The following is a 56196-nucleotide window of genomic DNA, read 5'->3' as shown; positions in this document are numbered from 1 at the left end:
TGCTGCGCTCGACCAGCCAGCGCGCAGCGCGCAGGCTGCCCAGCGCGTAGGGCATGCGGCTGGCCGCCTTGTGCGTGATTTCGACCCGCTCGCCGATGCCGGCGAACAGCACTGTATGATCGCCGACGATGTCGCCGCCGCGCACGGTGGCGAACCCTATGGTGTTCGCATCGCGCTCGCCGGTGTGCCCTTCGCGACCATAGATCGCGCAGTCGGCCAGCGAACGGCCGAGCGCATCGGCCACCACCTCGCCCATGCGCAGCGCAGTGCCGGACGGCGCATCGACCTTCATCCGGTGGTGCGCCTCGATCACTTCGATGTCGTAACCGCTGTTCAGGATGCGCGCGGCGACGTCGAGCAGCTTGAACACGGCATTGACGCCGACCGCCATGTTCGGCGCGAACACGACGGCCAGCTCCTTCGACGCCTCGGTCAGTTGCGCACGCTGTGCGTCGCTGAAGCCGGTGGTGCCGATGATCATCTTGACGCCCAGTCGTTTGCACACGTCGAGATGCGCCAGCGTGGCTTCCGGGCGGGTGAAGTCGATCAGGCAATCGGCGCCCGCGAGCGCTGCCTCGACATCGCCGCGGATCAGCACGCCGCTGCGGATACCGAGGAAGGCGCAGGCGTCCTCGCCGATCGCCGGCGAGTCCGGGCGGTCGAGGGCGGCGACCAGCGTCGCCCCCTCGTCACGCGTGGTGGCTTCGATCAGCATGCGGCCCATGCGGCCGGACGCCCCCGCGATCGCTATGCGCATCGGTGACATGAAATCCTTTCAGTTCGCTGTGTGCGGACGCTCGCAGCGCCCGGTTTCACTTCTTTTCGGGCGCCGCAATCTCGCCCAGATCCAGGGTGCGCGTGCGCGGCTCCGGCGGCTGGATCTCGCCATCTTCCGCAGCGACCACGTCGCCGCCCACGCTGACCAGCTTGTCGTCCTCGAAATAGACGATGAGCCGGCGCTGCTGGGTTTCTTCCGGCTTGTTGCCCGGCTTGAAGTAGTAGACGTAATCCCAGCGGTCCGGATGGAACACGTCGGCCAGCATCGGCGAGCCGAGCACGAAGCGCACCTGCTCGCGGCTCATGCCCGCCTTGAGCTGCCCCACCATCTCCTGGGTGACCAGATTGCCCTGGCGGATGTCGATACGGTAGGGATTGAGCTTGCTGGTGACGTCGAGCGCATCGGGCACCTCGAAGCTGCTGCAGCCGGCAATCAACGGAACAAGCGCGATACAGACGCGGCTCAGGGTGACGAAGGGAGCGAGGGACATCGCGGGCAGGACTCGGGTGATGATCGGGCGACCGCGGACGGAACGCCGGGCCGGACGCGAAAGTCTATATTATAGCGACCTTGCCATAGCCTCCAGACGACCCGGATGAGCGCAAATTCCCAGAACCTGAAGAACATCGGCCTCAAGGCTACGCTGCCGCGACTGAAGATACTCGAGCTTTTCCAGCGCGCGGACGTGCGCCACATGAGCGCCGAGGACGTCTACAAGGCCCTGCTGCAGGAGGACATGGACATCGGCCTCGCCACGGTCTACCGCGTGCTGACCCAGTTCGAGCAGGCCGGCCTGCTCGAACGCCATTTCTTCGAGTCGGGCAAGGCGGTGTTCGAACTGAACGAGGGCCACCATCACGACCACCTGGTGTGCATCCAGTGCGGCAAGGTGGAGGAGTTCTACGACGCCGAGATCGAACGCCGCCAGATCAAGGTGGCCAAGGAACGCGGTTTCACCGTACACGACCACGCGCTGACCATCTTCGCCGACTGCTCGACCGAAGCCTGCCCGAACAAGCGCAAGACCACGCCCCGCGGCTGAGTCCAGCCGCGCCCACCCCTGCCGCCGCCCGGCGGCTTGCCCATGGATGCCCTGATCGCCTCCACCGCGCTGGTCGCACTCGCCGAAATCGGCGACAAGACCCAGCTGCTGTCCTTCGTGCTGGCGGCGCGCATGCGCCGGCCGCGCGCCATCTGCCTCGGCATACTGGTGGCCACCGTGCTGAACCACGCGCTGGCCGCCTGGCTCGGTGCGCTGGTCGCTTCCGTGCTGTCGCCGGAGGTGCTGCGCTGGATCGTCGGCCTCGCCTTCATCGGCTGCGGGCTGTGGGCGCTGGTACCGGACAAGCTGGAGGAAACCGAGGTCGGCAGCGCGCACGGCGTATTCCTGACCTCGACCCTGCTGTTCTTCATGGCCGAAATGGGCGACAAGACGCAGCTGGCGACGGTCGCCCTCGGCGCCCGCTTCGAGGACGCCTATGTCTGGGTGGTCGCCGGCACCACGCTGGGCATGATGATCGCGAACGTACCGGCGGTGTATGTCGGCCAGAAGCTGGCGCAGCGGCTGCCGGTGAACTGGATACGGCGCATCGCCGCCGGCCTGTTCGTCGCCACCGGCGTGATCACGCTGGCGGTCGGGCTGAACTGATCAGGCGCCGAGCATTTCGCGCGCGTGCGCGCGGGTGGTGTCGGTGATCACCTCGCCGCCCAGCATGCGGGCGATTTCGTCGACGCGCGCCGGCGCATCCAGCGGCGTGACCGAGCTGCGCGTCTGCCCGCCCTCGCTGCGCTTGGCGATCGACCACTGCCAGTCCGCCCGCGCCGCTACCTGCGGCAGATGGGTCACGCACAGCACCTGACGCGCCTCGCCCAGACGGGCGAGCTGGCGACCGACGACCTCGGCAACGCGACCGCCGATACCGACATCGACCTCGTCGAACACCAGCGTCGGCGTGCCGCTGCGCGCGCTGGCAATGACCTGGATGGCCAGCCCGATGCGTGACAGCTCGCCGCCGGAAGCCACCTTGGCCAGCGGTGCAAGCGGCTGCCCCGGGTTGGCGGCGACATGGAATTCGACCTCTTCGAGGCCGGTAGCCGACGGCTGATCGAGCGGCTTCAGCACCACTTCGAAGCGCCCGCCCTGCATGGCCAGCTCTGACATTGCCGCGGTCACCGCCTGCGACAGCTGCTTTGCCGCCGGCCGGCGCGCGTTGGACAATTCCTTGGCTGCCTCGACGCACGCCGCCCGTGCGGCGTCGCGCGCCGCTTCGAGCGCGGCCGGGTCGGATTCCGCCTCCAGCCGCTGCAGCCCTTCCTGGCTGTCCGCCAGCAGCTGCGGCAGATCGTCCGGATCGACGCGATATTTGCGTGCGCAGGCCAACACGGTCGCTATGCGTTCGTCGGCGCGCGCCAACGCGGCCGGGTCGGCATCAATGCGATGCGCGTAGGCGCGCAGCGCGCGCGCCGCCTCGTCGACCTGGGTGGCGGCCGACTCGATCAGGCCACGACATTCGCCGAGCGAGGCGTCGAAGGCTTCCAGCCGGCCAAGCAGCGATGCGATGTGCGCCAGTTGCCCGTCGAGCGCTGCCTCGCCCTCCTCGATCAGCGCCAGCGCCTCGGCCGAGCCTTCGAGCAGTTGTGTGGCGTGCGCCAGTCGGCCGTGATCCTGTTGCAGTTCAGCCCAGGCCTGCGGCTCAAAGGCCAGTGCAGTCAGCTCCTCGACCTGCCATTGCAGCCGCTCGCGCTCGCGCTCGGCGGCGTCGCGGTCCTGCAGCGCGCGGGTCAGCGCCTGTTCGCGCTGCTGCCATTCGCGATGCAGCCGCCCGACGGTCGCCACCTGCGCAGTCAGACCGGCGTGCTGGTCGAACAGCGCGCGCTGCGCCGTTTCGCGCATCAGCGCCTGATGGGCGTGCTGACCGTGGATGTCGACCAGTTGCCCGCCGAGATCGCGCAACTGGCTCACGCTGGCCGGCGCACCGTTGATATAGGCGCGCGAACGACCGCCGGCGTCGATGACGCGACGGGCGATCACCACGCCATCCTCCACCTCGAAATCCTGTTCCTTCAGCCAGCCGGCGACGGCACTGTCGGCGGCACAGGAGAACTCGGCCGACAGTTCGGCGCGCTCACAGCCGGCGCGCACGACCGAGGCATCGGCCCGGCCGCCGAGCAGCAGACCCAGCGCATCAACCAGGATGGACTTGCCGGCGCCGGTCTCGCCGGTCAGCGCGCCGAAGCCGGACGCAAAATCGAGTTCGAGCCGGTCGACCAGGATGAAGTCGCGGATGAAAAGACGTTCGAGCATGAAACGAGAGGGACTCAGACGTGAGGTTCAGACTTCCTTGGGCGCCTCGCTCCAGCGCAGCTTTTCGCGCAGCATCGAGAAGTAGCTGTAGCCGGGCGGGTGCAGCAAGGTAACGCGATACGGCGAACGCTCGATGCGCAGCACGTCGTCGCCCTGCAGATTGCAGTGTTCCTGGCCGTCGAAATGCGCCCGCGCGTCGTGCCGCGAAAACAGGCGCACCTTCAGCACGGCCGAATCGCCGAGCACGATGGGGCGCGACGACAGCGCGTGCGGGCACAGCGGCACGATGAGCATGCCGCCGAGCGACGGATGCAGGATGGGTCCGTTGGCCGACAGCGAGTAGGCGGTCGAGCCGGTCGGCGTCGATACGATGAGGCCGTCGGAACGCTGGCTGTAGACGAATTCGTCGTCGACCCGCATTTCGAACTCGATCATGCGGCCGAGGTCGCCCTTGGAAATGACCACGTCGTTGAAGGCGAAGGCGGAGAAGACCTCGCCCTCTTCGCGCTGCACCGATGCCTGCATCAGCGCCCGCCGCTCCGGACGGAACTGGCCCTGCATCAGCGATTCCATCGCCGCCAGCATGTTGGAGCGGGCGACGTCGGTCAGGAAGCCGAGCCGGCCCTGGTTGATACCGACCAGCGGCACGTCGTGCGGTGCCAGCTTGCGGGCGGCACTGATCAGCGAACCGTCACCGCCGACCACCACGGCAAGCTTCGCCCGACGGCCCAGGGTATCGAAATCGGCGGCTTCGAAGCGGTCGTCCGGCAACACTTCGGCCGATGCCTGCTCGATCAGCACCTCGCGCCCGGACTCGCTCAGCCAGTGCGCCAGCGCGCGCAGCGACTCGGCCACTTCGGCGCTCTGGTACTTGCCGATCAGCGCGACGCAGCCAAAGGCCGGGGATTCGTTTTTCATCGGCGAATTAAACCACAAAGCCCTGACCCGTCATCGACGGCACGGCGGTGTGACGACGGCTGTGTCAATATCGGTGCGCTGACGGCGCCAACACGCCGTCGCTGCTCTAGAATCAGTCTCCGCAACCGCATCAGGAATCGCATCCCGCCACCCGCACCATGCTTGAAGATCGTTCGAGACTGCTGCTCAAGACCCTGGTCGAGCGCTACATCGCCGACGGCCAGCCGGTGGGTTCGCGCACGCTGTCGAAGTACTCCGGCCTCGATCTGTCGCCGGCGACCATACGCAATGTCATGTCCGACCTTGAGGACATGGGCTACATCGCCAGCCCGCACACCTCGGCCGGTCGCATCCCGACGCCGCGCGGCTACCGCTTCTTCGTCGACTCGCTGCTGTCGGTGCAGCCGCTGGAGCCCGGCCAGATCAGCGAACTGAAAGGCGAACTGCGCCCGGCCGATCCGCGGCTGCTGGTCAATCAGGCCTCGCAGCTGCTGTCGCAGCTCACCCGCTTCGCCGGCATCGTCGTGGCACCTCGCCGCCAGTTGCCGCGCATCCGTCAGATCGAATTCCTGAGCCTGTCGGACAAGCGCATCCTGCTCATCATCGTGACCGACACCGGCGAGGTGCAGAACCGCATCCTGCTGACCGAACGCAACTTTTCGCCGTCAGAGCTGGTCAGTGCGGCCAACTACCTGAACCAGCACTACGTCGGCTTCGATTTCGACGAGATCCGTGGCCGGCTGCAGGCGGAACTGAAGCAGCTGCACGGCGATCTGACGACGCTGATGTCGGCCGCGCTGCAGGCCGGCAACGAGGCCTTCTCCGACGACAAGGGGCAGTACGTCATCACCGGCGAGCGCAATCTGCTCGAGGTCGACGATCTCGCGTCCAATATGTCGCGGTTGCGCGAACTGTTCTCGCTGTTCGATCAGCGCACGCAGCTGGCCAGTCTGCTCGACCTGTCACAGCGGGCCGATGGCGTGCAGATCTTCATCGGCGGCGAGTCCGGTCTGGCTCCGCTCGACGAATGCAGCGTGGTGACCGCACCGTACGAGGTGCAAGGTCAGGTGGTGGGCACCGTGGGTGTGATCGGACCGACGCGCATGGCCTACGAGCGCGTGATCCCGATCGTCGACGTCACGGCCAAACTGCTGTCGAGTGCCCTCAGTCAGACCTGAGCCAGACCTGAAACGCCGTCTCCGTCGGGACGGATCACAACAAGAAAACCCGATATGTCCCGCTTCGTTGCAGAACCGCCTTATTCACACGGCCAGGTGCCGCGCACCGGCGTGCTGCTGGTCAATCTGGGAACGCCCGACCAGGCGGATGCGCCGTCGTTGCGCCGCTACCTGAAGGAATTCCTGTCCGACGACCGCGTGGTCGAGGTGCCGAAGCCGCTGTGGTGGCTGATCCTCAACGGCATCATCCTGAACGTGCGCCCGAAGCAGTCGGCGGAAAAGTACGCCACCGTGTGGACCGACGAGGGCTCGCCGCTGCGAGTGCACACTGAGAGGCAGACCAAGCTGCTGCGCGGCTGGATGATCGCCGAAGGGCAGCGCGAGATCGAGGTGCGGCACGCGATGCGCTATGGCAGCCCGTCGATTGCCGACGTACTGCAGCAGATGAAGGCCGACGGCTTCACGCGCATCCTGATGGTGCCGATGTACCCGCAGGGCGCCTCCAGTACGACCGGTTCGGTGGTGGACGAAATGGCGCGCGCGCTGCTGCGCTGGCGCAACCTGCCGGAAATGCGCTACGTCCGCGCCTTCGCCGGTGACCGCGCCTATATCGACGCGCTGGCGGCCAGCGTGCGCGAGCACTGGCAGAAGAACGGCCGCGCCGACAAGCTGGTCATGTCCTTTCACGGCGTGCCGCACTTCCACCTGGAAAAGGGCGACCCCTACCAATGCGAGTGTCACAAGACCGGCCGCCTGATCGCCGAGGCGCTCGGTCTGGCAAAGGACGACTACCTGGTCACCTTCCAGTCGCGCTTCGGCCGCGCCCGCTGGCTTGAACCGTACACGCAGCCGACACTTGAGAAGCTGGCCGAGGGCGGCCTGCGCAGCGTCGAGGTGATGTGTCCCGGCTTCGTCGCCGACTGCCTGGAAACGCTGGAGGAGATCGCAGTCGAAAACCGCGACGCCTTCATCGGTCGCGGCGGCAAGCAGTTCAGCTACATCCCCTGCCTGAACGAGCGGCCGGACTGGATCGCCGCGCTGGGCGGCATCGTACGGCGCGAACTTGGTCACTGGTGGGACGAAGCCGGCCGGCCACCGGCCGACCTTGCACTGCAAGCGCGTGCCGCAACGGAGATGGGCGCGAAGCAATGAAAAAAGGCGACCTCGCGGTCGCCTATTTGTTGCGCAATGCAGTCCTGCTCAGGCCGCAGCGCGCGTCGGCACGATGTTCTCGTCGTTCTTCGCCTTGCGCGGACGACCGCGCCGCGAAGCACCCGGATCGAACTGGCCGTCGAGCTTCTTCAGCGCGTCCTTGCGCGCCTTGAGCGCCATCTTGAACGCACCCTCCTCGCCGTACTTGTTCACCGAGAACTTGACCCGCTTGCGACGACCGGACGGCAGCGGCCACGAAGCCACCCAGAACCAGCGCTGCTTGTCCTCCGGCATGTCACGGGTTTCGGAAGCGCAATAGCGGCACACGCCGACCACGCCGGAACGGTTGTTCTTCTTGACGATGCTCGAATACTCGCGCAGCGAGAAGGGCGGGAATTTCGAAATGATGTCGTCGCGAAACTGCTTCGCGGCGGCAAAGGCCTTCTGCTTGCCACCGAACACACCATCGCTGAAGTGCTTCCGGTGTATCACTCCGCGTCGCTGTATGGTCACGAGCCAGCCATGCGTGCGGCTGGCTTCGTTGTCCACGCGGCTGATGCCATAAACTGAATTGCGGCTCAAGGTCGGTCTCCTTCCGATAGCACAGGCGTCGCCATGTGCTTGTGAGGAGAGTTTCGGCCTGCCGTGTCGAAACTTTAGCCGGGCTGGCGGGCGTTCTTCACGCCGCGGGGGTCGCGGCAGCAGGTGGCGCGCTCAGCGACGCGCCGGCGTATCGGGCAGCAGTTCGAGATCGATGCCACCGCCAATGACCGAAAAACCCGATTCGGTCGCCAGCACCACCTGCTCGCCCTGGGCGGCAAGAGCAGAATTGGCGCGGGCCAGACGCTGCACCACGGTGCTGATGAGTTGGGCGCGGAAGTGCTCCAGACACTCTTCCGACGCGAGCGCCAGCGCCGACGGGCTGACTTCGAGAAAGGCCACCGGCGACGAGGCGATCACCGTCGCCGAACGGCGCAGGTGGTTCGGGTCGAGATAGCCCATCTCGCCCACCACCTCGCCCGGCCCCAGTTCGGCCAGCAGCCGGCCGCCGACCACCACCCGGACGTGGCCGGACACGATCAGCCCGAAGCGGTTGTCGCTGTCGCCCTCGCGCATCAGCACCGTGCCTTCGGTGTACTGCCGCCAGTTCGAGAAACGCAACACCTCCCACACCTCGACGTCGTCGAATTCGGTGAAGAAGGTCATCTTGCGCAGGATGGAGAAGCGCGTGGTGTCCGGCGGCACGTACTTGTCGTCGAGGATCTTGAACCGCACGGTCGACAGGTCCTTGGCGAACTCGGCGCCGTTCTTGTAGCGCGAGTAGAGGTCCTTCTCCAGCGCCTTGCGGATCACCCGGTCCATCGCCTCCGGCACTTCCGGGTTCAGCTGCGAGGCCGACGGCGGGTCGGCGTTGATGATCTTGTAGATGAGCTGTGCCGGATGCTTGGCGCGGAAGGGCAGCCGCCCGGTCAGCAGGTGGAACAGCACGACCCCCAGCGAATAGAGGTCGGTCTTCTGGTTCAGCGGATAGCCCTTCACCTGTTCCGGACTCATGTAGGCCGGCGAGCCAACGCCCATGATGAAGGTCGAATCCTTGTCGTTCTCCTTGGCCACATTCAGCGCCAGACCGAAATCGGTCACCTTCACCAGATCGTTGGCGCCGATCAGGATGTTAGCCGGCTTGATGTCGCGATGCACGACGCCGTGGCGGAAAGCGTAGTCCAACGCCATCGCGCACTTGAACACGATGCTCACCGCGCGCGGCAGCGGCAGCATCGTGTTGAATTCGCAGTAATGGTCGAGCGGCTGGCCGTCGATGAACTCCATGACCAGATAGGCACGGTTCTCTTCGACCTGCGCGTCGTAGATGCGGATGATGTTGGGGTGGTCGAGCTTGGCGGCGATCGCCGCCTCGGTCAGGAAAAGCTTGCGCATGCGCCGCGACCACTTGCCCTGGTCGCGGTTCTTGTCGCCGAAATCGACCAGCTTGACGGCGACCATTTCCTCGATGTCGTCGCACTTGCACAGGTAGACAGTCGCGGTGGCGCCTTTGCCGATTTCGCGGATTACCCTGTATTTGCCAATGCGTTCGAGCATGTCTTGTGGAGCGATGGACGCGTCATGAACCGCGAATGATAGGCCATCGCCAAGCGCCGGACAAAGAATGGGTCAAAAGGCTGAGGGAAAGTCGACTTTTCGGGCTTGAAATGCGTGCGGACGCCCCCATTTCCGGCGGGTCTCAGATTCAGAGGACTTTACGCATGACCGAGCAGACCCCGCAACCGGTGCCCGAAGAACAGCAGGCCGCCCCCAACACCGAAGCCGCCACGCCGGCCGCTCCAGCGACGCCCGAGGCGCTGGCCGCCGCCGAGCAGAAGGTGGCCGAGCTGCAGGACGCGCTGCTGCGCGCCAAGGCCGAAACCGAAAACATGCGCCGTCGCGCCGCCGAAGACGTGATTAAGGCGGGCAAGTTCGCCGCCGAGAAGTTCGCGTCCGCCATGGTGCCGGTCAAGGACAGCCTGGAAGCGGCGCTGGCCGACACCTCGAACGACGTCGCCAAGATCCGCGAAGGCGTCGAACTGACGCTGAAGCAGCTGGTGCAGGCTTTTTCCGGCGCCAGCGTCGAGGAAGTGAACCCGCTGGGCGAGAAATTCGACCCGCACAAGCACCAGGCGATCAGCCAGATCGAAGCGCCGGGCGAACCGAACCACGTGGTGCAAGTGCTGCAGAAGGGTTATCTGCTGCACGACCGCGTGCTGCGCCCTGCCCTGGTCATCGTTTCGAAGGCGGCGGGCTGAAAAGCCCCTTGAAATGCAGGGGCAAACGCCCCACTTCGACCTCAGACAAGCTCTCTCCTCCACCCGCATATATATAGAGGACCCCGAACATGGGAAAAATCATCGGTATCGACCTGGGCACCACCAATAGCTGCGTTTCCGTGATGGAAGGCGGCAAGCCCAAGGTGATCGAGAACTCGGAAGGCGCGCGCACGACGCCGTCCATCGTTGCCTACACCGACGACGGCGAAATCCTGGTCGGCGCCTCGGCCAAGCGCCAGGCGGTCACCAACGCTGCCAACACGCTGTTCGCCGTCAAGCGCCTGATCGGCCGTCGCTTCGAAGAGAAGGAAGTGCAGAAGGACATCGCGCTGATGCCCTACAAGATCGCCAAGGCCGACAACGGCGACGCCTGGGTCGAAGTGCGCGGCAAGAAGATCGCGCCGCCGCAGGTGTCGGCCGAAGTGCTGCGCAAGATGAAGAAGACCGCCGAAGACTATCTCGGCGAAGAAGTGACCGAAGCCGTCATCACGGTGCCGGCCTACTTCAATGACAGCCAGCGCCAGGCCACCAAGGACGCCGGCCGCATCGCCGGTCTGGACGTCAAGCGCATCATCAACGAGCCGACCGCGGCTGCGCTCGCCTTCGGCATGGACAAGAAGCCGGGCGACTCCAAGATCGCCGTGTATGACCTCGGCGGCGGCACCTTCGACGTGTCCATCATCGAAATCGCCGACGTCGATGGCGAACACCAGTTCGAAGTGCTGGCCACCAACGGCGACACCTTCCTCGGCGGTGAGGACTTCGACCAGCGCATCATCGATTACGTGATCGACGAGTTCAAGAAGGACCAGGGCGTCGACCTGAAGAAGGACATCCTTGCGCTGCAGCGCCTGAAGGAAGCGGCGGAAAAGGCCAAGATCGAGCTGTCGTCGAGCGCGCAGACCGAAATCAACCTGCCCTACATCACCGCCGACGCGTCCGGCCCGAAGCACCTGGCGATCAAGATCACCCGCGCCAAGTTCGAGTCGCTGGTGGAAGAACTGATCGAGCGCTCGATCGAGCCCTGCCGCATCGCGCTGAAGGATTCGGGCGTCAAGATCGGCGACATCGACGACGTCATCCTGGTCGGCGGCATGACCCGCATGCCCAAGGTGCAGGAAAAGGTGCGCGAGTTCTTCGGCAAGGAGCCGCGCAAGGACGTGAACCCGGATGAGGCGGTCGCCGTCGGCGCGTCCATCCAGGGCGGCGTGCTGCAGGGCGACGTCAAGGACGTGCTGCTGCTCGACGTGACCCCGCTGTCGCTGGGCATCGAGACGCTGGGCGGCGTCATGACCAAGATGATCCAGAAGAACACGACGGTGCCGACCAAGTTCTCGCAAACGTTCTCGACCGCCGACGACAACCAGCCGGCGGTGACCATCAAGGTCTATCAGGGCGAGCGTGAAATGGCCAGCGGTAACAAGTCGCTGGGCGAATTCAACCTGGAAGGCATTGCCCCGGCACCGCGCGGCATGCCGCAGATCGAGGTCACCTTCGACATCGACGCCAACGGCATCCTGCATGTGTCGGCCAAGGACAAGGGCACCGGCAAGGAAAACAAGATCACCATCAAGGCGAACTCGGGTCTGTCGGAAGAAGAGATCCAGCGCATGGTGAAGGACGCCGAACTGCACGCCGAAGAAGACAAGCGCGCGCACGAGATGGCCGACGCCCGCAACCAGGCCGACGCGCTGGTCCATTCGACGCGCAAGGCCCTGGCCGAGCACGGCGACAAGGTCGACGCTGGCGAGAAGGAAAAGATCGAAGCCGCGCTGAAGGAGGTGGAAGAAGCCATCCGCTCCGGCGACAAGGAAGCGATCGACGCCAAGAGCGCCGCGCTGGCCACCGCCGCGCAGAAGCTGGGCGAGGCGATGTACGCCGAACAGCAGGCCGCGGCCGGTGAAGCAGCCGGTGGCGCCGCACCCGGCGGCCGCAAGGACGACGACGGCGACGTGGTCGATGCGGAATTCACCGAGGTGAAGGACAAGAAGTAAGCTGCGCTCCCGACGCTGACAGCGAGCAGTTCAACGACCGAGGCACAGCGCGGCAGGAGCCCTCCTGACGCGCTGTGCCTTTGGCGCATCTGTGGTGAAAACGAATGGCGAAGAAAGATTTTTACGACATCCTGGGCGTCAACCGCGACGCCTCCGATGACGAAATCAAGAAGGCTTACCGCAAGCTGGCGATGAAGTACCACCCGGACCGCAATCCGGACAGCAAGGAAGCCGAGGACAAGTTCAAGGAAGCGAAGGAAGCCTACGAAATCCTGTCCGACGGACAGAAGCGGGCGGCCTACGATCAGTACGGCCACGCCGGCGTCGACCCGAACATGGGCGGCGGCGCGGGCGGCGGTCAGGGCTTCGGCGGTTTCGGCGACGCCTTCGGCGACATCTTCGGCGAAATCTTCGGCAACCAGGGCGGACGTGGCGGCGGTCGCAGCGGCGTCTACCGCGGTGCCGACCTGCGCTACAACCTCGAAGTGTCGCTGGAAGAAGCGGCGCGCGGCACCGATACGCGCATCCGCATCCCGACCATGGACGACTGCGGCACCTGCGGCGGTACCGGCGCCAAGCCGGGCACCAAGCCGGTCACCTGCACCACCTGCAACGGTGTCGGCCAGGTGCGCATGCAGCAGGGCTTCTTCTCGATCCAGCAGACCTGCCCGAAGTGCCACGGCACCGGCAAGATGGTGAAGGATCCGTGCAACGACTGCCACGGCGCCGGGCGCGTCAAGGGCAGCAAGACGCTGCAGGTGAAGATTCCGGCCGGCATCGACGAGGGCGACCGCATCCGTCTGGCCGGTGAAGGCGAACGCGGCCAGGGCGGCGGTCCGGCCGGCGACCTGTACGTGCAGATCCACATCAAGCCGCACACCGTGTTCCAGCGCGAAGGCGACGACCTGCACTGCGAAATGCCGATCGGCTTCGCCACCGCAGCCCTGGGTGGCGAGATCGAGATTCCGACGCTGGATGGCGCGGCCAAGATCAAGATCCCGGCCGAAACCCAGTCCGGCAAGGTATTCCGCCTGCGCGGCAAGGGCATCAAGGGCGTGCGCAGCAGCTATCCCGGCGACCTGATGTGCCACGTCGTGGTCGAGACGCCGGTGAACCTGACCGCGCGTCAGCGGGAACTGCTGAAGGAGTTCGACGACATCAACCGCAGCGACGAAGCGAGCCACAGCCCGCGCGCGAAGTCCTGGATGGACAAGATGAAGGACTTCTTCGCCGGTTGATCGGCCTTGAGCACGCCGGACACGACAAAGCCCGCTTGTGCGGGCTTTGTCGTTCTCGGCGCTGGCGACCGTAGTCAGAAAGTCATGCTGGCGGCCACCATGACATGCCGTCCCGGCATCGGGTACACGTCCCCGCTGTACTGCCGCGTCGCGTAAGCCCGGTCGAACAGATTGTTCACCGACAGGCTCATCGACAATGCCTCGCCATGCGGCCGCCAGCGCATGCCGGCGTCGACCACCGTGTAGGCGGCAAGTCGCGGGCGCGGATTCGGATCGTCGAAGGCGTTGTTGTCGCGCACGCTCGACACATAGCGCGCCGCCAGCGTGGCATCGACCCGTTCGAGCACCTGCCAGTCCAGTCGCAGGCTGGCGTTGCGCCGCGGCACACCGGGCAGGTCGCCATCGAAATCGTCCGCTTTCGGCTGCACATAGCCGAAATTGAAAGCGGCGCGCAGCACCGACGTCAGCGGCCAGCGCGACTGGAACTCGAAGCCACGGCGTTCGGTCGGCAACGGAAAATTGGTGTTGTTGCTGACGCCGAAGGCGTCCCTGCCGAAGAAGATTTCGTCGTCGATCCTTATCCGGAAGACCGACAGCGCCAGTTCGGCGCCGGCAACCGGCCGGTAGCGCATGCCCGCTTCTTCCGTGCGGCCGCTCTGAGGCCGGATGTCGGCCGACGCCTGCGCCAGTTCGTCAATATTGGGACTGCGGAAATGGCTGCTTGCGCTGGCATGGATAGACAGCGTTGGCGTTGCGTCCCAGGACAGGCCGATTTCACGCGCGTGATTGCGCCATGTGCCCCGCGACGGCGCGGCACTCGCCGCCCAGAACGGCGCACAGGTGGTACATGGCGCGACAAAGGGCGGTACCGGGATGACGACGGTCGGCAGGCTGAGCACCTCGGTATCGCGATCCGACCGGAAGCGGTCGATACGTGCCCCCAGATTGAGTGTCCAGCGCTCGCCCAGCGCCAGCCTGGCATCCGCATAGCCGCCATGGCTGTGAATGTCGCCGGAGTGCCGGGTGGTACCGATGGCCGTGGGTGATCCGGTATGGCGCTGGTAGTCGCCGTTCCAGCTATTCAGGCCGAAGCCGAGCTGATGCGGTCGCGCACCGAGTGCCGACGGCAGATCGATCTCATGATCGATCTGCAGCGCATGCCGCGAAGAGCGGATCGGTGCCTCATCGCAACCGGCCGAAACGCAGCCGATGATGAAGGGGTTTTCGCGCAGCCGGCTGCTGGCCTGCACCCGCGTCACGCCAAAGGGACCGGCATCGATGTCGGCCCCCGCCATATAGCGCGAATCGTCGGTCGTGCCGCCGTTCAGCAGGCTGGCTGCGGCGCGGCGCGCCGCCTCGCCCTGCGACAGCACGGAAGCGGGCAACCCCCCGGGCAGGCCGTATTCGTCGACATGGCGAACGACGCGCACCCAGGCACTGAAGCGGGCATCCGGCGAAAAGCGCAATTCGGCCGAGCCGTCGCGCGAATACAGATAGCCGTTGCGGCGGAAACCATCGGTGTCCGACCGTCCTGCGGTGAGCTGAAGGCTTAACGGGCCAGCGCCAGCGGCGACCGAACCGGTGTACTTGCGCGTGCCATAGGCTCCCGCCTCGGCGCGCAAGGATCCGGACACGGTACCGGGCGCCGGTGCACGCGTGACGATGTCGATAACGCCGCCGACCGCGCCGTCGCCGACGCGGACCGCTCCGCCACCGCGCACGATGCGGATGCGTTCGATGCGCGACAGGTTCAGGCCCGACAGGTCAGAGCCGGACAGGTCCAGTTCATTCAGCCTGACGCCGTCGACCAGGACGACCACATTGCTCGATGCCGTCTCACCCATGCCGCGGATATCCAGCGAAGTCCATTTTTCGGTGCCGGACAAGCTCTGCAGATTGACGTTGGCTTCGCGCGCGATCAGTTCGGGCAAGGACGTGGCAGCCGAGCGCTCGATATCTTCGGCCTCGATGACCGAAGTGCTGTGGCCGTCGGTCGGCAGGTTGCCCGTGAAGCGCGCACGCACCTCGACCGGCGACAGTTCGTAGGCCCGGTCGTCGGCCTGCGCACGAGCCATGCTCGCCACGGGCAGCGCCAGCACCGCAAAAAAATACGCGCCACCTCGCCGGGCGAGGCGGCGCGCGCGGACAGCGTGCGACACGTCAGCCGAGGCGACGGCGCGCAGCGGCGCCCAGCAGCGCCAGACCGGCCAGCAGCATGGCGGCTTGACCCGGTTCCGGGACGGCGGTCACGTTCAGGTTGTCCATCGCGAAATAGGCCGGCGTATTGATGCCCCAGGCACCGGAATCGCTTGAATCGATGGCGAATTCAAGGCGGGTAACCGTACCCAGTGCGCTCAGGTCGAACTGCGTCCAGCTATCCAGGATGTAGTCCTGACTGTTGTCTTCGAAGCGGAAGTCGGCGAGATAGATGTCGACCGCGCCGGTCTGCGCCGAATTGTCCCAACCGATCACGGTGAGCTTGAACCAGTCCGCATCGTTGCCGCTCGCTCCGCCGAACTTCTTGGCAAAGCTGTCGCCATTCAGCATGGACAGCGCCGCATAGGTCGTGTTGGTGAACGATGCGCTGCCCACCTGCACAGCGGTACCGAACTCGACAACCGGTGCGCCGAAGTAGGCGATGGCGTAGTTGGACGAACCATTCGCACCCATACCGGTGAATGCGCTGTGCTGATTCAGGTGACCGGCCGTGGTGGTGTCGGTCCGGTTCGAATACACCCAACCGGAATGGCAGCAGCCGGGAAACCACTCGGTGTAGTCGTGGTTGAAGGTCGCCCCGCCGCTGCCGAAGGTCGTGGTCGTTTCAGGAAAGAAGTGGCTTTCGGGTGTCAGTGCCAGATCTTCGAAAGTGACGGTCGCCGCGGCGACCTGTCCGGCCAGCGTCGCCAGAGCGACGGCAAGCAGGGTACGGAGTGAAGAGGTCTTCATAAGCAATGTCCTGTCGGTAGCCGCGCCGCGCGCAGCCCATGGTTGAAGGTAAGCGTTCGGCTCAGGCGCGGCGGCGACGCAGTGCGATCAGGCCCAGGCCTGCGGCGAACAGTGCGATCTGCGACGGCTCGGGCACCGCAGCGGCGAAGTTCATGACACCGATCGCATCGAGGTCGAAACCCTGGCTGCCGGTCGTGTTGTAGGGGTCGTAAATCCGGTTCGGACCGCCGTAGGCGAGCGGGAAATCGTCGAACTCGGTCCCGTTGCCCACCACATCGACCAGTCGCACATGCGTGACGCGATCGATGTCCAGTCCGTCGGTACCTGCCAGCAGCGCCAGATCGAAGGGCGTGCCCCAGCCCTGCTGATACTTGCCGGCGAAACCGTCGATATTGGTCGGATCGACCGAACCGAAAGCATTCACGGCGGATGGCGTGAACGAATAGACCGGGAAACGGAAGAAATCCGTGCCATTCGACGACACTTCGACGAAGGCCAGTTCCAGGAAAGTGGCGCTGAAACTGTTCTCGAACACCGCGAAATCCGCGCCTTCGCCGTCGACAATGTAGCCGTCGAAAGTCAGCGTGATGGTGCCACCGTTGCCCAGCGACACGATGTCGTAGGAATCGCCGACCGCCTCGCCCAGCGCTTTTTCGGGCGTACGCCAGGTCGTGGCGACGGCACCGGCAGCCTCGTTCGGACGGTAGTCCTGCCAGCCAGTGGCCCACTGCACGATGGACGCGTCGTCCTTGTGAATGGCGGTAGAGCCGGCTTGCCCGGCAGCCGGTGCGAAAGGCCCGGCCTGGGCGGCGCTGGCAAGCGCCAGTCCGAGAAGTGAAGTCAATACGTTACGCATGCGAATCTCCGCAATCGCCAGCAACCCCCGCCGGCAGATGGAAAATCCGATGGAATGCGGACAGGCAGCGCGGAGAACACAGGTGAAGTCGATGCGTCCGGCATGAACCGGATGCAGGCGGACGAACGCATGCGTCCCGCGGTCACCCACCGTAACCATCGGTCTTGAAGGAGCGGAATGCTCCCGTCCAGGCCGGTCTCCGGGCTTGCGAGGGAAATATGCGCTCCGCCTTCCCGTGCATGGGCACAGTGGCTGTGTGGGGCGCTACGACTCGCCTACCGTTGCGGGGGCAGCGTCGGAATGACAGACCGTTCGTGGTCTGCGCACCGACTTCCCGTTTCACCCTGCGCGAAGAAGGACGCGCGGGGCACCTGAACTTTTTCGAGGGTAGGCGATCCGCTGCAACTTGGTCAAGCCCGACGGACAGACAAATGAAAAAGGCCCGCGCACAGCGCGGGCCTTTTCCGTTTCGAGCAAGAGAACGGCCTGTCAGGCGGCTGCCAGTTGTCGTGCAATCTGTGCCTTGACGGCGGACAGTGCGTCCGGAAGCCCCTGCCGCAGACGGTCGAACAGTTCTTCATGCAGCGCGATTTCCTGCTGCCAGGCCGCGACATCGATCGAGGTGATGCGTTCGAACAGTTCGCGGCTGAACTCCGTACCGGCCCAGCTCAGGTCTTCGTAGCGCGGGCTGGTGCCGAACAAGTGCTCGGCGCCTTCGGCACCGCCGGCCACGCGGTCCAGCATCCACTTCAGCACGCGCATGTTCTCGCCGAAGCCCGGCCACACGAACTTGCCGTTCTCGTCGGTGCGGAACCAGTTCACGCAGAAGATGCGCGGCAGTACCTGGCCCTGTGCGGACAGGTTCTGACCGAGCTTGAGCCAGTGCGCGAAGTAGTCGCTCATGTTGTAGCCGCAGAAGGGCAGCATGGCGAACGGGTCGCGGCGCACCACGCCCTGCTGGCCGGCGGCCGCAGCGGTGGTTTCCGAACCCATGGTGGCTGCCATGTAGACGCCTTCGATCCAGTTGCGCGCCTCGGTCACCAGCGGCACCGTAGTCGAACGACGACCGCCGAAGATGAAGGCCGAGATCGGCACACCGGCCGGATCGTCCCAGGCCGGGTCGATCACCGGGTTCTGGGTGGCCGCCACGGTGAAGCGGGCGTTCGGGTGAGCGGCCTTGGCGCCGGTCTGCTTGGCGATTTCCGGCGTCCAGTCCTTGCCCTGCCAGTCGGTCAGGTGCGCCGGCGGGGTCTTGGTCATGCCTTCCCACCAGACGTCGCCATCGTCGGTCAGCGCGACATTGGTGAAAATGGTGTCGGAACGCAGCGAGGCCATGCAATTGGCGTTGGTGCTGTCATTGGTGCCCGGGGCGACGCCGAAATAGCCGGCTTCCGGGTTGATCGCGTACAGGCGACCGTCCTTGCCCGGCTTGATCCAGGCGATGTCGTCGCCGATGGTGGTCACCTTCCAGCCCTCGAAACCCTTGGGCGGAATGAGCATCGCGAAATTGGTCTTGCCGCAGGCCGACGGGAAGGCGGCTGCGACATAGTGCTTCTGGCCCTGCGGGTTCTGCACGCCGAGGATGAGCATGTGCTCGGCCAGCCAGCCCTCGTCGCGACCCATGGTCGAGGCGATGCGCAGCGCGAAGCACTTCTTGCCGAGCAGCGCATTGCCGCCGTAGCCCGAACCGAAACTCCAGATTTCGCGGGTTTCCGGGTAATGGACGATGTACTTGGTGGCGTTGCACGGCCACGGCACGTCCTGCTCGCCGGCGGCCAGCGGCTTGCCGACGGTGTGCACGCAGGGCACGTACTCGCCGTCCTCGCCCAGCACGTCATACACGGCCTTGCCCATGCGGGTCATGATGCGCATGTTGACGGCGACATAGGGCGAATCGGACAGCTCGATGCCGATCTGCGAAATGTGCGAGCCGAGCGGCCCCATCGAGAACGGCACGACATACATCGTGCGGCCGCGCATGCAGCCGTCGAACAGGCCGTTCAGCGTCCGGCGCATCTCGGCCGGAGCCATCCAGTTGTTGGTCGGGCCGGCGTCTTCCTGGCGTTCGGAACAGATGAAGGTGCGATCCTCGACGCGCGCCACGTCGGACGGGTCGGACCAGGCGAGATAGGAATTCGGGCGCTTCTCGGGGTTCAGGCGGCGCATGGTGCCGGCGGCGACCATGTCGGCACACAGGCGGTCGTACTCCTCCTGCGAACCATCACACCAGTGGATCGCGTCCGGCTTGGTCAGCGCAGCGATCTCGGCAACCCATTTCACCAGCTTGCGGTTTTTGACCCAGGCCGGAACGGGGATCTCTCCGGAGTTCAGCTGCTCCGGCGACAGGACGACTTTCATTGCGACGCTCTCCAAAATCCACCGGAATCGGACAACGGTGGTAACCGTTGCCGTCCCGGTTCGACGGTTGAAACAGACTCGGCATCCACCGGGTAGGTGTATGCGTCGGACCCTGCTGACCGCCGACTGCGCCTGCGGTCATCCTCACGGAGGTCGCACTTTAACCATAACGCGGTCTTATGTCTGCTATAAGAGTCACGAATGATGCGAATTGTTCGGACGAAGCCGGTCCTGCCCGAAAAAGGCATTGCATTCGGCAACGCTGGATCAGTTTTCTTGATCGTGCGCCGCAAGAAGCGCGGCGAGACCTGAAGCGTCGATGCGCCAGTGGTAGCGGCTGTCGGCGTCGGAAAGCAGGTTGCTGCGGCGCAGCAAGCCGAGTGCACGACTGGCCGATTCCGGGGCGACGCCGAGGATGGCGCCGATGTCTTCCAGGCTGAGCCGGATCGCCCGGCCGGGCGCCTCGTCGGTGCGCAGTCGCAGCAGCAAGCGCGCCACCCGTGTCTTCACGTCGGCGTGGCCGGCGGCGAGTTCGGCCAGCCAGGCGTCGGCTTCGGCCAGTGCGGCGTACCAGTGCTCGAACAGCGGCTTCTGCAGCCGCGGCGTTTCCCGATTCAGACGTTCGATCAGCGCGCGCGGGATGCGGCAGATCTTGGTCGGCGCCAGCGTGATGGCAGTGTGATCGTAGCCGGGACGCACCAGCGCTTCGAGACCGCACACGTCGCCCGGCCGCAGCACGCGCAGGATGCGCTGGTTGCCGTCATTGCTGTAGCGCACCAGCTTAATGGCGCCGGCACGCAGCGTGAACAGCCAGTCGCCGTGAGCACCGGCGTGGTAGATGACGGCGCTGGACGGGTAGTCCAGGTCGTCTATCTGCTCGTGCAGCAGGGCGAAATCGGCCTCCACCAGGTCGGCGAACAACACCGACTGGCGGATGCTGCAGCCTTCGCAGTCACTGTGGCCGTTCCACGCCGATTTGATCGTGATCGCACGCATGCCCGACTGCAAAACTCCATGTTACGCACGCCGCCAGGTCGTTCCAGCGGCCGAATCTTCGAGAATGACGCCCTGCAGCTTCAGTTCGTCACGCACGCGGTCGGCGGTCGCGAAGTCGCGCGCCTTCTTGGCGGCCACTCGCTGCGCGATCAATGCCTCGATCTGCGCGTCATCCAGACCGCCAGCCTGTGCACGGCCTTTGAGGAAGTCTTCCGGAGAACGTTCCAGCAGACCGAGCACACCGGCCAGCGCGCGCAGTTCGCCCGCCACCGCGGCGTCACCGCTGCGGTTGGCTTCGGCCGACAGGTCGAACAGCACCGCCATCGCTTCCGGCGTGTTGAAGTCGTCGTCCATCGCGGCGCGGAAGCGGCTGCCGGCCGGCGTCGACCAGTCCGGCGCACGGCTGGCGGGCGGCACGTTCTTCAGTGTCGTATAAAGTCGGGTCAGTGCGCCGCGCGCGTCGTCGAGATGGGCGTCGGAATAATTGAGCGGGCTGCGGTAATGGGCGCGCAGGATGAAGAAGCGCACCACCTCGGCGTCGTACTTCTGCAGCACCTCGCGGATGGTGAAGAAGTTGCCCAGCGACTTCGACATCTTCTCGTCGTCGACGCGGACGAAGCCGTTGTGCATCCAGTAATTGACGAAGGTGTGGCCGTGCGCGCCCTCGCTCTGGGCGATCTCGTTCTCGTGGTGGGGGAACTGCAGATCGGCGCCGCCGCCGTGGATGTCGAACTGGTCACCGAGCAGCTGCGAACTCATGGCAGAGCACTCGATGTGCCAGCCCGGGCGGCCATCGCCCCACGGTGACGCCCACTTCGCTTCGGCCGGCTCGGCCGGCTTGGCGTGCTTCCACAGCACGAAATCGAGCGGGTCCTGCTTGTCGTCGATCACATCGACGCGTTCGCCGGCGCGCAGGTCGTCGAGCGACTTGCCGGACAGCTTGCCGTAACCGTCGAACTTGCGGACGCTGTAGTTCACGTCGCCGCTGGCCGCGCGATAGGCCAGGCCCTTCGCCTCCAGACGCTGGATCAGCGACTGCATCTGCGGCACGAATTCGGTCGCGCGCGGCTCGTGATCCGGGCGCAGCACGCCCAGCGCGTCGGCGTCCTCGTGCATCGCGGCGATGAAGCGGTCGGTCAGCGCGCGCATCGTTTCGCCGTTCTCGGCCGCCCTCTTGATGATCTTGTCGTCGATGTCGGTGATGTTGCGGACGTAGGAAACCTGATAATCCGACGCACGCAGCCAGCGCGTCACCATGTCGAACACCACCATCACGCGGGCGTGGCCGAGGTGACAGTAGTCGTACACCGTCATGCCGCACACGTACATGCGCACCCGGCCGGGTTCGATCGGAACGAAATCCTGCTTCTCGCGGGTGAGGGTGTTGTAAATCTTGAGCATGGCTGGCCGTAAATCGGGAGGGCTGCGAAGGGGAAGACCCGCTCTGCGGGCAAGTACTCGAATCAGACGCAACGACAGGACGCCGGCACGCCTTCTTGATAAGATCCGGGGTTGTCAAACGACGCATTCACGCCAAAAAGTCTAACACATGGCCTTTACGCACCGCTCCGCCTCCCGCCTCGTTTCCAGCCTGATCGCCGGCCTGATGATGCTGTGCGCATCGGTCTCACCGGTCTTCGCCGACAGCATCCAGGAAGCGGAGCAGCTCTTGCGCCTGAAGCAGCCTCAACAGGCGCTTGAAAAGATCGACATCTACCTTGCGCAGCGACCGCGCGATCCGCAGGGCCGTTTCTTCAAGGGCCTCATCCTGACGGAACTGGGCAAGATCCCGGAAGCGACCTTGGTATTCCAGAAGCTGACCGAGGACTATCCGGAACTGCCGGAGCCCTACAACAACCTGGCCGTGCTGTACGCGCAGCAGAAGCAGTACGACAAGGCCAAGACCGCGCTTGAGATGGCGATCCGCACCCATCCGAGCTACGCGGTGGCGCACGAGAACCTCGGCGACATCTACGCCCGAATGGCTACGCAGGCCTACGACCGCGCGCTGCAGCTCGATTCGTCGAACAAGGCTGCGCAGAGCAAGCTGAACCTGATCCGCGAAATGGTCGGCAACGGCAGTCGTGGCAATCAGAAGCCACGCGCCATCGCACCGATCGCAGCCGCGCCGTCGACGGCGACCGCTACGCCAGCGCCGACTGCTCCGCCCGTGCCGGTCACGCCGGCTGCTCCGGCCGCCCCGAAGCAAGCCGAGGCGGCGAAACCCGCCGAAGCACCGAAACCGCCCGCGGCCACACCCGCACCGGCATCCGCACCAGCGCCGGCCGCCGCAGTGCCCGAAGCGCCGGCGAAGGCCGCCGCACCGACCGCTGCCACACCCCCTGTTGCCGAACTGAGCCGCACCGTGCAGGACTGGGCAGCCGCCTGGTCACGCAAGGACGTGAAGAGCTACCTCGGCTACTACGCCGCCGACTTCAAGGTACCGGACGGCAAACCCCGCAGCGCGTGGGAAGCGGAGCGCCGCTCGCGCATCGCCAAGCCGGGCGCAATCGAGGTGCGTGTCGAGAACGTGAAGGTGAAGTCCGTCGCCGCCGACCGTGCCGACGCCACCTTCCGCCAGCATTACAAGGCGGTCGGCCTGAAGACCAGCACGACCAAGACGCTGACGCTGGTGCGCCGCGACGGCCGCTGGCTGATCCAGCAGGAGCGGGTCGGCGGATGAGCACGACCCCGGTCGCCCGCAGCCGCGCGCTCACACGCGTGCTGCGCAACGCCCTTTTCCTGTCCTCGCTGTGCGTGCCGCTGGCCATCGGCTCCGGCCAGTCGGGCAACGCTGTCCGCTATTCCGACAGTGGTCCCGAACCGATGCTCGAACAGGTGTTCCGCCAGATCGAAAGCAAACGGCTCGACCTCGCGCTGGAACAGGTCGATGCCCTGCTCCACATCTGGCCGAATTTCCGTCTCGCCCACCTGATACGCGGTGACCTGCTGATGGCCCGTGCCAGCGCGCTGACTACGATAGGCAACGCACCGAATGCGCCGGCCGAGCGCCTGGCCGACCTGCGCGACGAGGCGATCGCGCGCATCCGCGCCTACCGCGACAAGCCGCCGGTCGATCGCGTACCGCGCTACCTGATGCAACTGCCGGCGGACCAGCGCCACGCGCTGGTGGTCGATGCGCGACGTTCGCGCCTCTACCTGTACGAGAACGTCGACGGCAAGCCGCGCTTCGTCGCCGACTGGTATGTGTCGCACGGTCGCCTCGGCATCGAGAAAATGCGCGAGGGCGACAAGAAGACGCCGCTCGGCGTCTATCAGGTGACCGGCTTCCTGCCGCCGGAGAAGCTGACCGATTTCTATGGCGCGGGCGCATTGCCGATCAACTACCCGAACGCCTGGGACCGCAAGCAGGGGCGCAACGGCCACGGCATCTGGCTGCATGGCGTGCCGTCCGACACCTTCTCGCGGCCACCGCGTGCCTCGGACGGCTGCGTCGTGCTGGCCAATCCGGATTTCCAGGCGCTGAACGGATATGTACAGGGCGCGCCGGTGCCGGTGGTGATCAGCGATCAGGTCGAATGGCTGACGCTGGACGACTGGCAGGCAGAGCGCGCCGAATTCAACCGCGCGCTCGAACAGTGGCGCGTCGACTGGGAAAGCCGCGACACCGATCGCCTGCTGTCGCACTACTCTCCTCAGTTCAGCGCCGACGGCAAGAACTTCGACGCCTTCGCGAAGAACAAGCGCGAGGTCAATGCGGCGAAGAAATGGATCAAGGTCGGCGTGCGCAATCTGAGCACCTTCCGCAATCCCGGCCGGGACCACCTGGTGGTTGTCACCTTCGAACAGGACTACCGCAGCGATAATCTCAGCAACGTGATGCGCAAGCAGCAGTACTGGCAGAAGGAAAACGGCCGCTGGCGCATCGTCTTCGAGGGCTCGGCCTGAACCGGCCGCCGCTCCACCTGTCTTTCACGCTTCCCACCCACACGGAGTCACCCGCATGAAGAAGTTCCTGTTCGGCCTGCTGGCCGGCCTGCTGCCGCTGTTCGCCCTCGCCGCCAACCCGCAGGTCGAAATGAAGACCAGCCAGGGCACCATCGTGATCGAGCTGTTCCCGGAGGCCGCGCCGGCCACGGTCGACAATTTCGTCGAATATGTGAAAGCTGGTTTCTACGACGGTCTGATCTTCCATCGCGTGATCAACGGCTTCATGATTCAGGGCGGCGGTTTCGACCCGCAGATGAACCAGAAGGCCACCCGCGCGCCGGTGAAGAACGAGGCGCAACGGGCGCTCGACAAGGGCGTGCGCAATGCGCCGGGTACGCTCGCCATGGCACGCACCAACGACCCGCACTCGGCGACGGCGCAGTTCTTCATCAATCTGGTCGATAACCGCATGCTCGACTACCCGTCACGCGACGGCTACGGCTACACCGCATTCGCCAAGGTCATCAAGGGCATGGAAGTCGTGAACAACATCGCCACGGTGCGCACCGGCAACGCCGGCATGCACCAGGACGTGCCGCTGACGCCGGTGGTCATCCAGTCCGTCCGCGTCCTCGAAGCCAAACCCTGACCGCCGCGCAAGCGGCCCCAACCGGAGAACACAACATGGTCAAACTGCACACCAATCACGGCGTCATCACGCTCGAACTGGACGCCGAAAAGGCCCCGCAGACGGTCGCCAACTTCCTCGCCTACGTCGAGGCCGGTCACTACAACAACACCATCTTCCACCGCGTGATCGGCAACTTCATGATCCAGGGCGGCGGCTTCGAACCCGGCATGAAGCAGAAGGACACCCAGGCACCGATCAAGAACGAAGCCGGCAACGGTCTTTCGAACACGGTCGGCACCATCGCCATGGCGCGCACCTCGGACCCGCACTCGGCGACCGCCCAGTTCTTCATCAACGTCGGCGACAACCTGTTTCTCGACAAGGAACAGTCGCAGGACGGCTGGGGCTACTGCGTGTTCGGCCGCGTCACCGACGGCATGGACGTGGTGAACAAGATCAAGGGCGTGGCCACCGGCCGCTCCGGCTTCCACCAGGACGTGCCGAAGGAAGACGTGGTGATCGAACGCGCCGAAGTGGCGTAACACCGCGTGCGTGGCATGGACCTGCTCTGTTCCGATCTTCACCTGTCCGCCGCCACGCCTGCACTGAACGCAGCCTTCGTGGCACTGCTCGAAGGTCGCGCGCGCGACGCGCAGCGCGTGTTCCTGCTCGGCGATCTGTTCGAAGCCTGGGCTGGCGACGAGGACGTCGACGACCCGGCGGTGCGTCCGGTGGTCCGTGCTCTGCGGGCGCTGCACGAGCGCGACATCGAACTGCACGTGCTGCCTGGCAATCGCGACTTTCTGCTCGGCGCGGGCTTCACTGCGGCCACCGGTGCGCGCATCCATGGCGACTGGCTGATCGCCGACATCGGCGGCGATCACACGCTGCTGCTGCACGGCGACACGCTGTGCACCGACGACCTGCCCTATATGCAGTTCCGCCAGATGGTGCGCAACCCGCAGTGGCAGGCCGCCTTCCTCGCGAAACCGCTGGCCGAGCGCCATGCGATCGCCGAGGACATGCGCCGGCGCAGCAAGGAAGCCACGGCCGGCAAGGGTGAATACCTGATGGACGCCAACGCCGAGGCGATCGCATCGATGTTCCGCCACCACGACGTCGCGCGAATGATCCACGGTCACACGCACCGGCCGGCCCGTCATCTGCACGAAGTCGATGGCAGGCCCTGCGTGCGGCACGTGCTGGCCGACTGGCGTGACCGCGCCTGCTGGTTCGAGGCCGACGACAGCGGCTTGCGCGCCTTCACCACCGACGATGCGGGCGCACCGTTGCCGGACACCCGCTACACCGCTTGAGGAGACCTTAGATGAGCACTTCTGAACTGCGCATCCGCCTGACCGCCGACGGCCGCATCGAGTGCCGCAAGGGCGATGCCGCCCCGGCGATCACGCTGGACCCGGACTTCTTCGGCAATCCCGATTCGGCCGAGGCCCAGCGCGCTCTGGGCCGCTTCGTCTTCGCCGTGCTGCAGGGCGCGACGCCTGCGGCCGACGCTGACGCCCCTGCAGCGGCCGACCCGAACAGCCCGGACGCGCTGTACCAGAACTTCGTCACGCTGCAGAGCGAAGCGATGAAGAGCTACTCGGCCAATATGCTGGCAATGGCTGAACAGGCGCTGCAGCAGTCCGCCGCCGCCGGCTTCGGGCCGGCCGTCGAGGCGATGAAGGACTGGCCGTCGATCCGCACCGTCGCCGACATGCTGATCGCGCGCGGACCGGAACAGAAGAGCTGAGCGCCCTGCTGACCGCAGCGGCGACGGATGTGAAAAAGGCCGATTCGAAGGAATCGGCCTTTCTCCTTATTGGTGCCGCTTGTCGGAATCGAACTGACGACCTACCGCTTACAAGGCGGTTGCTCTACCAACTGAGCTAAAGCGGCGAGTCGCGGATTATATCGCTGCCGTCGCCTGTCGCGGCGCTGTCGCTGCGCAATGTGCATGGATTAAACTGCAGGGCACTACAACAATGCCTTCGCGCGTCAGCGCGGCGTGCCGTTCGCCGCGGACGAAGGCCCTGATCCGATGCCCGATCCCGTCACGCCTGTTCTGACCGCCCAGCGCACGCTCGATGTCCTGCTGATCGAGGACTCCGAGGACGACGCGGTGCTGCTGCTGCATCGCTTCCGCCAGGCCGGCTACACCGTGCGCTCGATCCGCGTGGAGGACGAGAAGGGGCTGCGCGCCGCGTTGCGCTCGGGTTCCTGGGACGTCGTACTGTCCGATCACAACATGCCTCAGTTCTCGGCCATGGCGGCGCTGGGCATCCTGCAGGAACTGGGGCTGGATCTGCCCTTCATCATCGTGTCCGGCGTGATCGAGGAAGACATCGCGGTGTCGGCGATGCGCGCCGGCGCCCACGATTACCTGAGCAAGACCAATCTCGACCGCCTGGTACCGGCGGTCGAGCGCGAAATGCGCGAGGCGCGCAACCGCGCCGAGCGGCACAGTGCGCTCGACGCCGTGCGCGACAGCGAAGCACGCTTTCGCGCGCTGGCCGCCAACATCCCCGGCATGGTGTTCCAGTTGCTGCGCCACGACGACGGCGGCTGGCGCTTCCTGTTCGTCAGCGACGGTTGCCTCGCCCTGCTCGCGCTGAAGCCGTCTGAACTGATCGCCCAACCCGGTCGCTTCCTCGAAATGGTGCTGCCGGAAGACATGCCGGAACTGAACCGCGCGATGAAGCAGTCGGCGCAGTCGCAATCGACGGTGAACTGGGAAGGCCGTATCCGGCTGCCGGACGGCGACGTGAAATGGGTGAACCTGCGCTCGTCGCCGCGCCTGCTCGCCTCAGGCGTGCCGATCTGGGAAGGCATCGTTTCCAACATCACGCAGAGCAAGCTGACCGAGCGAGAACTTCGCCAGTCTCGTGGACAGCTCGCCGAGCTGTCTTCGCATCTGCAGATGGCGAAGGAAGAGGAACGCGAACGGATCGCGCGCGACATCCACGACGAACTGGGCGGCCTGCTGGTGGCGCTGAAGTTCGAGGTGTCGCTGCTGGCGAACAAGACCGCCGCAGACCCCGACGCCATCCGCGCGCGTTCGCAGAGCATGGGCAAGCTGGTGGATGACGCGATCACCACGGTCGGCCGCATCGCACGCGAACTGCGCCCGGGCATCCTGAAGGAGTTCGGGCTGGCGCCGGCGATCGAGAGCCATGCCGAGGATTTTTCGGCGCGCACTGGCCTGCAGTGCGAACTGCTGTGCATCGACCACGACATCGAGCCGGACGAGGAAACGGCGATCGCGCTGTTCCGCGTGTTCCAGGAAGCGCTGACCAATGTGTCCAAGCACGCGCAGGCGCACAAGGTCGAAGTCAGGCTGACGCAGGAAGACGACGACATCGTGCTGGAAATCGCCGACGATGGTCGCGGTCTTGCGCCCACCGATCTGAACAAGCCCAAATCATTCGGCCTGCGCGGCATACGCGAGCGGGTCGCCCATCTGAACGGCCGCTTCGAGGCGAGCGGCCGCGACGGCGGCGGCACCCGGCTGCTGCTGCGCGTACCGGCCTGCCGCCGCACCGTACTGGAGTTCGCACGATGAGCAGCATCCGCATCCTGATCGCCGACGACCACGCCATCGTGCGCTCGGGTCTGCGCCAGATCCTGTCCGACAGCCCCGACCTGGTGGTCACCGGCGAGGCGGAGAACGGCGTCGAGGCGATGCACAAGCTGCGCGACGGCAGTTTCGACATGGTACTGATGGACGTATCCATGCCCGACCGCAACGGCATCGACACGCTGAAGCTGGTACGCAAGGAGTTTCCCAAACTGCCGGTGCTGGTGCTGTCGATGCACCCGGAAGACCAGTACGCCATCCGCGCGCTGAAGGCCGGCGCCTCGGGCTACCTGACCAAGCAGAGTGCGCCGGAACAGCTGGTGACCGCCATCCGTCAGGTCGCCAGCGGCAAGAAGTACGTGTCGCCGACGCTGGCGATGGAACTGGCCAACGCCATCACCGACGACAGCGAGCGCCCGCCGCACGAAAAGCTGTCCGACCGCGAGTACCAGACGCTGGTGATGATCGCCTCGGGCAAGACGCTGACCCAGATCGGCGAGGAACTGAATCTGAGCGTCAAGACGGTCAGCGTCTATCGTGCCCGCCTGCTGGAGAAGATGCGCATGAAGAACAATGCCGAACTGACCCACTACGGTCTCAAGCACGGCCTGGTTGACTGAACATCGGTCGCACAGGCGTTGCAGCGCCGTGTGACAAATTTTGCACGGCTTCCCCCTAAAGGCCTCAGGGCGATTGCCGTAGTTTGCATTCGTTACAAACCGTTAATACCTCGCACATGTCAGACGCCATGCAGCCGCTCGAAATCGCTCGTGAAGCCCTGCGGCGGCTTGCCATGCGTCAACTGCAGCCGACGCCGGAGAACTATCGCGCGCTGTACCACGAGATCGCCGGCACCAAGCCGGAGGACCTCTTTCCCGAGCGCGCGCTGAAGCTGGTCTGCAGCACGCTGCCGCGGCTCAACCAGGCGCAGATCGAGTTCGTGCAGCGCCTCGAAAGCGCGGTCACCAGCCGCAGCTGGTCGGCGATCAGCGGGTCTCTGGTCGGGCTGCTGCGCGCCCAGGCGGCACCGCAGCGCAAATGGACCGCCCTGCTCAAGGATGTGTTCAAGCAGCTCGAACGCAACCACGCGACGCTGACCTTCGCACAGAAGCATCAGGCCTTGCAGCAGGTGCTTGATTCGTCCAACGGCGAGCTTGATGCGCTGTACTCGCGCATGAGCGCGCTGGCCGACAAATGGGAATCGGCCGAGGACGGCAAGGCCGCGTCGGCGGTGCAACTGGTCGCCGACAGCGCAGCACCGACCGACAACAGCGACGCCGCACTGCGCGACCTGTTCGCGCGTACGCTCGAAGGCGTCGTCGCCAGCCTGCTCATTACCGCCCCCGAACTGCGCGACGAAGCGATCGAACTGGGCAAGGTGCTGCGCGAAGTACGAGACATGCGCGGTGTGGATGACCTTGCGTCCAAGCTGCGCAATCTCATCTACCGCCTGAACTGGGTGGTCGACGATCAGGCGGAAATCCGTACCGGCCTGCTTTCGCTGCTCGACCTGCTACTGCGAAACATCAGCGATCTCGTCATCGACGACCGCTGGATGCGCGGCCAGATCGATGCATTGCGCGGCCTGTGCGATCACCCGATCAGTGCGCGCGAGCTCGACGAAGTCGAGCGCCGCCTGCGCGAGGTGATCGAACGACAGGGCTCGCTGCGCGGCAATATCGACGACGCCAAGCACCAGATCAAACTGATGCTGGCGGGCTTCGTCGAGCAGTTGGGCAGCTTCACCGACGCCACGTCCGGCTTCGGCGACAAGATGGAAGGCTATGCGCGCACCATTGCGGAAGCCGACGACATCGGCGCGCTGCAGGGCGTGATCGCGGACGTGATCACCGCGACGCACGAAATGCGCGCCACCACGGAACGTTCGCGCAACGAGGTCGACACCATGCGCGATCGCGTGCGTGCGGCCGAAGCCGAGATCGAGCGTCTGCAGATCGAACTCGAACAGACCAGCGAGAAGATGCGCCACGACCCGCTGACCGGCGCGCTCAACCGCAAGGGTCTGGAAGAGTCCTATGCGAAAGAGGTGTCGCGCGCATCGCGCCGCGGCACCCAGCTCTGTCTGGCCGTGCTCGATATCGACAACTTCAAGCGCCTGAACGACACCTACGGCCATAACACCGGTGACGATGCCCTGCTGCATCTGGTCGCCACGGTGCGCGACTGCCTGCGCCCGCACGACACGCTGTCGCGTTATGGCGGCGAGGAGTTCGTCATACTGCTGCCGGAGACTTCGGTCGATGACTCGGTCGTCGTGCTGCAGCGACTGCAGCGTGAACTGACCAAGCGCTACTTCCTCGCCAACAATGACAAGCTGCTGATCACCTTCAGCGCAGGTGTCACCGTCGTGCAGCAGGACGAAGCCCAGAGTTCGGCAATCGAACGCGCCGACGTCGCGATGTATCAGGCCAAGGCGACCGGCAAGAACCGCGTCGTCGTCGCACCGGGCGCCGCCATCGCCGCCTGAACGCCGCTGCGTCCCCTGCGCAGCGGCAATCACAATTGGTAACAGTTGAAATCAAGCGCTGACGCGGCTTTCCGGGCGAATTTCACGCCATCCCCAAAGCACAAGGCACTCTTCGGGGCAACCCTAAAGTTTTTGCCCCTCGAACCTACACCGCAGCGGCAAGCCATTTCGCGATGCCTGCGCCTGAAAGCCACGAGCACAAAGGCTTTCATTGAGATAGCGGCCTAAAGTTTTCTCTCCCCTCTCCGTTACTTGAATCATCGGCGACATCAACATCGGGTCATGCAACCCAGGGCGCCGTAACTACACCACTTCGTGACAGGAGAAAGAAAATGCCGCAAATCATCAACACCAACGTTGCCTCGCTCACCGCTCAGCGCAACCTCAATTCCTCGCAGAATTCGCTCGCCACTTCGCTGCAGCGTCTGTCGTCCGGTCTGCGCATCAACAGCGCCCGTGACGATGCCGCTGGTCTGGCGATTTCGCAGCGCATGAATGCACAGGTCAAGTCGCTGAACCAAGCTGCCCGTAACGCCAGCGACGGTATCTCGATGATCCAGACCGCTGAAGGCGGCATGTCGCAGATCCAGGACATGCTCATCCGCATGAAGGAACTGGCCACCCAGGGTTCGAACTCGACGCTGGCCGACGCAGAGCGCTCCTTCATCGCCGACGAAATGACCCAGCTGCGCGACGAGATCAACAACATCTCGACCCGTACCAAGTTCAACGGCCAGCAGCTGCTGAACGGTTCCTTCGGCAAGGCACTCGACACCACCTCGACCGTACAAGGCGGTTTCAACCTGGCCACCTCCGGCACCGCCGCAGTGACCAAGGTCGACATCACCGGCGCCGCCGCCGGCACGACCTTCACCTTCGCCGATGCCAACACCGGCGAACTGACGCTGTCGGATGGCACGAACTCGCAGATGATCGACATCACCGCCCTGGCGCTGACCGCAGGCCAATCGTACGAGCTGAACTACAACGAGCTCGGCGTGAAGGTGACGATCAAGGCTTCGGGTGCTGAGACCGGCGCCAACATCGCTGCCGACCTCGACGCAGGCACCATCATCACGACCGCTGCCACTGGCGCTGAAATCCAGGTCGGTGCTGACGACGCTGCCGACAACCGCCTGACGCTGACCTTCGGCGACACGCGTATCAACGCCACTTCGGCCGACGCCCGCATGGTCGCCCTGGACACCGACATCACCGCCTTCACCGGCGCCACCACGGCCGCCAACTCGCAGGCGCTGCTGACCTCGGTCGAAGACGCACTGACCTACGTGTCGGAACAGCGTGCCGCCCTCGGTGCCCAGCAGAACCGCCTCGACTACACCGTAGCCAACCTGCAAACGCAAGCGGAAAACATCTCCGCCTCGAAGAGCCGCATCACCGACGCCGACTTCGCTGCCGAAACCGCCAACCTGACCCGCGCGCAGATTCTGCAGCAGGCCGGTACCGCGATGCTGGCGCAAGCCAACTCGCTGCCGCAGAACGTGCTGAGCCTGCTCCGCGGCTGATCGCGTAAGGCAGTAAAGAGGGGGCGCGGGCGACCGCGCCCCCCACCCAGCAAAGGGAGAATGTCATGGCCATACAGCCTATCCCGAACAGCGCAACGATCTCTGCCCCGGGCGTCCAGGCGACCACCGGGGCAAAGCCCGTTATGCCGGAGAGCAAGAAGGCGGAAGCGCAGCCCACTGAGGCAGCGCTCAGCAACGAACAGATCGAACAGACGGTGGACGAGATTCGCCGCAGGATCGAACCGGTGGCACAGAACCTGCTCTTCACGATCGACAAAGACACAGGGAAAACCATCGTGCGGCTGATCGACTCGACCACCAAGGAAGTACTGCGGCAGATTCCTTCCGAAGAACTGATTGCGATTGCGCGGTCGCTCGGCAAGAGCCAGAGTGGACTGATCGAACGCAAGGCCTGAGGAGACTGCCATGGCATCGTCGCTCGCATTCGGTACCAACCTGGACATCAACTCCATCGTCACGCAGCTGATGACGGTAGAGCAGCGTCCGCTCACGCTGCTCGCGGAAAAGCAGGCCAAGCTCGAAACCAAGATTTCCAGCTACGGCATGATCAAGGGTGCGATGTCGACGCTGCAGACGGCAGCGGAAGCACTCGGCAAGGCGGAAATCTTTGCCTCCCGCAAGGCAACGATTGCCGACAGTGCGGTGGCAACGGTTGCCGCCTCGACGACGGCGACGCCCGGCAACTATTCAATCGAGGTGAGCAGCCTGGCCCGCTCGCAGGTCACCGCGTCGGCAGCTTTCGCCGGCGGCAGCACCGCGAACGTGGGCAGCGGCACGCTGACCATCGAACTGGGCAGCTACAGCGGCGGCGCATTCACCGCGAACCCCGACAAGACAGCGGTCAACATCGACATTTCCAGCGGCGCCGCGACGCTCGCCGACGTGCGTGACGCGATCAACGCGGCCGACGCCGGCGTGACGGCCTCCCTGCTCAACGACGGCACCGGCACCCGCCTCGTGCTGACCTCGCAGGATGGCGGCACCGCGAATACCGTGCGCATCACCGCCGCCGATGACGACGGCAACAACACCGACAACGCAGGCCTGTCGCGGCTGATCTATGACGCCTCGACCGGCGGCACCTCCAATCTTTCGGAGAAGGTGACCGCTTCGGATGCCGTGCTGAAGATCAATGGCATCGACGTCACCTCGAGCAGCAACACGCTCACCGACACCATCGAAGGCGTCACGCTGACGCTGAAAAGCACCAACGTCGGCAATCCGACGACGCTGACGGTCGGTGCCGACTACACCGGCGCGAAGAGCGCCGTCGAAAAGCTGGTCAAGAGCTACAACGACGCCATCCTGACCATCAAGAACCAGACGTCTTACAACACGACCACCCAGACCGGTGCGGCACTGAACGGCGAAAGCACCGTGCTCAGCCTGCGCTCGCGTCTTGCCTCGGCCGTCACCGAAGAGATCGCGCCGGGCGTTTCTCTCGGCAGCATCGGTGTGTCGGTGCAGAAGGACGGCTCGCTGAAGATTGACTCCGACAAGCTCACGACAGCGCTGGAGAGCGGCGCCGCCAAGTCGCTGTTCATGGGCAGCACCGGCGTGACCGGTCTGGCCTCCAAGATCGATTCGATGATCTCGTCCGTGATCGACGAGGATGGCCTGATCGGCAACCGTCTCGAAGGCATGGAAGAGACGAAGAAGGCGATGAACCGCCAGCGCGACGCGCTGAACGTCCGCATGGAACAGATCGAGGCCCGCTACCGCCGACAGTTCACTGCGCTCGATTCGCTGATCAGCAGCATGAACACGACCAGTACCTTCCTCACACAACAACTCGCCAGCCTGCCGACCTATTCGAGCTGACAGCGCGGCGGACGACACAGCCATCCTCTAACGGGACCAGAACATCATGTTTGCATCACTTTCCAACCCGCGCATGGCCTACAACCAGGTCGGCGTCGAGGCACGCGTGGCCAGCGCCGATCCGCACCAGCTCATCCTGATGCTGTTCGACGGCGCGATGATGTCGGTATCGACAGCCAGCCACCAGATCGACATGGGCGACACTGCGGGCAAGGGTCAGTCGATCTCGCGTGCGATCGACATCATCGGCAACGGCCTCAAGGTCAGCCTGGATCTGGACGCCGGCGGCGAACTCGCGCAGCGCCTGTACGCGCTCTACGACTACATGTGCGTGCGCCTGCTGCACGCCAACTCGCAGAACGACAAGGCCGCGCTCGATGAGGTGGCCCACCTGCTGGGCGAGTTGAAGGGCGCCTGGGAGGACATCCGGCAAAAACTGGTCCAAGGGGCGCCGGTCTGACCGGCAAACCGGGGAAATAGAAAGGTAAAAAGCGTCTACATGCACGCCTCGGAGCACGGGGGCCGCTGTAGTCTTTACACACCATTCACCGCCGGCCGAACGACGGAATTGCCGCGGCGACACTTACGCAAAACGGCCTGATCACATGAACTCTCTGTCACTGCTCGAAAACATGCGTCAGATCTCCAGCGACATGGTGGAGGCCGCGCGCGCGAACGACTGGGACCGTCTGGTCAATCTCGAACAGGCCGTCGCCTCGATGCGCAGCCGACTCGCCGACAACGACGAGCCGGTGTCTTCGCCGGCCGAGCGTGCGCGCAAGTTCGACCTGATGAAGCAGATTCTCGCCGACGACGCCGAAGTGCGCCGTCACGTCGAACCGTGGATGCAGCAGGTCACCAGCTACCTGGGCAAGCTGCCGGCAGGCACGGCAGACAACGGCTGAGCACACCATGAACAACCTGCTGCCAGGGCTCGCACAGCGTCTGGCGGCGCTGACGCGCGAATCGGTCCAGACCACCGGCCCGATCGCCGCGCTGTCTGACCAGCTGCCCGAGTTCGAGCCGGGCGAACGCTACACCGCACGCATCCTGCAGAACCTGCGCGACGGCCTCGCACGTGCCGACGTGGGCGGGCAGACCGTCACCCTGCGCCTGCCGCAGACCATTCCCGAAGGCCGCACCGTATCGCTCACCCATGTGAGCCGCAGCGCGCAGACGCTGGTGGCCACGCTCGACAGCGACAACGCGGCGCCGACTGACGGCGATGGGCCGCCCGACGACGCGGGCAGCCCGGTACGCCTGAGCGTGCCAGCGCGCACCATCGCCAGCCTGCTCGAAGGGCCGGAACCACAGCCGACGCGTCTCGCCAGCGGCAAACCGATGCTGGATCCAGCCGCCATGCTGGATGCGGCCACCGGCACGCTCGAAAGCGATGCCACGCCGCAGATTGCCAGCCGCCTGGCGCAAGCGATCGGCACCAGCGGGCTGTTCTACGAATCGCATCAGGCGCAGTGGGTCAGTGGCGAACGGCCGCTCGAATCGACCGCAGCCGAGCCGCAGCGCGCCTTCGACCCGGAGAAACCTGCGCCGCGCGCCGGCCTGCCGGTCGCGCCATCCGCAGCGACGGACGACACGCCGGAACCCGGGCAGGTCGCAAACGGCACGACCAGCGCTCGCGCCGACGACGAATCGATGCCGGACACCGGCACGCTGCGCGGCGACACCGGCGTGCGCGAACGCAGCGAGGCAGCCAAGGCCGATACCGGCCCGCCTGCCGAACTGCGACCGCTGGTACAGAACCAGCTGCTCGGCCTGTCCCAGCACACGCTCGCCTGGGAGGGGCTGGCCTGGCCGGGCCAGACGATGAAGATCGAGATCGACGACCCGGAGCCCCAGCGCCAAGGCGAGTCCGGCACCGAAGCGGACAGCACGCCGGAAGTCCCGTGGACGTCTCGCGTGCGGCTGGTGCTGCCGGGCCTGGGCGAGGTCGAAACCTCGCTCACGCTGTGGAAGGATCATGGTCTGACGCTGGGCATATCGGCTGACGACGGTGCGCGCCTGCGCATGGGTACCGCCCTGCTCGACCTGCAGCAGCGGATGACCGACGCCGGCCTGCGCCTCGGCAGCGTGAATTTCAGCGAACTGGACGAGGCCGCGGGCGCGCCGCCGGCAGGCGGCGAGGAAAGCGTGTCGTGAACACCTCGCCGCGCGCCCAGGCCGTCGCGCTCGCCTACGGAGCCGGCGACGCTGCGCCACGTGTCGTCGCCAAGGGGCGCGGCATGGTTGCCGACGAAATCATCCGCCGCGCGCGCGAAGCGGGCGTTTTCGTGCATGAATCGCGCGAAATGGTGTCGCTGCTGATGGGACTGGATCTGGACCAGCGCATTCCGCCCGAACTGTATGTCGCGGTCGCCGAGCTGCTGGCCTGGATCTACCGCATCGAAAAGGGATTGACCGACGTTCCGGCGCCAGCCGTTAAACTGCCATCTGAATGAATTCGTGCCTGGTGCGCCGCCGCACCGGGTGATTGCTCATAGCCAGGGATGCACCCAATGACCGAGAACATCCGGTTCGATCTGCTGGAAGCAGACGATTTCGCACGCTACGTGCTCGACGGCCAGACCGATATCGCCTTTTACCTGCGAGCCATGCGGGATCGCCGCGTCAATCTGTCCGTCTATGCCGGCCGTGCGCCCGACCCCTTCCTGACCGCGGTGCTGGCCGTCGACGACACGCGCGGCGTGGTCATACTCGACGCACCGCGTGACCCGGCGCAGCTCGAGCAGGCCGTGAAAGCGTCGCCGCTGGTCTTCCTGACCTCGCTCGAAAAGGTGAAGGTCCAGTTCATGGTCGGACAATGCACCGCGATCGAACACGACGGTCATCCGGCGCTGGAAATCCCCTTCCCGACGCGCATGCTGCGACTGCAGCGGCGCGACTACTACCGCCTCATCCTGCCGCCCAACCCGCCGCTGCGCTGTCTGCTGCCGGCCGGCGACGGCGAGGGGCGCATGGTTGAAGCCATGGTCGTGGATATTTCCGGCGGCGGTCTGGCCGTCGTTGCACCGCCGAGCGGCATCGAGCTCAAGGTCGACAGCGTGATCGACAACTGCCAGATCACGCTGCCGGAAATCGGCACCATCACCGCGACGCTGCAGGTGCGCAACATGTTCCGCGTGACCGAACGCGGCGGCAGCGAACTGCGTGCGGGCTGCCAGTTCATCGGTCTGCCCGGCGCCGCCGACGCGCTGATCCAGCGCTACATCCTGCGCATGGAAAGAGAACGCAACGCGCGCGAAATCTGACCCGCGCGGCGTGGCCGCATGAATTTTCGGTGACAGCTGCATCCATGCGGCCCCCTCCTGTGTAGAGCGGGTGACGACTCACTCTGGTGACGCGTCCTCCCCTACTTTTTTCAGGAAAGGTCAGACATGTCAGCACGCACCCTCACCGCCCTCGCCGCCGCTCTCGCTCTGTCCGGCACCGCCGCCCACGCGGCCGATTTCGTCGGTCTCACCACCGGCAATCAGATCGGCATGTTCAGCAGCAGCAACGCCAGCAGCGCCAGCTTCATGTCCATCACCGGGCTGGGCAGTGGCGAACGCATCCTCGGCATCGACCTGCGCCCGAGCGACAACATGATCTACGGCGTCAGCAGCCTGAACCGCATCTATACGCTGGACGTCTCGACCGGCGCCGCCAGCTTCGTGTCGGCGCTCGACATCCCGCTGGTCAATCCGTCGCTGTCCTACGGCATCGACTTCAACCCGGTGGCCGACTTCGCCGGCGCGGCCTCGCTGCGCCTGGTGAGCCAGACCGGCAGCAATCTGGCCATCAACGCGAACACCGGCGTGGTCGGCAACGCCGCCAGCGTCATCCCGGGCGGCATCACGGCCGTCGCCTATACCAACTCCGATGCGTCACAGTCCAGCGGCCCGGCGAGCACTGCGCTGTATTACATCGACACGGCGACCGACACCCTGCATTTCGCACCCGGCGCCTTCAATGCCCCCACCATCAGCCAGGTCGGATCGCTGGGCGTTGCCGGCAACGTGATCGGTGCCAACGGCTTCGAGATCGACGCGATGGGCATGGGCTGGGCCGCGCTGACGCTGGACAATGGCGACAGCGGCCTCTATTCGGTCAACCTGATGACCGGGCTGGCCACCTTCAATGGCGCACTCAACGCCAACCTGCGTGGCCTGAGCTCGGCGCCGTTCATGGCGCCGGTACCCGAACCCGAAACCTACGCGATGCTGCTGGCCGGCCTCGGTCTGATCGGTGTCGCGGCGCGCCGTCGCCTCACTCGCACCTGAGCGCGTCGTTGAGCGGCCGGCGCGGATCTGCCTCAGGTCCGCGGCTGGCTGACCGGCGCGAGGCAGCTATCGCGCTGCCTTGCGCCCGCTTACCAAGGCGTGCCCTGCCTTGGACAGGCATCGCGTGCCCGGCTTCCCCCGGCGCGCGCGATGACCGGCACGCACCGCCCCTCCTCCCGCGACAGCCACCCGGAAACCCGGTGCCGCGTCGCGCTGTCACAGCGGCCAACCACACTGATGGGTGAACGCGCACGCCTCCGGTAGTGCGCGGGCTATAGTGCGCTCGTCAACGCGAGCGTTCGGGCGACGCGCGACGTCTTTGGAGCGGCGGCACCATGGCGGAACTGAACACCCTTCTTCCACACGGCTACTGCTTCTCGTGGCAACGCGACCTGCTGCTGTTGCACGTGCTGTCCGACACGCTGATCGCGCTGGCCTACTTCACGATACCGGTCACGCTCTGGGTGTTCGTGCGACGCCGGGCCGATCTCGGTTTCCGCTCGGCCTTCGTCATGTTCGGCGTGTTCATCATGGCCTGTGGCGTCACCCACGTGATGGACGTGTGGACGCTGTGGAACCCCGATTTCTGGCTGGATGGCTGGATACGCGCCTTCACCGCCCTGGTGTCGCTGGCCACGGCCATCCTGCTGTGGCGGCTGATTCCACTGGCGCTCGCCCTACCCTCTCCCGACAGCCTGCGCCGTGCCAACGAGGAACTGCGCGCCGAGATCGCGCGCCGGCAGCAATACGAGGCACAGCTGCAGGCAATGAACGCGCGGATGCGCCAGCAGATCGACGAACTGGAGGCGATGTCCTACGCGATCGCACACGACGTACGTGGGCCGCTGCGCCATATCGACGGCTTTGCGCGCGTGCTGGGCGATCGCCTCGGAATTGTCGACACCGAGCCGGCGTCGCTCGGCTACTTGCAGCGCATCCGCGCCTCGGTGCGGCATCTGAGCGACATCGTCGAAGGATTGCTCGCGTTCTCCCGTGCCAGCCGCGCCGAAATGCACCTCGACCGCTGCGACTCACGCGTGCTGGTCGGCGAGGTGATCGAAGAACTGGCACCGGAACTCGACGGGCGCGAGATCGACATCAGTATCGGTGAGCTGCCGCATATCCGTGCCGACCGGACCCTGATGTTCCAGGTGTTCTACAACCTGATCGCCAACGCAGTGAAATACACGCGGGGCCGCAGCCCGGCACGCATCCGCATCGAGTGCGAGCGTGGTGAGGATGGCCAGCACACCTTCCACGTACGCGACAACGGCGCCGGCTTCGACATGAAGTACGCAGCCAAGCTGTTCGGGGTATTCCAGCGCCTGCATCACGCAGCCGAGTTCGAGGGCACCGGCATTGGCCTGGCGAACGTGAAGCGCATCGTCGATCGCCACGGCGGCCGCATCTGGGCCGAAGCCTCACCCGATCAAGGCGCCAGTTTCCATTTCACCCTGCCCAATCCGTCCGACCGACCTTCGGCCGACGCAGCCCATTCAACGGGAGCCAATGATGTCGCTGCACTTGCGTGAAATCCTCGTCGTCGATGACAACGACAATGACGTCGAACTGATGCTGCTTGGTCTGCGCGTGCTGAATCTGGCGAACGAGATCGTCGTCGTACGCGACGGCGCGGAAGGACTGGACTATCTGTACAAGCGCGGTCGTTACGCCGATCGTCATGGCGACGCGCCACTCTTCGTGTTGCTCGACCTGCACATGCCGCGCATGGACGGCATCGAAATGCTGGCCGAACTGCGTGCAGACGAAGACATGCGCACGCTGCCGGTCATCATCATGAGCTCATCGAAGGAAGACCCCGATTTGCGTCGCTGCTACAGCCTGGGCATCAACGCCTACGTCGTGAAGCCGGTCGATTTCGATCAGTTCTCGCGCACGGTGACGCAGATGGGCGTGTTCTGGGCGCTGATCAACGAACCGCCGCCTGCGCACTGAGCACCGCGGCGAGGCGCTCGTCACGGCCGACGGGCATCCGTTCAGTCAAGGTCGAACTCCTCGTCCTGTTCCGGCACCTGCGCCGACCAGGCGAGTTCGTGCTCGAGCTTCTGCCGCAGGCTGTCGGCGGCCACCGGCTCGCCGTGCGTGACGAACACGCACTGCGGGGCGCGATCGACCGGACGCAGCCAGTCCAGTATTTCTCTCCAGTCGGCATGCGCCGACAGGCCTTCGACCTGTGCCACCTCGCAGGCGATCGGCACGTCACGACCGAAGATGCGCAGGCTGCGCTTGCCCTTGAGCAGCGCGTCGCCGCGCGTGCCTTCGGCCTGGTAACCGGCGATCACCACCGCATTTCGCGGGTCGGCCCCGAAAGCGATCAGGTGGTGCAGGATGCGGCCGCCGTTCAGCATGCCGGCGCCAGCGATGATGATCTTCGGGTAGCGGTTGGAGGCAAGCGCTTCCGAGTCCTCCGGCGAACGCGTGTAGGTGACCATGGCATGCAGCCGGTCGCAGGCATCCTGGGTCAGCCGGTGCTCGCTGCGGAAGTGACGGAACACGCCGGTCACGTCTATCGCCATCGGGCTGTCGAGAAAAACCGGCAGTTCGGGGATGCGGTGTTCGTCCATCAGGCGCGACAACAGATACATCAGCGCCTGAGAACGACCGACCGCGAACGACGGAAGCAGTACGGTGCCACCGCGCGCAGCGGTGCGGTTCACGATGCCGGCCAGCGTTTCGTAAGGATCTTCGTCCGGGTGCAGCCGATCGCCATAGGTCGATTCGAGTACCAGCCAGTCGGTGGCGGCAAGACGGTCCGGCGCGTGCATGACCGGATCCTCCGGCCGCCCGAGATCGCCGCTGAACGTGATGCTGCGCCCGGCGCAATCGACGCGCACGCTGGCCGCACCGAGGATGTGGCCGGCGCGCGTGAAGGTGACGCGGAAGGGGCCGATGTCCACCGGCTCGTCGAAACCGGTGCTGCGGAACTGCTTCATCACCTGCCGCGCGTCTTCCGTGGTGTAGAGCGGTTCGGCCGGATGGTGCTTGCTGTAGCCGTAGCGGTTGGCGTGACGGGCGTCCTCCTCCTGCAGATGAGCGCTGTCTTCGAGCAGGATGTCGACCAGTTCGCGGGTGGCCGAGGTCGACCACACCGGGCCGTGAAAGCCCTCGCGCATCAGTCGCGGCAGGAAGCCGGAATGATCGAGGTGGGCGTGCGTCAGCACCACCGCCTCGATATCGCGCGGCGCGATCGGGAAAGGCTTCCAGTTGCGGCTGCGGATGTTCTTCACGCCCTGGAACAGGCCGCAGTCGATGAGCAGACGATGACCGCCGTGCGTCAGCAGATAGCGCGAACCGGTGACCGTACCGGCCGCGCCGAGAAAGCGGATTTTCATGATGGACCTTTCCTCCGGCGGTCAGTGTAACGCCGCACCTGCAAGCCGGATCAGAGCGAAGCCCGCGTCCGCTCAGCTGCACCCGGCTTCAGGCAGGCCGATGCGCCGGCGCCGCCTCGCGACCGCGACGACGCCGACACCGCTCAGCAGCAACGCCCAGCCTGCCGGCTCGGGCACCGCCGACACCTGCCAGCCGATGTCAGCGAAACCGGCATAGTCGAGCGCAGTCGGCAGCTGGCGCTCGCCGGCAGGCGTGCTCGGATCCATCATCGTTTCCTGCAGCACGCCGTCGCGCAGGCTGTACGTGCCTTCGGCCCAGTGGCTGCCATAGCGGTCCAGCGGCACGCCACCGCCGTAGGCGGCGACCGCGTTCGCACCGACGAACAGCCCGCTGTCGGGATCGACATTGGCATACCAGGCGTGGGCTTCGCCGAAGCCGAGAATGTGCCCGATCTCGTGCGTTGCGGTGGTCAGGAAGTCGGGCTGGCCGGCAGTCAGGCCGCTGGCATCCGCGCCGAAGTACCAGTCGTTGCTGGCGTTGAACCAGATGTAGCCACCCCAGGTGGCGTAGTCGGTCCCCTGCGCCACACCGGCCTGCCCCCGCGTCGTCACCGCGTCGACGAAAGCCGCGTCGCCGCTGGCCTGCAGGTTTGATCCGGTGCCGGCGAAGCCGAGCACACCGGGCGCACTCGGCGAGCCGCCGACGTAGATACGCAGCGTATCGGCGGCGATCGTTTCGTTCACCAGCGTCACGCCCGGGCCGCCGAGGCTGGGATGCACGAAGGACACCGACCAGCTGTCACCCGCTCCGGGTGCGATGGCGGTCAGCGTGTCGGTGAAGCCACCGTAGAACGACGCGGCAAGGTCGAGCATCGCGCGACGTTCGGCCAGCGGCTCACCGGTCGCCAGATCGGTGAAGAAGCCGCGCGTGTCGTAGCGGTAGTCGAACTCGATCTGCAATGCCGACACCGCATTCGGAACGCCGGCAAACAGCGCCAGGGCGAGCGCCGCGCGGGCGCTCCGCCGGTGAAGTCTGCATGCGCGTTCACCCATGACGTCGGCTCCCCCGCGATGTGCGACGCTGCGTCCTCGTGCGCAACACGATCAGGCCGGCGAGCAACAGCGCCGCGGCGCCGGGCTCCGGCACCGGCGACAGCGGCGTCACCGAACCGACGCCTGCGCCATACACGCCCTGCAGCGCGGCGCGTGTGGCCTCGTCGAGCGGGAAAACCGGACCTTCGTAAGACAGCAATGCAGCCGGTCCGACGGTGACCGGATCGTCGTTGACGTAGTGCCCCATGCCCAGCGAATGACCCAGCTCGTGCTGGGCGACCGCGTAGACCCAGAGCGGCGTCCAGTCGGCGCCGAAACGGCCGGCGTTAAACACGATGTCGCCGGCCAGACCGCTGTCCGGCGAGAACGGAAAATAGGCATAGGCATTCGCGTCGGCGATGTGCGCCACCTGCCCCACCCGGATGTCGGCCAGCCCGGTCGGGTCGTACTCGCCGGTTTCCGGCGGTGGTCCGCTGTCGCTCACCTCTACGAAATGGATGGGCAGCACCGCGGCGTAGTCCCACAGCGCAAGTTCGAACGCGCTGCGCAACAGCGATACCGGCAGCGGCGCGCCGGTCGCACTGTCGAGCAGGCTGCCGTCGAGCAGATTGCTGAAACTGTAGGTCAGCGTGAGGGCACTGCCCGGCCCGTCCGGCTGCGCCCAGGCGGCGTACATGGGGAAATGGCCTGCGGACGCGGGCGCCGCCATGCACAGCGCAATCAGGCTGCACGCGGCGGCGCGCCGCAGGACGCGAACGGCCGGCAGCGTCACGTTGATCGGTACTGACATCGGATACCTCTGCAATCAGATCGGCGGTGCATGCACCGCCGACGAAGGACGAAGAGGCTGGCAACGCGGCTCCGGGGCGGGCGCGGCTGGCGGCGGATGGAAACGGAGGCTTGCGGGGCGGCGGACGCCGACGGGCTGGCGGAACTGCGGCCGGAGCGGCAATGCTGATGTGCCGTTCCGGAATACCCTGGCCGGCGCTAATGACCGAGGCTCAGGTTCGGTGAGCTTCGTTCAAACGAGAATTATTGTCAATTGAAGGGTTATACCGGCGCGATCCGGACGAAAAAAAACCGGCCTTGCGGCCGGTTCCTTGTGAGCTCGCGCGCATCGGCGCTCAGACGCTCATGTTCATGATGTCCTGGTAGGCATTCACCAGCTTGTTGCGCACCTGAACCATCTGCTGGAAGGACAGGCTGGCCTTCTGCGACGCAATCATCACGTCCTGCAGGTTGGCTTCGGTATTGCTGCCGGTGATGAAACCTTCCGACATCTTCTGCGCTTCCTGTTGCGCGGCATTGACCTGTTCGATCGCGTTCTTCAGGGCCTCGCCGAAGTCGGCGCCGCCGGACGCCGCATCGACCTTGCCGACCGGCTTGTTCGCCGCGGTCTGCGCGGTCGAGCGCAGCTCGGTAATCATCTGGTTGAGGCTGGTGTTCATGCAGTTTCTCCTGTGCCCGCCGGCAAAAAATGCCGGTTACGGACTGCCCGCCGGGGCAATTCCGGCGTTCATGACCTGTTCAGCCTTTCTCTTGCAATAACCGGGCCAAGCAGGCGAAGCGCTCGATTTACCCCTCGCGCAGCAGACCATCCGCCTTGTAGCGCGCAAGTTTATACCGCAGCGTGCGTTCCGAAATGCCCAGTTTCTCGATCGCCTTCTTGCGCGACCCCCCGACTGCGGCCAGCGTTTCGAGGATGAGGTCGCGTTCCATGTCGCGAACCGACTTCACCTTGAGCGGCGCGTCGGGCGTGGCGCTCGGCGGTGCATCGTTGGCCGCCGACGCCGGTGCGGCAGCAGCGGCGACCGGAGCCGGTTCGCTCACCGGACGCGACGCGACACGCTGGCTGCCGAGCACGATGAGCTCCGCCTCGACCGTGTCGCCCGGCGCCAGGATGGCGGCGCGTTGCATAGTATTTTCCAGTTCGCGCACATTGCCGGGCCAGTCGTGGCCGGCAAGGATTGCCGCCGCCGATTCGCCCAACTTCAGTGCCCTGCCCTGTGCCTTGGCGCAGGCCGCGAGGAAGTGGCGCGCCAGCGGCACGATGTCGCCCGGGCGCTCGCGCAGCGACGGAATGGCGATCGGGAACACGTTCAGGCGGTAATAGAGATCCTCGCGGAAGCGGCCCGCGCGCGCCTCGGCTTCCATGTCGCGGTTGCTGGTGGCCAGTACGCGGATGTCCAGCGGCACCGGCTTCTTGCCGCCGACGCGCTCGACCTCGCGTTCCTGCAGCACGCGCAGCAGCTTGGCCTGCAGCGACAGCGGCATTTCCGATATTTCGTCCAGCAGCAGTGTGCCGCCGTCGGCCTGTTCGAACTTGCCCGCCTGCGCCGTGGTGGCGCCGGTGAAGGCACCTTTCTCGTAGCCGAACAGCGTCGCTTCGAGCAGGTTGTCGGGAATCGCCGCGCAGTTGATCGCGATGAAGGGCTTGCCGGCGCGCGCCGACTGCTGGTGGATGTAGCGCGCGAACACCTCCTTGCCGGTGCCGGACTCGCCGGTCAGCAGCACGGTCGCCTCGGATTTAGCCACGCGCGACGCAAGGCCCAGCACCTGACGGGTGCGGGCGTCCTCCGCCACCATATCGGTCGGTGCCACCACCGGCGCGGCGTAGCGGTCGATGTGGGCGAGCAGCACGTCCGGCTCGAAAGGTTTGAGCAGGAAATCGCAGGCGCCGGCGCGCATCGCCGCGACAGCCTTTTCGACGTCGCCGAAGGCGGTCATCAGCAGCACCGGCAGTACCGGCTCGCGGGCGCGGATTTCGCGCAACAGCGTAAGGCCGTCCATCGGCTGCATCTTCAGGTCGGTGATGACCAGGTTCAGCGCGTGCTCGCCGGTGTTGCGCTCCAGCATGCGCAGCGCCTGCGGGCCGTCGGCGGCGCCGATGACGCGGTGACCGGCGCACTCGATCGCCAGGCACAGCGCATCGCGCAGATTGGGTTCGTCCTCGACCACCAGAATGTTCAGCTTCTCGCTCATTGCCCGTTCTCCAGCACTACGTCTTCAGGCGTCTGCGCAGGCAGGCGCAAGGTGAAACGGCTGCCCGCGCCCGGCGCGGACTCGCATTCGATGTCGCCGCCGTGCACGCGCGCCACGCCGCGTGCGATCGCCAGCCCCAGCCCGGTCCCCTCTTCCCGCGTGGTGAAGAAGGGCTCGAACAATCTTTCCTGTATCTCGCGCGGTATGCCGCGACCGTTGTCACGTACGACGAAACTGACGCTGCCGTCCGTCGCTTCGACCGCCAGCGCCACCTCGCCACCGTCGGCGCAGGCCTGCACCGCGTTCTCCAGCAGGCTCACCAGCGCGCTGGCCACCGCCTTGCGATCGCCGGACACGCTGCCTGACGCCGCCTCCACCGTCAGCCGCACGCCGGCCTGGCGCGCCACCGGCTCGACCGTGTGCTGCAGCTCGTCGACCAGCGCCGCCACGTCTATCGCTTCGCGGCCGAGCACCTCGCCGCGCGCGAACATCAGCGTGTCGCGGATCAGCCGTTCGAGGTGCCGCAAGCGGCCCTGCGCGCGCGAGGCGATCGACTTGACGTCGTCCGGCGCCATGTCGCGCGAAATCAGCGTGCCCACGTACAAGGTCGCCGCCGCCAGCGGCGTGCGCAACTGGTGCGCCAGCGAGGCGGCCATCTCGCCCATCGCCGCCAGCCGTTCGTTGCGCGCGGCCGCGATCTTCAGCGCGTGTTGCCGCGTCATGTCGTGCAGCAGCACGATGCGCGCGTCCTCGCCCGCCAATCGCGCCTCGCTCATCGACAGCCGGCGCGGTTGTCCGTCGGCGCCGGTGCAGTCCCATTCGGCCGGCGCGTCCGACGGCTGCAGCCGGGCGGCGCTGCCGTCCCAAGCTGCGCCGGCGCGCGCACCCACCATGTCCAGTGCGGCCGGATTGGCCTGTTCGATCACACCCGCACCATCCACCACGACCACGCCGGCCGGCAGCTGGTTCAGCAGCGTGCTCAGGCGGTCGGTCAGACGCGCCTTTTCCTCGTACTGACGGCGCAGTTCGCCGTTGGCCTGCGCCAGTTCCTCGGTCAGGCTGGCCACCTGCTTCTCCAGCGCGCCGTAAGCCTCGGTCAGCTCGGCCGAAGCGGCATTGAACAGACGGAAAGCTTCTGCCAGCCGCGCCGCCTCCTCGGGGGCGATGCGGGCCGGTTCGGCGGCGCTGGCGGACGGCTCTGACATGCGTGTCGTGGACAGTGGATTGATCGACGGTGCCAGCGTAGCAAGCGTCAAGCCACGGATTGGCCGGAATCAGCCGGCCAAAAACCCGCCTTATTCATGGAACGCCACGCGCGAGGGGAGCAGAGAATCCGTCCCATCCTCGATGGTGTGTCGGTACGTCGACACCCGGCATTCGAGCAACTTGCAAGAGACGAACCATGGCCGACGCCGTACTCGATCCGAACGCCGCTCCCGCCTCGCCGGCAACGCCGCTGGCGCTGGCCCAGCAACGGCTCGCCGAAATGCCGATGCAGAAGAAGATGATGCTGGCCGGCGGGCTGGCCATGGCCATCGCACTTCTGGTCGGGCTGATGCTGTGGAGCCGCACGCCCGATTACGAGGTGCTGTTCTCCAATATCAATGACAAGGACGGCGGCGCCATCGTCGCCGCACTCCAGCAGGGCAACGTGCCCTACAAGTTCTCCGAAGGTGGCCACGCCATCCTGGTGCCGTCGCAGTTCGTACACGACACGCGCCTGAAGCTGGCGGCGCAGGGTCTGCCGCGCGGCGGCTCGGTCGGTTTCGAGCTGATGGAAAGCCAGAAGCTCGGCCAGTCGCAGTTTTCCGAACAGGTGACCTACCAGCGCGCCCTCGAAGGCGAACTGGCGCGCACCATCGGTACGCTGGCGGCGGTCGATGGCGCACGCGTGCACCTGGCCATCCCGAAACAGAGCGCCTTCCTGCGCGACGACCAGAAGCCGTCGGCCTCCGTCGTGGTCAGCCTGCTGGGCGGCCGCACGCTGACGCCGGAACAGGTCGGCGGCATCGTTCACCTGGTGGCTTCCAGCGTGCCGCAGCTGCAGCCGACCAGCGTGTCGGTGCTCGACCAGAACGGCAATCTGCTGTCGAACAACCGTGATGCCAAGGACAATGCGTCGCTGAATCCGACCCAGCTGAAGTACGTGGGCGAGATCGAGGCGGCCACGATACGGCGCATCGAAGGCATCCTCGAACCGCTGGTCGGTCGCGGCAATTACCGCGTGCAGACGGCGGCAGACATCGATTTCAACCAGGCCGAACAGACGGCCGAAACCTACAAGCCGAACCCGACGCCGAACGCGGCCATCCGCAGCCAGCAGCTCAGCGAATCGGAAACCAACCAGCCGAACGCCGCCGGCGTGCCGGGCGCGCTGACCAACCAGCCGCCGACGCCGGCCACCGCACCGGTCACCACGCCGCCGGCGCCGGGCACGCCGGCGGTCGAAGGCGCCAACGGCCAGCCTGCGATGCTGCCGATCAATACGCGCAAGGATTCAACCACCAATTACGAGCTCGACAAGACGGTGCAGCACGTGCGCCAGTCGGTCGGCCAGATCAAGCGGCTGTCGGTGGCGGTGCTGGTGAACCACAAGACCGAAACCGACAAGGACGGCAAGGTGGTACAGGTGCCGCTGAACGAGGAAGAAATCCAGCGCATCACTGCGCTGACGCGTGAGGCGATGGGCTTCAACGAAGGTCGCGGCGACACGATCAATGTCGCCTCCGCGCCGTTCACCGAAGTGGTCGATGTCGCGCCCGAAACGCCGCTGTGGAAAGACCCGGAAACCATGGGCTTTGCGCGCGAACTGCTGAAGTATCTGCTGGTCGCTGGCGTCGCCGCCTACCTGCTGCTCGGCGTGCTGCGCCCGCTGGTGCGCAATCTGACCACGCCGGCAGAAGCGGACGAGAACGAGCCGGAAGTGCGCGACGTGACACTCGACGAGAACGGCAAGCCGATCGGCACGCTGGCCGGCAGCGCCGCCGCGCAGATCGAGATGTCACCTGAGGCGCGCGCCCAGCTCGATTTCGAAACGAAGCTCGATTCGGCGCGCGAGTTCGCGAAGAACGATCCGAAGGCGGTGGCCGAAGTGATCAAGCACTGGGTGAGCGGCGATGAATGACGAAGGAATCGAACGCAGTGCCCTGCTGCTGGTAACGCTGGGCGAAGACGCCGCCGCCGAGGTGCTGCGCCACCTCGGCCCGCGCGAAGTGCAGAAGATCGGCACCGCGATGGCCGGCCTCAAGAACGTGCCGCGCGAGAAGGTGCAGGCGGTGCTCGACATGTTCGACGAAGCGACCGCCGCCGGCAGCCGTGTGTCGGCCGACGAGACCTTGATCCGCAACATGCTCACCAAGGCACTCGGCGAAGAACGCGCCGGCCACCTGCTGTCGCGCATCCTGAACGACTCCGACACCGCCGGCATCGAGGGCCTGAAGTGGCTGGACGCGGCCACCATCGCCAACCTGATCAAGAACGAGCACCCGCAGATCATCGCCACCATCCTGACCCATCTGGAATTCGACCAGGCGGCCGAGGTGCTCAAGCTGTTCGTCGAACGGCTGCGCAACGACGTGGTGCTGCGCATCGCGACGCTCGACGGCGTACAGCCGGTGGCGCTGCGCGAGCTGAACGAGGCGATGTCGCGCGTGCTGTCCGGCTCGGCCAAGATGAAGAAGACGACGCTGGGTGGCATCAAGGCCACCGCGGAAATCCTCGGTTTCGTCGGCAGCGCCAACGAGTCGGCCATCCTCGATGCGGTGAAGGAATACGACGCCGATCTGGCGCAAAAGATCGTCGACGAAATGTTCGTGTTCGAGAACCTGCTCGACATCGACGACCGCGGCATCCAGACCTTGTTGCGCGAGGTCAGCGGCGATCAGCTGGTGCTGTCGCTCAAGGGTGCGTCGCCCGAACTGCGCGAGAAGATATTCAAGAACATGTCGTCGCGCGCCGCCGAGGCGCTGCGCGAGGACCTCGAAGGCCGCGGCCCGGTGAAGCTGTCGGAAGTCGAAGCCGAACAGAAGGAAATCCTGAAGATCGCCCGCCGCCTGGCCGAGGAAGGCCAGATCGTCATGGGTGGCAAGGGTGGCGAGGAAATGCTTTGACGATGGCCCGCTCTGAGGCAGGCTGCGCAAGATGAACAACGAATCCTTCACTGCCTGGCAGATGCCGGTGTTCGATACGCCGGAAACCGCACCTGCGCCGGCGCCGGAACCGACTGTCGATGCCGACCAAGCGCATTCCCCCGCGATGGCGCCGGAGGACGCGCCTGCGGTCGACACGGACGACGAGACGCCGGCACCCTTCCGCTTTCCCACCGCCGACGACATCGAGAAGCTGCAGCAGGAGGCGCACCGCGAGGGCTATGCCGCCGGCTACGAGGAGGGCACGGCGCGTGTGCGCATGGAGGCGATGCGCCTGCACAGCGTGGTCGAGCAGCTGGAAGAGGCATTGGCAGCGCTCGACAACTCGATCGCCCGCGAGGTGCTGAACCTCGGCGTCGAAATCGCGCGCAACGTGGTGCGCCAGACCATACGGGTGAATCCGGAAGTGGTGGTCGCCGTCGTGCGCGAGGCAATCAACCAGCTGCCGCACCAGCACACCGCCATCTATCTGAACCCGGAGGACGCGTCGGTCGTGCGCAGCCATATCGGCGACCAGCTCACGCACGCCGGTCACCGCATCTTCGAGGACGGTGCCATCGCGCGCGGTGGTTGCAAGGTCGAATCGGGTGGCAGCCAGATCGACGCCACGGTCCCGACGCGCTGGGACCGCATCGTCGAATCGCTGGTCGATGGCGCGGAGTGGCTGGAACATGACTGAGTCAACGCTGGAGCCGGACAGCGCCGACAGCACGGACGCGCAGCCTGAGGCGACCGGCAAAGCGAATGCGCACGTGCGCAAGTGGTCCGGCTTCCTGACCGACTGCGGCACGCTCGCCGGACGCGTCAATCCCTATCAGCACGCCGGTCGCCTGACCCGCATCAACGGTTTGGTGATGGAAGCGGCCGGTCTCAAGCTGCCGCTGGGTTCGGGCTGCCGCATCATGGTGCCGGGCGGCAACAGCTGCGAAGCCGAGGTGGTCGGCTTCAACGGCGAAAAGCTGTTCATGATGCCGACCGACGACGTGGTCGGCCTCGCGCCGGGCGCCCAGGTCATCCCGCTCGAAACCGCCCCGCAACGACCGACGACGACAGAGCGGCTGGAGCCGCGCCGGCGCGCCTCCGATCGCGCCAAGCACCTGCCGGTCGGCGACGCCCTGCTCGGCCGCGTGGTCGATGGCGCCGGTCGTCCGCTCGACGGCATGGGGCCCATCGTCACCCGCCATTCACGCTCGGTCGCCAGCCGCGCGGTCAACCCGCTGCTGCGCGAGCCGATCAAGCGCACGATGGACACCGGCATCCGCTCGATCAATTCGCTGCTCACCGTCGGCCGCGGCCAGCGCGTCGGCCTGTTCGCCGGCTCCGGCGTCGGCAAGTCGGTGCTGCTGGGCATGATGGCGCGTTTCACCTCGGCCGAGGTCGTGGTGGTCGGGCTGATCGGCGAACGGGGCCGCGAGGTGAAGGAATTCATCGAGCAGATCCTCGGCGCCGCCGGACTGAAGCGCTCGGTGGTGGTCGCAGCACCCGCCGACACCAGCCCGCTGATGCGGCTGCAGGGCGCGGCCTACGCGACCACGGTGGCGGAATGGTTCCGCGACCAGGGGCGGCACGTGCTGCTCATCATGGATTCGCTGACCCGCTATGCAATGGCGCAGCGCGAAATCGCGCTCGCCATCGGCGAGCCGCCGGTGACCCGCGGTTACCCGCCGAGCGTGTTCGCCCGTCTGCCACAGCTGGTCGAGCGCGCCGGCAACGGCCCGGAAGGCGGCGGTTCAATCACCGCCTTCTACACCGTGCTGGCCGAAGGCGACGACCAGCAGGACCCGATCGCCGACTCGGCGCGCGCCATCCTCGACGGCCACTTCGTGCTCACGCGCCAGCTGGCCGACTCGGGACACTACCCGGCGATCGACATCGAACAGTCGGTGTCGCGTGCCATGCACGGCCTGGTCAAGCCCAGTCACTTCGATCTGGTTCGCCGCTTCAAGGGCTACTGGTCGCGCTATCAGCGTGCGCGCGACCTGATCGCCGTCGGCGCGTATGCCCCCGGCGCCGACCCGCAACTGGACCAGGCAGTGAACATGTTCCCGACGCTGGAGGCCTTCCTGCAGCAGCGCATGGACGAGCGCGAGGGCTACGAGGATGCTGTAATGAAGCTGCACCAGATCTTCGGTCAGACGCCATGATTGCAAAAATCCGTCACTGGCCGAAAATGCGTGATCTGGATCACGCCCGGCCCCGATGATCGGAACGATGCTTTCAAGTCATGGCTGAACAATTCCGACTCCAATCCATCCTGGATCTCAGCGTCACACGCATGGACGAAGCCGCCCGTGCGCTGGCTGCGCTGATGGCCAGCGAACAGGACAATACGCGCAAGCTCGACATGCTCGAGCAGTACCGCAACGAGTACCAGGGCCAGTTCATGGCCGCCGCGCGCAGCGGCCTGACGCCCAATCAGTGGTCCAATTACCGCGCCTTTCTTGCCCGCATCGACGACGCGATCAGCCATCAGCAGAGGCAGGTCGAACGCTCGCGCGATCTCGCGCAGGCCGGTCAGCGCGAATGGCTGGACACCCGCACCCGGGTCAAGGCGTTCGAAACGCTGTCCGACCGCCACCACGCTGGCGTCGCCCGCAAGCAGGCACGTGCCGAGCAACGGGTGAACGACGACCGTTCGGGCCGTCAGGTCAACGACGACTGAGCTGGCGCCCCCTCTCGGCAACTGGCACGGATAGTGCTGTGGTCCCTCCGTCACAGGAGAGATCACCATGCCGGCACCGACACTTAACCTGCCCACCTCATCCACCCCGCTCGCCGCATCCGGCCCGGTCGGAGAGATCCGCGGCATTGCTGGCGAACTGAGCGGCGAAGACGCTGCCGCCTTCGCCAACCTGCTCAAGGACAATCTGCAGGCCAGCGGACAAGGGCGCGAGCTTCCGCCAGAGCTGCTGGCCGACCTGATGGCCGACGCCATCAAGCCGGACGAGGACGCGCAGGAACTGATCACCACCGAAACACCGCAGAGCGGCGCCGACATGCTCGCCGCCGGCCTGCTGCTGACACCTGTACTGCAGCTGGCCGATGCCCTGAAAACGGCCGCTTCCAGCGAAAACGAAGCCACGACGGCATTGTCGGACCTCACCGGCAGCAATGGCGGCAAGCCGGCAAAAGGCAATGCCGACCCGCTGGCGGCAGGGATTGCCGCCCAGGCCGGCAGCGACGCGGAAGTGGACGGCAAAACGCTGCCGGACTTCGACCTCGCGGCCGACGTGCTGCCCGATGCCTTCGCCGACAACACCACCGGCACGATGCAGCAGGCACAGCATGCCGACTTCCGTGCCCATATGGCGGCGGCTGCCCAGCAACCGAAAACCGAAATGACCGTCGCCACGCCGCTCAGCCAGCCGGGCTGGGCCGACGACGTCGGCCACCAGATCAGCTGGCTTGCCGATCAGGGGCTGAGCAAGGCCGAACTGGTGCTGACGCCGCCTCACCTGGGTCGGATCGAAATCACCATCGAGATCGGCTCCGACCTGAGCACCGCGCAGTTCGTATCGGCCAATCCGCAGGTGCGCGACGCACTCGAACAGGCAATGCCGCGTCTGCGTGAAATGCTGGCCGAGGGCGGCATTTCGCTGGGCGAGGCGAACGTCAGCAGCGACCAGCCCTCGCGCGAGGGCCAGGGTCAGGGCGGCGAACAGCGCGGCCAGCGCGGTCGGGACAGCGGCGAGCTCGTGGTCAGCCCGACCGCCCGGCGCGGCACCGGACTGGTCGATCTGTTCGCCTGACGGACCCCCGACATCAGCGCCAGCCGCAAAGGTCGGGATGCACCTGTCGAGCAAAAAACCGCTCCGGCACTAAAAAAACGGATCAATCAGCCGTTATTCGGACATTGAAAGGCATGTGTGCCCGCCGACAATTCCGAACCAGACAGGAGCATCGAATATGGCCAAAGCAGCCGCCACCCCGGACGAAGCCGGAGCAGACGCACCGAAGAAGAAGGGCAACAAGATGCTGGTCATCATCATCGCCTTGCTGGTGGTGGTGATACTCGGCGGCGCTGCAGCCTTCTTCATGATGGGTGGCGGTCACGCCGACGAAGGCGAGGACGGCGAGGAAGTCGTTGCCGAAGAAGATCATGACGCGGCGGCGAAGGAAGCGAAGAAGGCCAAGCTGAAGAAGAAGAAGGACGCAGAAGCCAAGGGCCTGCCGCCGGTCTTCGTCGAACTCGACCCCTTCACCGTCAATCTGCAGCCCGAAACCGCGGTCGACCAGTACCTGCAGGTCAAGGCGACACTGCGCGTCGACGAACAGCCTGCCGCCGACAACCTGAAGGCCTACATGCCCGAGATACGCCACCGCGTGCTGATGCTGCTGTCCGGCAAGAAGGCATCCGAACTCGGCACCACCGAAGGTCGCGAGCAACTGGCGGAAGACATCAAGCACGCGGTCAATGCCATCGTCGGCGAGGTACCGCGCAACCGCAAGGGTGAGCCCGAAGAGCCGATAGGTCCGGTCGAATCGGTGCTCTTCACCTCCTTCATCGTGCAGTAGCGCAGAAGAGAACAGCGAGGAAGATCATGTCCGACTTTCTTTCCCAGGAAGAGGTCGATGCCCTGCTGAAGGGCGTCACCGGCGAAACCGACGAAGCCGTCCAGGAGGACGACACCGGCGGCATTCGCCCGTACAACCTCGGCACCCAGGAAAGAATCGTCCGCGGGCGCATGCCCACGCTGGAGCTGATACACGAACGTTTCGCCCGTTACCTGCGCATCGGCCTGTTCAACTTCATGCAGCGCAGCGCCGAAATCTCGCTCGGCCCGATCCGCCTGCAGAAGTACTCGGAATTCATCCGCAACCTGGTGGTGCCGACCAACCTGAACCTGGTCCAGGTGAAGCCGCTGCGCGGAACCGGACTGGTGGTGTTCGACCCGAATCTGGTGTTCCTCGTCATCGACAACATGTTCGGCGGCGATGGGCGCTTCCATACGCGGGTTGAAGGGCGTGACTTCACGGCGACCGAGCAGCGCATCATCCACGGCCTGCTGGACGTGTTCTTCGCCGAATACGAGCGCTCGTGGGAGCCGGTACACAAGATCAAGTTCGAGTACATGCGCTCGGAAATGAACTCGCAGTTCGCCAACATCGCCACCCCGTCGGAAATCGTGGTCGCCTCGACCTTCACCGTCGAACTGGGCGGCGTGTCGGCGGAGATGCACATCTGCCTGCCCTATTCGATGGTCGAGCCGCTGCGCGACATCCTCAATTCGTCGATGCAGAGCGACAGCGTGAGCTCCGACAACCGCTGGATCAAGCTGCTGACCCGCCAGGTGCAGGACGCGGCGGTCGAACTGGCGGTGAATCTCGGCGACGGCTCGCTCACGCTGGGCGGCCTCAACAACCTAAAGGTTGGCGACATCATTCCGATAACTATCCCAGAGACAGTGACGGCCTCGGTCGATGGCATAGACGTGTTGCAGTGCAAGTACGGCGTGCAGAACGGGCACTACGCATTGCGCATCGAGCGTTTCATGGCCGGCGAAGAAGAGTTGATCGAGCACGCCCTGAACGCCCAGGGCAAGAAGACAGGTGAGGAAAAACCATGAGCGATCTGGCCGAAGCCGAAGAGCAAATCAGCGACGATGACTGGGCCGCCGCGATGGCGGAACAGACCACCGCAGACGAAGCGCTCGCTGCACTGGACGCCGGCAACACGACGGCGGAAGCGCAGCCGGCGAACATATTCCAGCAGTTCGGGGAAAGCGCGAACAAGCCTGCCGAGGGCCTGCGCGACTTCGAAATGATCCTCGACATCCCGGTGCAGCTGACGGTGGAGCTGGGCCGTACCAAGATTTCCATCCGCAATCTGCTGCAACTGGGCCACGGCTCGGTGGTCGAGCTCGACGGCATGGCCGGCGAGCCGATGGACG

At 65.6% G+C, this 56196-nt stretch carries 54 protein-coding genes, 1 tRNA gene and 1 riboswitch (2 of these 56 running past the window's edge); of the genes, 36 read left to right on the top strand and 19 right to left on the bottom strand.

Going from position 1 to position 56196, the window contains the following annotated elements:
- Both dapB and METFAM1_RS0100535 read right to left on the bottom strand, forming a co-directional pair.
- On the bottom strand, positions 1-757 hold the 5' portion of the coding sequence (gene dapB, locus METFAM1_RS0100540) for a 4-hydroxy-tetrahydrodipicolinate reductase (protein ID WP_019917501.1). The gene continues 41 nt to the left of window position 1, outside the view; the window shows 757 of its 798 coding nt (coding positions 1-757); its start codon is at positions 755-757; its stop codon lies beyond the left edge, outside the window.
- Between the two features lie 55 nt (positions 758-812).
- Entirely contained in the window at positions 813-1268 is a 456-nt protein-coding gene (locus METFAM1_RS0100535) for an outer membrane protein assembly factor BamE (protein WP_198291411.1), read from the bottom strand.
- Positions 1269-1373: 105 nt separating this feature from the next.
- Between METFAM1_RS0100535 and fur the strand changes: the two genes are divergently transcribed.
- Positions 1374-1820 carry a ferric iron uptake transcriptional regulator gene (fur, locus tag METFAM1_RS0100530; protein WP_019917499.1) on the top strand — a complete coding sequence of 149 codons (447 nt, stop codon included), beginning with the start codon at positions 1374-1376 and terminating at the stop codon, positions 1818-1820.
- A gap of 42 nt (positions 1821-1862) precedes the next feature.
- A complete protein-coding gene (locus METFAM1_RS0100525; protein ID WP_019917497.1) occupies positions 1863-2426 on the top strand; it encodes a TMEM165/GDT1 family protein in 564 nt (187 codons plus the stop codon).
- On the opposite strand, the gene recN is transcribed toward METFAM1_RS0100525, so the two are convergent.
- On the bottom strand, positions 2427-4082 hold the full coding sequence (gene recN / locus METFAM1_RS0100520; RefSeq protein WP_019917495.1) for a DNA repair protein RecN: 1656 nt from the start codon (positions 4080-4082) through the stop codon (positions 2427-2429).
- Positions 4083-4109: 27 nt separating this feature from the next.
- Entirely contained in the window at positions 4110-5000 is an 891-nt protein-coding gene (locus METFAM1_RS0100515) for an NAD kinase (protein WP_019917494.1), read from the bottom strand.
- Positions 5001-5158: 158 nt separating this feature from the next.
- Here METFAM1_RS0100515 and hrcA point away from each other — a divergent pair, with 158 nt between their 5' ends.
- Together hrcA and hemH are read left to right on the top strand one after the other, a co-directional pair.
- Positions 5159-6178: a heat-inducible transcriptional repressor HrcA gene (hrcA, locus tag METFAM1_RS0100510; protein WP_019917492.1), complete on the top strand. Its 1020-nt coding sequence runs from the start codon at positions 5159-5161 to the stop codon at positions 6176-6178.
- Positions 6179-6232: 54 nt separating this feature from the next.
- The gene (hemH, locus tag METFAM1_RS0100505) at positions 6233-7330 is read left to right on the top strand and encodes a ferrochelatase (protein ID WP_019917491.1); all 1098 of its coding nucleotides are present in this window, start codon (positions 6233-6235) and stop codon (positions 7328-7330) included.
- 48 nt (positions 7331-7378) lie between these two features.
- Here the strand turns inward: hemH and METFAM1_RS0100500 are convergent, their stop codons facing one another.
- A complete protein-coding gene (locus METFAM1_RS0100500) occupies positions 7379-7912 on the bottom strand; it encodes an AP2 domain-containing protein (protein ID WP_020165304.1) in 534 nt (177 codons plus the stop codon).
- Between the two features lie 132 nt (positions 7913-8044).
- Positions 8045-9427 carry a protein kinase domain-containing protein gene (locus METFAM1_RS0100495; RefSeq protein WP_019917489.1) on the bottom strand — a complete coding sequence of 461 codons (1383 nt, stop codon included), beginning with the start codon at positions 9425-9427 and terminating at the stop codon, positions 8045-8047.
- A 164-nt stretch (positions 9428-9591) separates the two neighbouring features.
- On the opposite strand from METFAM1_RS0100495, the gene grpE reads away from it, so the two are divergent.
- The 3 genes from grpE to dnaJ all read left to right on the top strand — a co-directional run bounded on the left by grpE (position 9592) and on the right by dnaJ (position 13381).
- On the top strand, positions 9592-10128 hold the full coding sequence (gene grpE / locus METFAM1_RS0100490; protein ID WP_019917488.1) for a nucleotide exchange factor GrpE: 537 nt from the start codon (positions 9592-9594) through the stop codon (positions 10126-10128).
- 89 nt (positions 10129-10217) lie between these two features.
- Positions 10218-12143: a molecular chaperone DnaK gene (gene dnaK, locus METFAM1_RS0100485; protein ID WP_024300337.1), complete on the top strand. Its 1926-nt coding sequence runs from the start codon at positions 10218-10220 to the stop codon at positions 12141-12143.
- A 104-nt stretch (positions 12144-12247) separates the two neighbouring features.
- Positions 12248-13381 (top strand): molecular chaperone DnaJ, encoded by a 1134-nt coding sequence (dnaJ, locus tag METFAM1_RS0100480; RefSeq protein WP_019917486.1) that lies wholly within the window; start codon positions 12248-12250, stop codon positions 13379-13381.
- Positions 13382-13455: 74 nt separating this feature from the next.
- Here the strand turns inward: dnaJ and METFAM1_RS0100475 are convergent, their stop codons facing one another.
- From METFAM1_RS0100475 to cysS, 6 genes are all read right to left on the bottom strand, one after another.
- Positions 13456-15456 (bottom strand): TonB-dependent receptor, encoded by a 2001-nt coding sequence (locus METFAM1_RS0100475; protein ID WP_157256649.1) that lies wholly within the window; start codon positions 15454-15456, stop codon positions 13456-13458.
- An 85-nt stretch (positions 15457-15541) separates the two neighbouring features.
- Positions 15542-16327 (bottom strand): DUF4465 domain-containing protein, encoded by a 786-nt coding sequence (locus tag METFAM1_RS0100470; protein WP_019917484.1) that lies wholly within the window; start codon positions 16325-16327, stop codon positions 15542-15544.
- Between the two features lie 61 nt (positions 16328-16388).
- A complete protein-coding gene (locus METFAM1_RS0100465) occupies positions 16389-17183 on the bottom strand; it encodes a PEP-CTERM sorting domain-containing protein (protein WP_024300336.1) in 795 nt (264 codons plus the stop codon).
- A gap of 173 nt (positions 17184-17356) precedes the next feature.
- Positions 17357-17573: riboswitch (cobalamin riboswitch) on the bottom strand.
- A gap of 99 nt (positions 17574-17672) precedes the next feature.
- Positions 17673-19541, bottom strand: coding sequence for a phosphoenolpyruvate carboxykinase (GTP) (locus tag METFAM1_RS0100460; protein ID WP_019917480.1), 1869 nt, complete (start codon positions 19539-19541; stop codon positions 17673-17675).
- A 267-nt stretch (positions 19542-19808) separates the two neighbouring features.
- Positions 19809-20537 (bottom strand): Crp/Fnr family transcriptional regulator, encoded by a 729-nt coding sequence (locus METFAM1_RS0100455; protein WP_019917479.1) that lies wholly within the window; start codon positions 20535-20537, stop codon positions 19809-19811.
- Between the two features lie 21 nt (positions 20538-20558).
- Positions 20559-21938: a cysteine--tRNA ligase gene (gene cysS, locus METFAM1_RS0100450; RefSeq protein WP_019917478.1), complete on the bottom strand. Its 1380-nt coding sequence runs from the start codon at positions 21936-21938 to the stop codon at positions 20559-20561.
- A 148-nt stretch (positions 21939-22086) separates the two neighbouring features.
- Here cysS and METFAM1_RS0100445 point away from each other — a divergent pair, with 148 nt between their 5' ends.
- Genes METFAM1_RS0100445 through METFAM1_RS0100420 form a run of 6 tightly spaced genes read left to right on the top strand, consistent with a single transcriptional unit; the run spans position 22087 to position 26812 of the window.
- Complete coding sequence (locus METFAM1_RS0100445) at positions 22087-23220, top strand: nuclear transport factor 2 family protein (protein WP_019917477.1); 1134 nt, start codon at positions 22087-22089, stop codon at positions 23218-23220.
- A complete protein-coding gene (locus METFAM1_RS0100440; protein ID WP_019917476.1) occupies positions 23217-24446 on the top strand; it encodes a L,D-transpeptidase family protein in 1230 nt (409 codons plus the stop codon). Before METFAM1_RS0100445 ends, METFAM1_RS0100440 begins: the two co-directional genes overlap by 4 nt.
- 55 nt (positions 24447-24501) lie before the next feature.
- Positions 24502-25077 (top strand): peptidylprolyl isomerase, encoded by a 576-nt coding sequence (locus METFAM1_RS0100435; RefSeq protein ID WP_019917475.1) that lies wholly within the window; start codon positions 24502-24504, stop codon positions 25075-25077.
- A gap of 35 nt (positions 25078-25112) precedes the next feature.
- Positions 25113-25601, top strand: a complete 489-nt coding sequence (locus METFAM1_RS0100430; RefSeq protein ID WP_019917473.1) for a peptidylprolyl isomerase — start codon at positions 25113-25115, stop codon at positions 25599-25601.
- Between the two features lie 15 nt (positions 25602-25616).
- Positions 25617-26375, top strand: a complete 759-nt coding sequence (locus tag METFAM1_RS0100425) for a UDP-2,3-diacylglucosamine diphosphatase (protein ID WP_019917472.1) — start codon at positions 25617-25619, stop codon at positions 26373-26375.
- A gap of 11 nt (positions 26376-26386) precedes the next feature.
- Complete coding sequence (locus METFAM1_RS0100420; protein ID WP_019917471.1) at positions 26387-26812, top strand: hypothetical protein; 426 nt, start codon at positions 26387-26389, stop codon at positions 26810-26812.
- 70 nt (positions 26813-26882) lie between these two features.
- Here the strand turns inward: METFAM1_RS0100420 and METFAM1_RS0100415 are convergent.
- Positions 26883-26958 (bottom strand) — tRNA-Thr (locus tag METFAM1_RS0100415).
- 142 nt (positions 26959-27100) lie between these two features.
- On the opposite strand from METFAM1_RS0100415, the gene METFAM1_RS0100410 reads away from it, so the two are divergent.
- The 14 genes from METFAM1_RS0100410 (at position 27101) to METFAM1_RS0100345 (ending at position 40725) form a co-directional block, all read left to right on the top strand.
- The gene (locus tag METFAM1_RS0100410; RefSeq protein ID WP_024300335.1) at positions 27101-28621 is read left to right on the top strand and encodes a hybrid sensor histidine kinase/response regulator; all 1521 of its coding nucleotides are present in this window, start codon (positions 27101-27103) and stop codon (positions 28619-28621) included.
- On the top strand, positions 28618-29256 hold the full coding sequence (locus METFAM1_RS0100405) for a response regulator (RefSeq protein WP_019917469.1): 639 nt from the start codon (positions 28618-28620) through the stop codon (positions 29254-29256). Before METFAM1_RS0100410 ends, METFAM1_RS0100405 begins: the two co-directional genes overlap by 4 nt.
- Positions 29257-29429: 173 nt before the next feature.
- Entirely contained in the window at positions 29430-31124 is a 1695-nt protein-coding gene (locus METFAM1_RS0100400) for a GGDEF domain-containing protein (RefSeq protein ID WP_232419611.1), read from the top strand.
- A 332-nt stretch (positions 31125-31456) separates the two neighbouring features.
- Positions 31457-32650: a flagellin N-terminal helical domain-containing protein gene (locus METFAM1_RS0100395; RefSeq protein WP_019917467.1), complete on the top strand. Its 1194-nt coding sequence runs from the start codon at positions 31457-31459 to the stop codon at positions 32648-32650.
- Between the two features lie 65 nt (positions 32651-32715).
- A complete protein-coding gene (locus METFAM1_RS20045; protein WP_027490975.1) occupies positions 32716-33066 on the top strand; it encodes a flagellar protein FlaG in 351 nt (116 codons plus the stop codon).
- Between the two features lie 10 nt (positions 33067-33076).
- A complete protein-coding gene (fliD, locus tag METFAM1_RS0100385) occupies positions 33077-34492 on the top strand; it encodes a flagellar filament capping protein FliD (protein WP_019917463.1) in 1416 nt (471 codons plus the stop codon).
- 73 nt (positions 34493-34565) lie between these two features.
- A complete protein-coding gene (gene fliS, locus METFAM1_RS0100380) occupies positions 34566-34952 on the top strand; it encodes a flagellar export chaperone FliS (protein ID WP_019917462.1) in 387 nt (128 codons plus the stop codon).
- Between the two features lie 145 nt (positions 34953-35097).
- Positions 35098-35397: a flagellar protein FliT gene (locus tag METFAM1_RS0100375; RefSeq protein ID WP_019917461.1), complete on the top strand. Its 300-nt coding sequence runs from the start codon at positions 35098-35100 to the stop codon at positions 35395-35397.
- Between the two features lie 7 nt (positions 35398-35404).
- Complete coding sequence (gene fliK / locus METFAM1_RS0100370) at positions 35405-36649, top strand: flagellar hook-length control protein FliK (RefSeq protein WP_019917460.1); 1245 nt, start codon at positions 35405-35407, stop codon at positions 36647-36649.
- Complete coding sequence (locus METFAM1_RS0100365) at positions 36646-36948, top strand: EscU/YscU/HrcU family type III secretion system export apparatus switch protein (protein ID WP_019917459.1); 303 nt, start codon at positions 36646-36648, stop codon at positions 36946-36948. Before fliK ends, METFAM1_RS0100365 begins: the two co-directional genes overlap by 4 nt.
- 57 nt (positions 36949-37005) lie before the next feature.
- On the top strand, positions 37006-37758 hold the full coding sequence (locus METFAM1_RS0100360; protein WP_019917458.1) for a flagellar brake protein: 753 nt from the start codon (positions 37006-37008) through the stop codon (positions 37756-37758).
- Between the two features lie 126 nt (positions 37759-37884).
- Positions 37885-38769, top strand: coding sequence for a DUF4394 domain-containing protein (locus METFAM1_RS0100355; RefSeq protein ID WP_019917457.1), 885 nt, complete (start codon positions 37885-37887; stop codon positions 38767-38769).
- A gap of 335 nt (positions 38770-39104) precedes the next feature.
- Positions 39105-40301, top strand: coding sequence for a sensor histidine kinase (locus METFAM1_RS0100350; protein ID WP_019917456.1), 1197 nt, complete (start codon positions 39105-39107; stop codon positions 40299-40301).
- Positions 40279-40725, top strand: coding sequence for a response regulator (locus METFAM1_RS0100345; protein ID WP_019917455.1), 447 nt, complete (start codon positions 40279-40281; stop codon positions 40723-40725). Before METFAM1_RS0100350 ends, METFAM1_RS0100345 begins: the two co-directional genes overlap by 23 nt.
- Positions 40726-40766: 41 nt before the next feature.
- Here METFAM1_RS0100345 and METFAM1_RS0100340 read toward each other — a convergent pair whose 3' ends face one another.
- The 6 genes from METFAM1_RS0100340 to METFAM1_RS0100315 form a co-directional block, all read right to left on the bottom strand.
- Positions 40767-42122 (bottom strand): MBL fold metallo-hydrolase RNA specificity domain-containing protein, encoded by a 1356-nt coding sequence (locus tag METFAM1_RS0100340; protein WP_019917454.1) that lies wholly within the window; start codon positions 42120-42122, stop codon positions 40767-40769.
- Positions 42123-42194: 72 nt separating this feature from the next.
- Positions 42195-43175: a PEP-CTERM sorting domain-containing protein gene (locus METFAM1_RS0100335; protein WP_019917452.1), complete on the bottom strand. Its 981-nt coding sequence runs from the start codon at positions 43173-43175 to the stop codon at positions 42195-42197.
- Positions 43168-43965, bottom strand: a complete 798-nt coding sequence (locus METFAM1_RS0100330; RefSeq protein WP_019917451.1) for a zinc metalloprotease — start codon at positions 43963-43965, stop codon at positions 43168-43170. Before METFAM1_RS0100330 ends, METFAM1_RS0100335 begins: the two co-directional genes overlap by 8 nt.
- 334 nt (positions 43966-44299) lie before the next feature.
- Positions 44300-44623 (bottom strand): flagellar hook-basal body complex protein FliE, encoded by a 324-nt coding sequence (fliE, locus tag METFAM1_RS0100325; RefSeq protein ID WP_019917450.1) that lies wholly within the window; start codon positions 44621-44623, stop codon positions 44300-44302.
- A gap of 127 nt (positions 44624-44750) precedes the next feature.
- Positions 44751-46157 (bottom strand): sigma-54-dependent transcriptional regulator, encoded by a 1407-nt coding sequence (locus METFAM1_RS0100320; RefSeq protein WP_019917449.1) that lies wholly within the window; start codon positions 46155-46157, stop codon positions 44751-44753.
- On the bottom strand, positions 46154-47362 hold the full coding sequence (locus tag METFAM1_RS0100315; RefSeq protein ID WP_024300332.1) for a sensor histidine kinase: 1209 nt from the start codon (positions 47360-47362) through the stop codon (positions 46154-46156). Before METFAM1_RS0100315 ends, METFAM1_RS0100320 begins: the two co-directional genes overlap by 4 nt.
- Positions 47363-47559: 197 nt before the next feature.
- On the opposite strand from METFAM1_RS0100315, the gene fliF reads away from it, so the two are divergent.
- The 9 genes from fliF to fliN form a co-directional block, all read left to right on the top strand.
- Positions 47560-49281, top strand: a complete 1722-nt coding sequence (fliF, locus tag METFAM1_RS0100310; RefSeq protein WP_019917447.1) for a flagellar basal-body MS-ring/collar protein FliF — start codon at positions 47560-47562, stop codon at positions 49279-49281.
- Positions 49274-50266, top strand: coding sequence for a flagellar motor switch protein FliG (fliG, locus tag METFAM1_RS0100305; RefSeq protein ID WP_019917445.1), 993 nt, complete (start codon positions 49274-49276; stop codon positions 50264-50266). Before fliF ends, fliG begins: the two co-directional genes overlap by 8 nt.
- A 31-nt stretch (positions 50267-50297) precedes the next feature.
- On the top strand, positions 50298-50984 hold the full coding sequence (locus tag METFAM1_RS0100300) for a flagellar assembly protein FliH (protein WP_019917443.1): 687 nt from the start codon (positions 50298-50300) through the stop codon (positions 50982-50984).
- Complete coding sequence (gene fliI, locus METFAM1_RS0100295; protein WP_019917442.1) at positions 50977-52449, top strand: flagellar protein export ATPase FliI; 1473 nt, start codon at positions 50977-50979, stop codon at positions 52447-52449. The genes METFAM1_RS0100300 and fliI overlap by 8 nt, the downstream gene beginning before the upstream one ends.
- Positions 52450-52529: 80 nt before the next feature.
- A complete protein-coding gene (gene fliJ, locus METFAM1_RS0100290) occupies positions 52530-52967 on the top strand; it encodes a flagellar export protein FliJ (protein WP_024300331.1) in 438 nt (145 codons plus the stop codon).
- 67 nt (positions 52968-53034) lie between these two features.
- Positions 53035-54054: a flagellar hook-length control protein FliK gene (locus METFAM1_RS0100285; protein ID WP_019917440.1), complete on the top strand. Its 1020-nt coding sequence runs from the start codon at positions 53035-53037 to the stop codon at positions 54052-54054.
- 157 nt (positions 54055-54211) lie between these two features.
- Entirely contained in the window at positions 54212-54820 is a 609-nt protein-coding gene (locus METFAM1_RS0100280; protein WP_019917439.1) for a flagellar basal body-associated protein FliL, read from the top strand.
- A 26-nt stretch (positions 54821-54846) separates the two neighbouring features.
- Positions 54847-55872, top strand: coding sequence for a flagellar motor switch protein FliM (gene fliM, locus METFAM1_RS0100275; protein ID WP_019917438.1), 1026 nt, complete (start codon positions 54847-54849; stop codon positions 55870-55872).
- Positions 55869-56196, top strand: the 5' portion of a protein-coding gene (fliN, locus tag METFAM1_RS0100270; RefSeq protein WP_019917437.1) for a flagellar motor switch protein FliN. 119 nt of this gene lie beyond the right edge of the window; only the first 328 of its 447 coding nucleotides appear in the window; the start codon lies at positions 55869-55871; its stop codon lies beyond the right edge, outside the window. Before fliM ends, fliN begins: the two co-directional genes overlap by 4 nt.

It is taken from the genome of Methyloversatilis discipulorum (assembly GCF_000527135.1).
GTDB lineage: Bacteria > Pseudomonadota > Gammaproteobacteria > Burkholderiales > Rhodocyclaceae > Methyloversatilis > Methyloversatilis discipulorum.
The sequence above is the reverse complement of the archived record's forward strand: the minus strand, read 5'-3'. Positions and strand labels throughout refer to the sequence as shown.

Coding starts and splice junctions, on each gene's coding strand:
- METFAM1_RS0100535 (WP_198291411.1), bottom strand. CDS start 1,268: ATGTCCCTCGCTCCCTTCGTCACCCTGAGCCGCGTCTGTATCGCGCTT.
- fur (WP_019917499.1), top strand. CDS start 1,374: ATGAGCGCAAATTCCCAGAACCTGAAGAACATCGGCCTCAAGGCTACG.
- METFAM1_RS0100525 (WP_019917497.1), top strand. CDS start 1,863: ATGGATGCCCTGATCGCCTCCACCGCGCTGGTCGCACTCGCCGAAATC.
- recN (WP_019917495.1), bottom strand. CDS start 4,082: ATGCTCGAACGTCTTTTCATCCGCGACTTCATCCTGGTCGACCGGCTC.
- METFAM1_RS0100515 (WP_019917494.1), bottom strand. CDS start 5,000: ATGAAAAACGAATCCCCGGCCTTTGGCTGCGTCGCGCTGATCGGCAAG.
- hrcA (WP_019917492.1), top strand. CDS start 5,159: ATGCTTGAAGATCGTTCGAGACTGCTGCTCAAGACCCTGGTCGAGCGC.
- hemH (WP_019917491.1), top strand. CDS start 6,233: ATGTCCCGCTTCGTTGCAGAACCGCCTTATTCACACGGCCAGGTGCCG.
- METFAM1_RS0100495 (WP_019917489.1), bottom strand. CDS start 9,427: ATGCTCGAACGCATTGGCAAATACAGGGTAATCCGCGAAATCGGCAAA.
- grpE (WP_019917488.1), top strand. CDS start 9,592: ATGACCGAGCAGACCCCGCAACCGGTGCCCGAAGAACAGCAGGCCGCC.
- dnaK (WP_024300337.1), top strand. CDS start 10,218: ATGGGAAAAATCATCGGTATCGACCTGGGCACCACCAATAGCTGCGTT.
- dnaJ (WP_019917486.1), top strand. CDS start 12,248: ATGGCGAAGAAAGATTTTTACGACATCCTGGGCGTCAACCGCGACGCC.
- METFAM1_RS0100475 (WP_157256649.1), bottom strand. CDS start 15,456: ATGGCTCGTGCGCAGGCCGACGACCGGGCCTACGAACTGTCGCCGGTC.
- METFAM1_RS0100470 (WP_019917484.1), bottom strand. CDS start 16,327: ATGAAGACCTCTTCACTCCGTACCCTGCTTGCCGTCGCTCTGGCGACG.
- METFAM1_RS0100465 (WP_024300336.1), bottom strand. CDS start 17,183: ATGCGTAACGTATTGACTTCACTTCTCGGACTGGCGCTTGCCAGCGCC.
- METFAM1_RS0100460 (WP_019917480.1), bottom strand. CDS start 19,541: ATGAAAGTCGTCCTGTCGCCGGAGCAGCTGAACTCCGGAGAGATCCCC.
- METFAM1_RS0100455 (WP_019917479.1), bottom strand. CDS start 20,537: ATGCGTGCGATCACGATCAAATCGGCGTGGAACGGCCACAGTGACTGC.
- cysS (WP_019917478.1), bottom strand. CDS start 21,938: ATGCTCAAGATTTACAACACCCTCACCCGCGAGAAGCAGGATTTCGTT.
- METFAM1_RS0100445 (WP_019917477.1), top strand. CDS start 22,087: ATGGCCTTTACGCACCGCTCCGCCTCCCGCCTCGTTTCCAGCCTGATC.
- METFAM1_RS0100440 (WP_019917476.1), top strand. CDS start 23,217: ATGAGCACGACCCCGGTCGCCCGCAGCCGCGCGCTCACACGCGTGCTG.
- METFAM1_RS0100435 (WP_019917475.1), top strand. CDS start 24,502: ATGAAGAAGTTCCTGTTCGGCCTGCTGGCCGGCCTGCTGCCGCTGTTC.
- METFAM1_RS0100430 (WP_019917473.1), top strand. CDS start 25,113: ATGGTCAAACTGCACACCAATCACGGCGTCATCACGCTCGAACTGGAC.
- METFAM1_RS0100425 (WP_019917472.1), top strand. CDS start 25,617: ATGGACCTGCTCTGTTCCGATCTTCACCTGTCCGCCGCCACGCCTGCA.
- METFAM1_RS0100420 (WP_019917471.1), top strand. CDS start 26,387: ATGAGCACTTCTGAACTGCGCATCCGCCTGACCGCCGACGGCCGCATC.
- METFAM1_RS0100410 (WP_024300335.1), top strand. CDS start 27,101: ATGCCCGATCCCGTCACGCCTGTTCTGACCGCCCAGCGCACGCTCGAT.
- METFAM1_RS0100405 (WP_019917469.1), top strand. CDS start 28,618: ATGAGCAGCATCCGCATCCTGATCGCCGACGACCACGCCATCGTGCGC.
- METFAM1_RS0100400 (WP_232419611.1), top strand. CDS start 29,430: ATGCGTCAACTGCAGCCGACGCCGGAGAACTATCGCGCGCTGTACCAC.
- METFAM1_RS0100395 (WP_019917467.1), top strand. CDS start 31,457: ATGCCGCAAATCATCAACACCAACGTTGCCTCGCTCACCGCTCAGCGC.
- METFAM1_RS20045 (WP_027490975.1), top strand. CDS start 32,716: ATGGCCATACAGCCTATCCCGAACAGCGCAACGATCTCTGCCCCGGGC.
- fliD (WP_019917463.1), top strand. CDS start 33,077: ATGGCATCGTCGCTCGCATTCGGTACCAACCTGGACATCAACTCCATC.
- fliS (WP_019917462.1), top strand. CDS start 34,566: ATGGCCTACAACCAGGTCGGCGTCGAGGCACGCGTGGCCAGCGCCGAT.
- METFAM1_RS0100375 (WP_019917461.1), top strand. CDS start 35,098: ATGAACTCTCTGTCACTGCTCGAAAACATGCGTCAGATCTCCAGCGAC.
- fliK (WP_019917460.1), top strand. CDS start 35,405: ATGAACAACCTGCTGCCAGGGCTCGCACAGCGTCTGGCGGCGCTGACG.
- METFAM1_RS0100360 (WP_019917458.1), top strand. CDS start 37,006: ATGACCGAGAACATCCGGTTCGATCTGCTGGAAGCAGACGATTTCGCA.
- METFAM1_RS0100355 (WP_019917457.1), top strand. CDS start 37,885: ATGTCAGCACGCACCCTCACCGCCCTCGCCGCCGCTCTCGCTCTGTCC.
- METFAM1_RS0100350 (WP_019917456.1), top strand. CDS start 39,105: ATGGCGGAACTGAACACCCTTCTTCCACACGGCTACTGCTTCTCGTGG.
- METFAM1_RS0100345 (WP_019917455.1), top strand. CDS start 40,279: ATGATGTCGCTGCACTTGCGTGAAATCCTCGTCGTCGATGACAACGAC.
- METFAM1_RS0100340 (WP_019917454.1), bottom strand. CDS start 42,122: ATGAAAATCCGCTTTCTCGGCGCGGCCGGTACGGTCACCGGTTCGCGC.
- METFAM1_RS0100335 (WP_019917452.1), bottom strand. CDS start 43,175: ATGGGTGAACGCGCATGCAGACTTCACCGGCGGAGCGCCCGCGCGGCG.
- METFAM1_RS0100330 (WP_019917451.1), bottom strand. CDS start 43,965: ATGTCAGTACCGATCAACGTGACGCTGCCGGCCGTTCGCGTCCTGCGG.
- fliE (WP_019917450.1), bottom strand. CDS start 44,623: ATGAACACCAGCCTCAACCAGATGATTACCGAGCTGCGCTCGACCGCG.
- METFAM1_RS0100320 (WP_019917449.1), bottom strand. CDS start 46,157: ATGAGCGAGAAGCTGAACATTCTGGTGGTCGAGGACGAACCCAATCTG.
- METFAM1_RS0100315 (WP_024300332.1), bottom strand. CDS start 47,362: ATGTCAGAGCCGTCCGCCAGCGCCGCCGAACCGGCCCGCATCGCCCCC.
- fliF (WP_019917447.1), top strand. CDS start 47,560: ATGGCCGACGCCGTACTCGATCCGAACGCCGCTCCCGCCTCGCCGGCA.
- fliG (WP_019917445.1), top strand. CDS start 49,274: ATGAATGACGAAGGAATCGAACGCAGTGCCCTGCTGCTGGTAACGCTG.
- METFAM1_RS0100300 (WP_019917443.1), top strand. CDS start 50,298: ATGAACAACGAATCCTTCACTGCCTGGCAGATGCCGGTGTTCGATACG.
- fliI (WP_019917442.1), top strand. CDS start 50,977: ATGACTGAGTCAACGCTGGAGCCGGACAGCGCCGACAGCACGGACGCG.
- fliJ (WP_024300331.1), top strand. CDS start 52,530: ATGGCTGAACAATTCCGACTCCAATCCATCCTGGATCTCAGCGTCACA.
- METFAM1_RS0100285 (WP_019917440.1), top strand. CDS start 53,035: ATGCCGGCACCGACACTTAACCTGCCCACCTCATCCACCCCGCTCGCC.
- METFAM1_RS0100280 (WP_019917439.1), top strand. CDS start 54,212: ATGGCCAAAGCAGCCGCCACCCCGGACGAAGCCGGAGCAGACGCACCG.
- fliM (WP_019917438.1), top strand. CDS start 54,847: ATGTCCGACTTTCTTTCCCAGGAAGAGGTCGATGCCCTGCTGAAGGGC.